The sequence below is a fragment of the Martelella endophytica genome (genome assembly GCF_000960975.1).
In the GTDB taxonomy this organism is placed as follows: domain Bacteria; phylum Pseudomonadota; class Alphaproteobacteria; order Rhizobiales; family Rhizobiaceae; genus Martelella; species Martelella endophytica.
Genome location: NZ_CP010803.1, coordinates 1,086,692 through 1,144,362 on the forward strand (window position 1 = coordinate 1,086,692; position 57,671 = coordinate 1,144,362).

Consider the following 57,671-nt stretch of genomic DNA (forward strand, 5'->3'; position numbering starts at 1 on the left):
CCGGTCAAACGCAAGCTCGCCAGCGGCCGCGTCGCGATCGATGCACGTATCGACCTGCACGGCCTGTTCCAGGACGAGGCGCATGCATTGCTGCTCGCCTTCGTTCGCCGCGCCCATGAGCGCGGACACCGGCATGTGCTTGTCATCACCGGCAAGGGCGCGTCCTTCGGCAGCGATGGCGTGCTGAAGCGGGCGGTGCCGATGTGGTTTTCGCTGCCGGATTTCAGGCCGCTGATCTCCTCTTACGAGACAGCGGCGCGGCATCATGGCGGCGACGGGGCGCTTTATGTGCGCCTCGCCCGCAGGAAGGGCGCATAGAAGGACGTGGACCATGACCCCTTTCGGAGAGGCTGTTCGGGAGCTGCGCGCTCAGCGCGGCATTTCGCAAAAGGAAATGGCGGCCGCCATCGGCGTCTCACCGGCCTATCTTTCGGCGCTTGAACACGGCCGGCGCGGCAAGCCGAGCTTCGATTTCCTGCAGCGCGTCGCCGGCTATTTCCACATCATCTGGGATGACGCAGAGGCGCTGTTTTCGATCGCCGACCAGTCCGATCCGCGGGTCGTGATCGATACCATCGGCATGTCCGCCGCCCATACGGCGCTTGCCAACCGCCTCGCGCGGGTCATCGGCCAGCTCGATGCGGCGGATGTCGAAGCCGTCGATGCCATCCTGAGACGTTACCAGAAGCGCTGAAGTCGAAAAAAGTGACAGGGCCTCTGACTTTTTGAGCAAGGTCAAAGCAGCTTTCCTTCGATGGGCCTAGCGTGAACCTGCATTCGGGATCTCGACAGGCGTTCTGGCCAAAGAGGTTCTCTGCATCCGGCCCTGCTAGCGTGAGAGGTCCCGAATGCGAAGCCGCCTCGGCAAAGGAGGCGCCTCCCGCATCGCAAGTCCCATGGAGACGGAAATGGCCCAGTTGGCCGCCCATTCCCACCGCAACAATCTCGCCGCCGAAATGCCTCCCGAAAACCAGATCGTGCGTGACAGCTATCTCTATCTGCACTGGAACGGCATTCTTACGAACAACAAGGCCGAAAGCGAAATGGCGACTTTTGCCGGTGCCGCTCTGATTGAGCCCGGCGAACGCTGGAAGCCTTCGAAGTTGGCCTGACAGGCCCCTGCCGACGCCCGCAAGGCCTGAAATTCCATTGTCCCGACACAGGGTTGGGGGACGGGGACCCGGTCGGCGCGCTGATGAAGCGCGTCGGCCGCTTGCGTTTTGTCTTTTAATGTAATAAACGAAGTTACATGAAAAGAGACAGCCGCCTTTCCTCCGTCCTGCACGCCCTGCTCCACATGGCCGAGCACCCCGACAAGCCGATGACCTCGGAAGAGCTCGCCACCTGCATGAACACCAATCCCGTGGTGGTGCGGCGAACCATGGGGCTTTTGCGCGAGCAGGGGCTCGTCACCTCCGCGCGCGGCCATGCCGGTGGCTGGCGCATTGCCGCCGATCTCGGCACTGTGACGCTGCGCCAGCTGCATGACGTGCTCGGCGAGCCTGCGGTCTTTGCCATCGGCAATCGCAGCGAAAACCCGTCCTGCCTTGTCGAGCAGGCGGTCAATGCCGCCCTCGACGATGCCTTCAGGGACGCTGAAGCGCTGTTGCTCGAACGTTTTTCCGAAGTTTCGCTGGCCGATCTTGCGGCTGATTTCAAGCGCCGCCACCAGGCCTGGCGCGACCGAAAGGGATGATGAAATGACCCATGACGTGATCGTGGTCGGTGGAGCCTTTGCGGGTATGTCCGCCGCCCTGCAGCTTCTACGCGCCCGGCGGACGGTGCTGGTGATCGATTCCGGGGAGCGGCGCAACCGTTTTGCAAGCCACGCTCACGGCTTTCTGGGTAACGACGGAACGCCGCCCGGCGAGATCGCGGCCGTCGCCCGGCGGCAGCTTGAAGCCTATCCGACGCTCGACTGGATCGATGCCCGGGTGACGGAGGTGGAAGGCAGCAAGGAGGCCTTTGCCGTCACGCTGGAAGACGGAAGCCGGCACAAGGGGCGGCGCTTGCTGCTTGCCACCGGTGTGAAGGATGACCTGCCGGAGATTGCGGGCCTTGCCGAACGCTGGGGCCGGCATGTCTTCCACTGCCCCTATTGCCATGGCTACGAGCTGAATCAGGGGCCGCTCGGAGTGATCGCGTCCGGGTCAATGTCGATCCACCAGGCCGAGTTGATCCCTGAATGGGGCCCGACGACCTTCTTCGTCAACGGCGCCCTGACGCTCGATGAGGCGCAGCGCGCGTCGCTGACGGCCCGGAATGTCGCCATCGAGGAGACGCCCGTCACCGGCATTGAAGGTGAGGCCGAGGTCCGGCTCGCCGATGGCCGCCTGATCGCGCTGGCGGGCCTCTTCGTTGCATCCCGCACAACGCCGGCGACACCGCTTGCCGAAAGGCTCGGCTGCCGGCTGGAAGAGACCATGCTCGGTCTGCAGATCGCAACCGACCCGATGAAGGAGACCAGTATCGCCGGTGCCTTCGCGGCCGGCGATGTCGCGCGGATGCCGCATTCGGTGGCACTGGCGGTCGCCGATGGCGCCTTCGCCGGCGCGGCGGTGCACCGTTCACTGGTGTTCTGAACAGCCAGGGCACTATCATTTTGAAATCACAAGAGGTTTCAAGCGAAAACCTGCTGCAGGCCGCCGCCTGGCCGCCCCACCCGCGGCGGCCTTGAGCGCAACCATTGAAACGGGCTAGGTTTATCCCCAATTTGACGCTAAAAGGGGTCCCGGCGATTTGAGTGAAAACGGCTTTTCACCTAAGCTCTGCGTTTGAAAAAGCAGTGATTCGGCGGCGTTTTGACCGCGCTAGCCGCGCCCCTGACAAATTCGGAAAGACCTGTTGATGAGCGATACTCCAGAAACTGCTGTCGGCCTTCCTGCCGAATACGGCGCCGATTCGATCAAGGTTCTGAAGGGCCTTGATGCCGTGCGCAAGCGGCCGGGCATGTATATCGGCGACACGGATGACGGTTCGGGCCTGCATCACATGGTCTACGAGGTGGTCGACAACGCGATCGACGAGGCGCTGGCCGGCCATGCCGACATCGTCACCGTCACGCTCAATCCGGATGGCTCCGTCACCGTGACCGACAACGGCCGCGGCATTCCGACGGATATCCACACCGGCGAAGGCGTTTCCGCTGCCGAAGTCATCATGACCCAGCTCCATGCGGGCGGCAAGTTCGACCAGAATTCCTACAAGGTCTCCGGCGGCCTGCACGGCGTCGGCGTCTCGGTGGTCAATGCGCTCTCGGTCTGGCTCAAGGTGCGCATCAAGCGCAATGGCAAGCTCCACGAGATCTCCTTCACCCACGGCGTTGCCGACAAGCCGCTTGAAGTGATCGGCGATGCGGAAGGCCGTTCCGGCACGGAAATCACCTTCCTGCCGAGTTCCGAAACCTTCACCATGGTCGATTTCGACTATGACACGCTGGAAAAGCGCCTGCACGAGCTTGCCTTCCTGAACTCGGGCGTGCGCATTCTGCTGACCGACAACCGCCATGCCGAGCCGGTGTCGAAGGAGATGCACTATGACGGTGGCCTCGCCGCCTTCGTCGCCTATCTCGACCGTTCGAAGAAGCCGCTGATTGCCGATCCGGTCTATATCTCGACCGAAAAGGACGGCATCACCGTTGAGGTGTCGATGTGGTGGAACGACAGCTACCACGAGAACGTGCTCTGCTTTACCAACAACATCCCGCAGCGCGACGGCGGCACCCATATGGCCGGTTTCCGCGGCGCGCTCACCCGGCAGATGATCAGCTATGCCGACACCTCCGGCATCCTGAAGCGCGAGAAGGTGACGCTTTCCGGCGAAGACTGCCGCGAGGGCCTGACCGCCGTGCTTTCGGTGAAGGTGCCGGATCCGAAGTTCTCCTCGCAGACCAAGGACAAGCTGGTGTCCTCGGAAGTCCGCCCCGTCGTCGAAAGCTGCGTCAACGATGCGCTCGGCCAGTGGCTGGAGGAACATCCGAACGAAGCCCGCGTGCTGGTCACCAAGATCGCCGAGGCGGCGTCGGCCCGCGAGGCCGCGCGCCGCGCCCGCGAACTTACGCGCCGCAAGGGCGCGCTTGATATCGCCTCGCTTCCCGGCAAGCTCGCCGACTGCTCCAACCGTGACCCCGCGAAATCCGAACTGATCCTGGTGGAGGGCGATTCCGCTGGCGGTTCGGCCAAGCAGGGCCGTTCGCGTGAGACCCAGGCGATCCTGCCGCTGCGCGGCAAGATCCTGAACGTCGAGCGTGCCCGCTTCGACAAGATGCTGTCGAGCCAGGAAATCGGCACGCTGATCACAGCACTTGGAACCGGCATCGGCAAGGACGAGTACAATCCGGACAAGCTGCGCTACCACAAGATCATCATCATGACCGATGCTGACGTCGACGGCGCCCACATCCGCACGCTGCTGCTCACCTTCTTCTTCCGGCAGATGCCGGAGCTGATCGAGCGCGGCCACCTCTATATCGCCCAGCCGCCGCTCTACAAGGTGACGCGCGGCAAGTCGGTGCAGTATCTGAAGCATGAGCAGGCGCTCGAGGATTACCTCGTCGAGCAGGGCCTGGAAGAAGCCGGCCTGCATCTGCACACCGGCGAGGTCCGCACCGGGCAGGATCTCCGCCAGGTGATCATCGATGCGATCCGCATGCGCAACCTCATGGAAGGCATCCATTCCCGCTATGACCGCCACGTGGTCGAACAGGCGGCGATTGCCGGCGCGCTCAATGCCGACAGGGTTTCCGATCAGGCCGAGGCCGAGCGCCTTGCCGCCGACATCGCGGCCCGCCTCGATATGATTGCGGAAGAGACCGAGCGCGGCTGGGAAGGCTTTGTCCGCGACGATGGCGGCCTGCGCTTCGAGCGCACGGTGCGCGGCGTCAAGGAAGTCGCCAATATCGACATGAGCCTGATCGGCTCGGCCGATGCACGCTACATCGACCAGATGCAGAAGCGCCTTCACGACGTTTACGAAAAGCCGCCGCTGCTGAAGCGCAAGAATGGCGACCTCACCATCTTCGGCCCCCGCGCCATGCTGGAAGCCGTGTTCGAGGCCGGCCGTCGCGGCCTGACCATGCAGCGCTACAAGGGCCTTGGCGAGATGAATGCCGAGCAGCTTTGGGAGACCACGATGGACCCGAATGTCCGCTCGCTGCTGCAGGTCAAGGTCGCCGATGCCACCAGCGCCGACGGGCTGTTCTCCCGCCTGATGGGCGACGAGGTGGAACCGCGCCGCGACTTCATCCAGGACAACGCGCTTTCGGTCGCAAACCTCGATATCTGACGGGCACCGCACCGATGAATATTCAGGAAGGCGGCATCTCGCGATGCCGCCTTTCTTGTTTCATTGCTGGCGGAACCGTCTCGGCAAAGCTTGGCGCCTTTACGCTGGAGGCCTATATCTGGCGGGTCACTTTCCTGCAGAATGGCGCCGCCCGGTGCGCCGGCCCTGTCTCGCTTTCATTGCGCAAAGGCATTTTTCATGACCGACTCCAACCACCGCCATTCCGAATATCCGATCGACCCGCTGTTTCTGAACCGCTGGGCGCCGCGCGCCTTTGATGGCCAGCCCATGCCGAAAGCGGACTTTCTCACCATCCTCGATGCCGCCCATTGGGCGCCCTCTTCGGGCAACGGCCAGCCATGGCGGTTCGTCTATGCGCTGCGCGGTACGGATGGCTTCGATGATGCCGTCGGGCTGCTGATGGATGGCAACCAGGTCTGGGCGGGAAATGCCTCGGCACTGGTCTTCGTCATTTCACACGCCAAGCGGAAAAGCCGGGACGGCACTCTTGTCGACAACGCAACGCATGCCTTCGACAGCGGTGCGGCCTGGATGGCGGCGGCCCTGCAGGCCAAGCTGATGGGTTACGAGACCCATGGCATGGCCGGCATCCACAAGGACAGGATCGCGGAGCATTACGGCATTCCCGCCGACTACGCGGTCAACATGGCCTTCGTCGTCGGCAAATATGGCCACAAGGAAACCCTGCCCAAACCGCTTCGCGAACGCGAGGTGCAGAGCACACGCAAGGCACTGGCCGAGGTCGCATTCGAGGGCAGTTTCACGGCGGATTGATCTCTCATTTGGCAAAACTGATCGCCATTTCCAAATTTCGCCTTGTTTGACATGAATCATCCAAGCACTTCCGATTTACACTTGAAGCCAAACCTTGGGATTTCCATATCGTGATCATCGGCGGTTTGTTTCGCCGAAGTAAAGCGAGGAAGAGACTGAGATGAACGAGACCGCATTGCTGCGTCCGGCGTGGACGCCACTTACGATCGCGCTGATGGTCGTCGGGTTTATCGTTTTCTGGCCGCTCGGGCTGGTCATGCTCGCCTACATCATCTGGGGCGATCGGCTGAACATGAACCGCAGCGAATGGAAGCGTTCCGCGGGCCGTGCGTTCGGCTCCTGCCGCCGCAGCATGAAGGATAGCATGCGACAGGCCGACGATCGTATGTCGTCGACCGGCAACGCCGCCTTCGATGAGTGGCGTCGCAGCGAGATGCAGCGCATCGACGAAGAGCGGCGCAAGCTCGACGAGATGCGTGCTGAATTCGACCGCTACACGGACGAGCTCAGGAAGGCGCGCGACCGTGAGGAATTCGACCGCTTCATGCGGGAGCGCAACAACACCGGCTTCGGCGGCACCCCTGCGCCGGAAGCATAAGAGTGAAGACACTTACGACGGTTTGACCTCCGTTAGGTTCCCGGCATTGCCTTTCCCCCAGGGCGGTGCCGGTTTTTTTGTGCGGTTTTGGCCCGGCAATGCTGGCGCAACGCCGCCAATGGCTGTACCGCTTCACTCATGAAATTCCTCAAACGACCCCGGACCGCGGAAGACAAGAGCGTGATCGAGCTTGGCGAGCGGCGCCTGCCGCTGACCGTGCGCACCAATGCGCGCGCCCGGCGGATGACGCTGAAGATCGAGCCCGGCGGACACGGCGTCAGCCTCACCGTGCCGCCGGGCCTCGCCCGCCACGAGGTCGACGGCTTCCTGCGCCGCCATCACGACTGGCTCATGGACCGCGTCGGCCGGCTAGCCGATCGCGGCATCACGGTCGAGGACGGCTGTAGCTTGCCGGTGCTTGGCGAGCCGCATGTCGTGCGCCACAGCGGCCGCCTCAGGGGCCTCACCGAAAGCCGTGTGGAGGATGGCGTGCGGGTCCTGCTTGTCAGCGGGCCGCCGGAGGCGACCGGCCGGCGTGTCGCAGAGCATCTGAAGAAAGAGGCAAAGCGCATCCTGACCGATCGCGCCGCCTTCCACGCCGCTGCCAGCGGCAAGGCCTTCAAGACGATCACCTTCAAGGATACCCGCAGCCGCTGGGGCTCGTGTTCTTCGGCCGGAAATCTCAATTTCTCGTGGCGCCTTGCCATGGCACCGCCCTATGTCATTGACTATCTTGCAGCTCATGAGGTCGCGCATCTGACGGAGATGAACCACGGGCCGCGCTTCTGGGCGCTTTGCCGCAAGCTTTGCCCGCGCACCGAGGAAGCGCGCGCCTGGCTGAAGGCCGAGGGTTCATTCCTGCATGCCGTCCGGTTCTGAGGGCCGGCAAAACGTGAAGATGAGGCGGTCGCGACTGACGCGACGATATGATAAGAAACGGACATGAAACGGCCAGACATCAAGATTTGCGGCATTTCGCGCACCGAGACCCTCGACCACGTCATCCGGCGCGGCGCGAGCCATGTGGGCTTCATCTTCTTCGAGAAGAGCCCGCGCCATGTCGAGCCTGATGTCGCCGCCGACCTGATCGCCCATGTCCGCGGCCGGGCAAAGACGGTGGCCGTCACCGTGAATGCCGATAACGACCTGCTTGAGGAAATCGTCTACGCGGCGCGCCCCGACATGCTGCAGCTCCATGGCCATGAAAGCGCCGAGCGGGTGGTGACGGTCAAGGCGCTGTTCGGCCTTCCGGTGATCAAGGCGCTTTCGGTGCGCAGCGAAGCCGACCTTGCCATGATCGAGGAATATCGCGGTGTCGCCGATCGAATGCTGCTCGATGCCAAGCCGCCGGCCGGTGCCGACCTTCCCGGCGGAAACGGCGTTACCTTTGATTGGCGCTTGCTTGAAGCCATGGACCCGACTATCCCTTATTTCCTGTCCGGCGGGCTGAATTCCGAAAATGTCGCCGAGGCGCTTGCCGTCACGGGTGCGCCAGGGCTCGACATGTCGTCTGGCGTCGAAAGCGCGCCCGGCATCAAGGACCCCGCCCGGATCGATGCCTTTTTTGATGCTGTCGAAGCGGCTCTGTCGCTGAAGACGGCCTGATGGAGAATGATCGTGAACGAGACGCCGAAACCGAATTCCTTCCGATCCGGACCTGACGACAGCGGCCTCTTCGGCATTTTCGGCGGCCGCTTCGTCGCCGAAACGCTGATGCCGCTCATCCTCGACCTTGAGGCCGAATGGGAAAAGGCGAAGAACGATCCGGCCTTCCAGGCGGAGCTCAAATCGCTCGGCAAGCACTATATCGGCCGGCCGAGCCCGATCTATTACGCCGAGCGGCTTTCCGAGCATCTCGGCGGCGCCAAGATCTATTTCAAGCGCGAGGAGCTGAACCACACCGGCTCGCACAAGATCAACAACTGCATCGGCCAGATCCTGCTCGCCAAGCGCATGGGCAAGACCCGGATCATTGCCGAGACCGGTGCCGGCCAGCACGGCGTGGCGTCTGCCACCGTCGCCGCCCGCTTCGGCCTGCCCTGCGTCGTCTACATGGGCGCCACCGATGTCGAGCGCCAGGCGCCGAACGTGTTCCGCATGAAGCTGCTTGGTGCAGAGGTGAAGCCTGTGACGGCCGGCCACGGCACGCTGAAGGACGCGATGAACGAGGCGTTGCGCGACTGGGTCACCAATGTCGAGGACACCTATTACCTGATCGGCACGGCCGCCGGCCCGCATCCCTATCCGGAAATGGTGCGCGACTTCCAGTCGGTGATCGGCACGGAAGCCCGCGAACAGATCCTCGAGGCCGAAGGCCGGCTGCCGGATCTCGTCATCGCTGCCGTGGGCGGCGGTTCGAACGCGATCGGCATCTTCCATCCCTTCCTCGATGACGCCGATGTCAAGATCGTCGGTGTCGAGGCCGGCGGGCGCGGGCTCAATGGCGAGGAACACTGCGCCTCGCTGACGGCCGGCTCGCCTGGCGTGCTGCATGGCAACCGCACCTATCTGCTGCAGAACGAGGACGGCCAGATCAAGGAAGGTCACTCGATTTCGGCCGGCCTCGACTATCCGGGCATCGGCCCGGAGCACTCCTGGCTCAACGATATCGGTCGCGTCGACTATGTGCCGATCCTCGACGACGAGGCGCTGGAGGCATTCCAGCTGATGACGAGGCTCGAAGGCATCATTCCGGCGCTTGAGGCAAGCCACGCGATCGCCGAAATCGTCAAGCGCGCGCCGCAGATGGGCAAGGACGAGATCATCCTCGCCAATCTTTCCGGCCGCGGCGACAAGGACGTGCATACCGTGGGCAAGCTTCTCGGCATGGAGATGTAAGCATGTCGCGGGAGGAAACCATCGAGGAGATGGCCGAACTCGCGGAAGCGCTGTTCGAAATCATCGAGGAAGAAGACGGCACCAAGGACGAGCTCAGGCGCGCCGTGATCGAGGGGCTGGCGCATCAGAACCTGTTCAATATCGAGCTTGTCGCCGCGCTGAACACGCTCGCATCCGGTGGCAACGCCACGGCCGAGATCGACAGCCTCGTCCTGAACATGAAGGCGGTGCACAAGTCGCTGGTCAAGGCGATCACGGCCTGGTCGGAAGCAGACGAGTAGACGGAATTCGCATCGAAGATGCCACGGAGTTGAGTATGACCGAACGTATGGAAAAACGCTTTGCCGCATTGAAGGCCGAGGGCCGGCCGGCGCTGATCACCTATTTCATGGGCGGCGATCCGGATTTCGACACCTCGCTTCAGATCATGAAGGCGCTGCCAAAGGCGGGCGCGGATGTGATCGAGCTTGGCATGCCATTTTCCGATCCGATGGCAGATGGCCCCGCGATCCAGATGGCCGGCCTGAGGGCACTGAAGGGTGGCCAGACGCTGGTGAAGACCCTCGACCTCGCCCGGCAATTCCGCAAGACCGACGCCGATACGCCGATCGTGATGATGGGCTATTACAATCCGATCTATATCCATGGCGTCGACGCCTTCATCGAAGATGCGCTCGATGCCGGCATTGACGGCCTGATCATCGTCGACCTGCCGCCGGAGATGGATGAGGAACTCTGCACCCCGGCGCTGGCCAAGGGCCTGAACTTCATTCGCCTGGCCACGCCGACGACGGATGAAAAGCGCCTGCCGACGGTGCTGAACAATACGTCGGGCTTCGTCTACTATGTCTCGATGAACGGCATCACCGGCTCGGCGCTGCCGGATACCTCGAAGATCGGCGCCGCTGTCGCCCGCATCAAGGCGCATACGGACCTGCCGGTCTGCGTCGGCTTTGGCGTCAAGACGGCGGAGCATGCGCGCATCATCGGCGCGGCGGCCGATGGCGTTGTTGTCGGTACCGCGGTGGTCAACCAGATTGCCGGCAGCCTCGATGCGAACGGCAAGGGCGGCAAGGACACGGTTGATGCGGTGGCCACTTTCGTGCGTGGGCTCTCGAGTGGCGTGCGTGACGCCCGGCTTGCGGCGGCGGAGTAAATCTGGCACACGGCAGGCCATTGATGCACGGCGGCGGGGATCCCGCTGTCGCGTGCGTAGATAAAAGAAGCATTTCCGTCGCGAGACGGCAAAGCAGGAGGTTCTTTTGGTGAACTGGATTACAAATTACGTTCGGCCGCGGATCAATTCCATGTTCGGCCGCCGTGAGGTTCCCGAGAATTTGTGGATCAAGTGCCCCGAGACAGGGGCCATGGTGTTTCACACGGACCTCGAGGAAAACAAGTGGGTCATCCCCTCCTCCGGCTTCCATATGAAGATGCCGGCGCGCGCGCGGCTTGCCGATCTCTTCGATGGCGGCGTCTACGAGGACCTGCCGCAGCCGAAGGTGGCGCAGGACCCGCTGAAGTTCCGCGATTCCAAGAAATATGCCGACCGTCTGAAGGAAAATCGGGCGAAGACCGACCAGGAAGACACGATCATCGCCGGCATCGGCGAATTGCAGGGTCTGAAACTCGTCGGCGTCGTCCATGAGTTCAAGTTTCTCGGTGGTTCGCTGGGCATGGCTGCCGGCGAGGCGATCATCCAGGCCTTCGACCGTGCGCTTGCCGAAAAATGCCCTCTGGTGATCTTCCCGGCATCGGGCGGCGCGCGCATGCAAGAAGGCATCCTGTCGCTGATGCAGATGCCGCGCGTGACCGTGATGGTGGAAATGATGCGCGAGGCGAGCCTGCCCTATATCGTCGTGCTCACCAATCCGACAACGGGCGGCGTTTCCGCTTCCTACGCGATGCTGGGTGATCTGCACATTGCCGAACCCGGCGCGGAGATCGGCTTTGCCGGCCGCCGTGTCATCGAGCAGACGATCCGCGAACAGCTTCCGGACGGCTTCCAGACGGCGGAATATCTCCTCGACCACGGCATGGTCGACATGGTGGTCAAGCGTCACGATATCCCCGCCACGCTGGCGCGGGTGCTGAAGATCATGACCGGCGTGCCCGGCACGGCCGCCAGCGCACTGCTTGAGCCGCCGCATCACCCGGTCCCGGCGGAAGCGGGCGCCGAAGTGCCCGCCGCCCCCTGAACCGGGCCGCCCTTCCCGGCTGCCGGCGGCGTTCCGGCAGCAAGAAACCACGCAACGCCGGATAGCCGGGCGCCGGCAGCCCGGGCCACACGGCCCGGCGAAAGTGCCGCAGCAGATCAGCGGCGCTGCCTCGCGCCCGGAAACTGGAAACACCATGCCTGACCAATCATTCGGCGCCGCCGAGCGGGTCATCGAACACCTGCTTCAGCTCCATCCCAAGGGCATCGACCTTTCGCTCGACAGGATCGCCGTGCTCCTTGCCAAGCTCGGCAATCCGCATCTGTCGCTGCCGCCCGTTATCCACATTGCGGGCACCAACGGCAAGGGCTCGGCAAGCGCCTTTTCGCGCGCGCTGCTGGAGGCGGCGGGGCTGTCCGTTCATGTCCATTCCTCCCCCCACCTCGTCCACTGGCACGAGCGCTTCCGCATCGGTGGGCCCGGCGGCGCCAGCGCTTTTGTCGATGATGCTCTCCTCGCCGAAACCCTGCGCCGTGTCGAAGCGGCGAATGCCGGTGTCAAGGCGACGGTGTTCGAGCTGCTGACGGCCGCGGCCTTCGTGCTGTTTGCCGATATTCCAGCCGACGCGGTCATTCTCGAAGTCGGCCTCGGTGGCCGTTTCGACGCGACCAACATCATCGAAAAGCCCGCGGTTTCGGTCGTCATGCCGATCTCGCTCGATCATCAGGCCTATCTCGGCGACAAGGTCGAGCTGATTGCCGCGGAAAAGGCGGGGATCATGAAACCTGGCGTGCCGGTGGTCATCGGCCAGCAGGATTTTGAGGCTGCCGAAGAGGTGCTGATTGCCACCGCCGACCGGCTCGGCTGTCCGCTGCATCTCTACGGGCAGGATTTTTCCGCGCATGAGGAGCATGGCCGGCTGGTCTATCAGGATGGCGATGGCCTGCTCGATCTGCCGCTGCCGGCCCTGCCCGGTCGCCACCAGTATGCCAATGCGGCGGCGGCGATCGCGGCGGTCAAGGCTGCCGGATTTTCGGTCGACGAGCATGCTGTCGAACAGGCGATGCTGAACGTGTTCTGGCCGGCGCGCCTGCAGCGTCTGACCAGCGGAGAACTGGTGCAGCTTGCGCCGATCGGCTCCGAGATGTGGGTCGACGGCGGGCACAATCCCGGTGCCGGCGAGGTCATCGCCGAGGCGCTGGCGGGGTTCGAAGAACGCGATCCGCGGCCGCTCTTCCTGATCATCGGCATGATCAACACCAAGGATCCGTTCGGCTTCTTCGAGCATTTCGCCGGTCTCGCCCACTATGTCTACTGCGCCCCGATCCGGGGAACGGAAGCCACCATCGACCCGGTGGCGCTTGCGTCCTCCGCGGCCGATGCAGGGCTTTCGGCCGAGCCTGTGTCTTCGATTTCGGAAGCGCTCGAAGCCATCGCCTTCCGGCTGAAACCCGATCAGCCGGCCCCGCGCATCCTGATCGGCGGCTCGCTCTATTTTGCGGGAAATGCGCTGGCGGAGAACGGCACACCGCCGCTTTGATAGGCAGGCGTTCGGCCTCATGTGATGTTTCTGCATGGCTGCGTTGTGGCAAACGGCATTTCTGAATAGAAAGCAGTCCCTTATATACGTCTTGCAACAGATGGTTACAGGAGCAAGACAATGGCTGCACATCGCAACGACCCGAACTTCGCCGGACAAACCCGTTCGCGCAACCCGATCGCCCGTTTCTCGCGTGGCGTTACCGATTTCTTCGATACCTACAACGAAGTCGTCGCAGAAGCCCGCAAGCGGTATCCCAACAGCTTCAAGTAAGTTTGCGGTAGCGGAAGAGGCCCAGGCCCCCGCGACCGACCCGATGTCCTTCCGTGCCCGGCCGCATGCGCGCCGGGCTTTGTGTTTTCTGAACGCTCTTCCACCCTGAAGACCGTGGTGTCGTGTAGGCGAATGCCGCCCTGACGCTCGGATCTGGCCATTGCCGATCGAAAAAGACCGGCTGGTGGGTGCCAGCCGGGTCTTCTGTTTTCGGATCGAAGGCCGCTTTGAAACCGCTTCGGACTCAGTTCGGCGGGTTTTCGAACTGCAGGCGGTGAAACTGGCCGAGCCAGGTTTCCGTCAGCGGCTTGCCGTCCTGATCGAGATAAGCGCGCACGTCGATCGTGTCGGCGGTATCGTCGAATTTCAGGTCGTAGGTCAGCCGCCAGTCGTCGGTGCCGACGATCGGCATGGCATAGGCGTTGATCAGCTCGGCGCCGGCGCCGACCGAGATGTTGGGCTTCACGTCATCATCTACCGTAAGGCCCTTGACCGCCCGGCCGGAGAAATCGACGACGACCTTGACCTGATCGCGCGGACGCGGCTGGCCCGGCACGCCGCCGCGGCCGACGCGGCTGGCGATGGTTTCGGCCAGTTCGGCGTTCGGCGGGGCGGTCTCGACCCAGTTCAGCGTGTAGGAGAAGTCGCGTTCGTCGCCGGCTTCGGGAAGATCCTCCGGCAGCCAATAGGCAACGATGTTGTCGTAGATCTCGTCGTCGGAGGGCAGCTCCACGAGCTGGACCATACCCTTGCCCCAGTCACCTTCCGGAACGACCCAGGCTGATGAGCGCTTGTTGTAGAACACGCCGTCATCCTGATAGTGGTCGAAATTGCGGTCGCGCTGGATCAGGCCGAAACCCTTCGGGTTTTCGTCGTAGAAGCTCGAGGTAACGACGCGGTCGGGATTGTTGAGCGGACGCCAGATCTGCTCGCCGGAACCGGTGACCACTTCGAGACCGTCGCTGTCATGCACCTCCGGGCGCCAGTCGAAGGCCATGTTGCGGTGGGTCTCGGAATACCAGTACATCGAGGTCAGCGGCGCGATACCGAGACGCTCGACGGCCTCGCGGAAGAACAGCTTGCTCTTGATATGCAGCACCTGGCCTTCGCCATCGGTGTTTTCGGCCTCGATCCGGTAGGCGCCGGCAACGCTCGGACTGTCGAGCAGCGCGTAGATGACGATGTTGTCGCCGGGCTTGTCGTCCTCTTCGAGATAAAAGGCGGTGAAGCGCGGGAATTCCTCGGGCGTCGAAAGTCCGGTATCGACGGCCAGCGCGCGGGCTGAGAGGCCATACTGCTTGTCCGGACCGTCGGTACGAAAGTAACTCGCGCCGAGGAAGGAGATCCAGTCGGTTTTCATGTCCGGCCGCATCACCCGGAAACCGGCCCAGCCGGCGAAATCCTCGACCGCCTTTGCGGGGCTGTCTTCCGGCATGGTGAAGTAATCGGCGTTATAGAGTACCTCGCGGGCTTCGCCGTCCTTCACGAGGTTGATGGTCACCGGCTCCTTGAAATAGCGGCCCTGGTGGAAGAATTGCACGGGCGCCCCGCCGACATCGACGGTGTGTTCCTTGCGGAACACGATCTTCCAGTGCGCGTCATAGTCGATCTTGTCGAACAGCTCCGGCGACTGCACGGGATAAGGCTCGAACGGTTCTTTCGACATCGCCTTGGCCTTGTCGGCGAGCGTGTCGAAGGAGAACGGCTCGGCCGGTCCGAGCGCGGGCTCGAAGTTCTGGGCTGCGGCGGGAGCCGCGATCAGTGTCGCGAGAAGAACGGGGGCGAGACGGCGGAGAAGGGCGGGCGAAACGGAACGAATCGTCATCGGGCGGGGAACTCCGGATTTGCCATGGTGAGTCTGAATGCTTCAACGCGGCAGAGGGTCCAAAGTTCCCCTCCTCTCCGCAAAATCGTTGAAGCCCGCGAAAACGCGGGCTTCGGTATGCGGAAGACGGGTCTGGCCTTAGCTGACGGCGCCGGAAATCCAGCTCGAAAGCGCGGTCTTGGGGGCGGCGCCGACCTTGACGTCGGCAAGCTCGCCACCCTTGAACATTGCGAGCATCGGGATGGAGCGGACGCCGTACTGGACCGCAAGATCCGGATTGTCATCGACATTGACCTTGGCGATCTTGACCTTGCCGCCCATTTCCTCGGCGATTTCTTCCAGGCTCGGACCGATCATCCGGCACGGGCCGCACCATTCGGCCCAGAAATCGACCACGACGGGTTCGGCGGATTCAAGCACTTCCTGCTTGAAGTTGGCGGTATTGACCTTGACTGTCGTCATGTTGCGCTCCTTGGCAAATGCGAGAGCATGACCGATGTGCGGAGATACTTTCGCAATATCGTAGATTTGGCATCCATGTGAGCATGGCTGGCGGAAAAATCAATGGCGATGGTTTCACTTTGTGGTCAGGCCCGCAAGGGCCTCGGCCAGTTCCGTCGTGTCAAGGCGTCTGACAGCCGCCGTTTCGGTATAGACCAGAACGCAGTCGATCGCCTTCTCCGGATAGAGCGGGTTCAGGATCTCGCGATAGACCGCCATCTGGGCGGCATGGCTGAAGGGCACCGGCGCGCCGTCTTCCGGCGGGTTGCGGTTGGTCTTGAAATCGACCAGCACCACGCGGTTGCCGTCCACCGCCAGACGGTCGAGACGGCCGGAAACCGTGTAGCTGCCACCCTCGAGGCGCACCGTGCCGGTGATCGAGACCTCGGCGCGGGCATTCGCTGCGAACACGGATGCAAGACGTGGGTCCGCCATCACCGTGAGCACGCTTGCCGCTATGCGAGCCGTCTCGTCTTCCGGCAGATGATGGCCGGCGCGCTCGAGATAGCGCCGGCAGGCGCCGTCGCGGTCTTCCGGTGCAAAGCCCGGCAGGAGCTGCAGCAGCCGGTGGACGAGACGGCCGCGCTCGAGTGCCAGATTGGTCCTGCGCTCGGCAAAGAGCGGCGAGGCGGTGAGCGGAGCGGGGTCTTCCACCTCGATGCCGGCCTTGGAGGGGCTGAGCGGCGGGGCGGGACGAGCGGCCTCGCGGTAGGCCTCCGTCAACGCCATCGGCAGCGGCGGGCGGGCCTTGCCGGATGAGGTGGCCTCGCTTGCAGGCTCGAACCGGCGCGGCGGGATCTTCTCCTGCCACAAGAGCCCCGCCCATTGTTCTTCGCCCGGTCCCATCACCTCGACTGTGTCGCAACGGCCTGTATCGTCGGCCGAAAGTGCACTCCAGACCAGCCTGTGCCAGCAATCCGGCACCTCGGTCTTGCCGCGATAGCCGGTGACGAACAGGCGATCGGCCGCGCGCGTCATCGCCACGTAGAGAAGCCGACGATATTCCTCCTTCGCCTCCTCCTCGCGCCGGGCGATATCGGCGGTCACGGCGCTGTCGCCGTCCTTCTTCGAGCCGTGCCAGACCGGCAGGCCCGCCTCCATCGTCCGGAAGCCGGAAAGATGGCTTGCGACAAACGGCCGGCCGCCGCTGTCGACCAGAAACACCACCGGCGCTTCCAGTCCCTTGGAGGCATGCACGGTCATGATCCTGACCTCGTTGCGGCCCTTGTCCTGCTCGCGCTTGACCTCCAGCCCGCCGGTTTCCAGCACGTCGAGGAAACTCTGGAGACCCGGCAGGCCGGTGTCCTCGTGGTCCTTGGCCGCGTTCAGGAACTCATCGAGAATGTCGCCGGCCTCGCTGCCGAGCCGGGCGAGAAAGGCCCGCCGGCCGCCCTCGCGCGCCAGAATGCCGGCATAGAAGTCGAACGCCGTGCGGCGGCGGGCGGCGGCGATGACGCGTTCGAGCTTTTCGACGGCATCGCGAAGTTTTTCGTCACCGGCAGAAGCAAGCCGACGGAGCGCCGACCAGACATGCTCGAATGGCTTGCGGTTTGCCGCAACGGCGAAGAGATCGTCCTCGGAAAGGTCGAGCAGCGGGCTCTTGAACACCGCCGCCAGCGACAGGTCGTCCTCCGGCAGCACGGCAAAGCGGCCAAGGGCCATCAGGTCCTTCACCGCGATATGGTCAGCCAGTTTCAGCCGGTCGGCGCCGGCGACGGGAATGTCGTAAGGTGATTTCAGCGCCCGCGTGAGAGCATTGACGAAGGCATCGCGCTTCCTGACCAGCACCAGAATGTCGCCGGCCTCCACCGGCCGTTCGCGGTCGCCCTCGACCAGCATGTCATTGCCGATCATCCGCGAAATGCGTTGCGCGATGCGCCGGGCAAGGATGGCGGCGGGCGCCTGTTCCGGCGTCGCGTCGAAAGGCGCGGTCCAGTCCTCCTCGTCGACGACCTCGGCCGGCGCGATCATCTCCCAGGCTTCCACCATGCCCGGATGGCCCGTGCGGTTGGAGATGTGCACCGTCGCTTCATCCGCCGCGGAAAGCCCCTTGCGGTTTTCCGGCAGGGAAAACACCTGATCAACGGCCGACAGCACCGAGGCCGTCGAGCGGAAGGAAAGCGGCAGGCTGATTGTCGAGAAACCGGCCTCGATGGAGGTAACACGCTGACGCGTCAGCCGGCCCTCCTCGGCGAAGCGTTCCGGCCGCGCGCCCTGGAAGGAATAGATCGACTGCTTTTCATCGCCGACGGCAAACATGGTGCGCTGGCCGGGCCTTGCGCCCGCACCACTGAAAAAGTCCTCGCTCAGCGCCCTGACCACGTCCCATTGCAGCGGCGCGGTGTCCTGCGCCTCGTCGACGAGAATGTGGTCGATGCCCTGATCGAGCTTGTAGTGGATCCACTGGCCGGAATCCGGCCGTGTCAGCAGCGTTGCGGTGCGGGCGATCAGATCCTCGAAATCGAGCTTGCCGCGCCGTTCCTTCAGCGCTTCGTAACGGGCATCGAGCCGGTCGGCGAGCGTCAGTGCGGCACGTGTCTTTTCGAAGATGCGGAAGCGGTTCAGCCGGTCGCGGATGTCGTAGATGCGGGCTGCGGCGGCCAGCACCGCCTCACCGATCTCGGGTGCCTTGATCCTCAACGACTTGAACACCAGCGTCGACTCCGCCTTGGGTGTTCCAGAAGCCGTCAGGAAGGCATTTTCCAGCAAGCCGAAGCGCGCGACAGCATCCGTTGCTTCGACGGCCTGCTGCAAAAGATCGGCAAAGCCGGCCGCGCGCGAACCGCCGTCGTCGCGGGCGATGGTGACGAGCGGACCGAGACTTTCAAGCCCCGGCAGCGGCCAGGCCTCCGCAGCGATGCTTGCTTCGTCGTCGCCTTCGCCGAAACCATAGGCGCTTCGCAAGGCCGTCTCGATCCCGCCCTTGCGCCGCGCCTCGGTCAGGAACGGGCGGATGGCGTGGCGGGCGGCGACGATTTCACCGAGAAGTTTTTCCAGACCCGTCTCGTCGGCGATATCCAGCACGGTCTGGAAGGCATCGGAAAGGGCGGGATCCTCGCGGCTTGCCGTCGCCGTCAGAAGCTGCCGGCGGGCATCGGCCAGAAGCGTGGCGGCGGCGGTGTCGTCGAGCACCGAGAAGTGCCCGGCGACATTGGCCTCCAGCGGAAACCGGTGCAGCAGGCTTTCGCAGAAGGCGTGAATGGTCTGGATCTTCAGCCCGCCGGGCGTTTCCAGTGCATGGGCGAACAGCCGCCGCGCCATGGCGATCTTCAGCGCATCCGGCCGCGCGCCCTCGATCTCCGCGATCTCGGCGGTGAGTTCGGCCTCGGGCAGCACAGCCCATTCGGCAAGCCGGCGGAAGACGCGGTTCGACATCTCCGATGCCGCCGCCTTGGTATAGGTGAGGCAGAGGATCGCCGAGGGCCGCGCGCCGGCAAGCAGCAGCCGCACCACGCGCTGGGTCAGCACATGGGTCTTGCCGGAGCCGGCATTGGCGGAAACCCAGACGGTGCGGGCGGGATCCGAGGCAAGTCGCTGGCGCCCGGTGGTCCAGGACAGCCAGCCCTCTGCCGGGGCGGAGAGCGTCGGTTCGTCAGTCATCGCCGCCCTCCCCGTTATCGTCCGCCGTCGACCATTCGGCGACGCGGGCAAGGTGGTCATATTCGCCGGAGAAATCGCGCGCGCTCGCCGGGATCAGCCGCGAGGCAAACGGCCGCTTGCCGGTCTTCAGCGCGGTAACGAAGCGGGTGAATTCCCGAAGCGCGTCGCTTGCCAGTTCTTCCGCCGTGATCGCCGCCTCCTTCTTGGTCTCAGCCTTTTCCAGCGCATCGACGCCAAAGCGGTGGCCGGGCCTCAGCCGCACATACTTGAGGCTTTTCGTTTCAAGCGCCGGGACGTCCTTGAAGGCGCCGGCGGCAAGCGCTGCCGCCTCCAGCGGCAATTGCGGCTCCAGCAGGGTGCGGGCCTGATTGAGCGAAGGCGAGAGACCGGTCTTGTAATCGATGATTTCGGCGGTGCCGTCTTCCAGAATATCGATCCGGTCGGCTATGCCGGTCAGCCGGATCTCGGCAAGCGGCATGTCGAAACCGCCGGCCTTTTCGGTCAGCACCGTTTCGATCGGCGTGGTCGCCCGCCGGTTCGCCTCGAAACGCAGGAATTCGGCGGCCACCGATCTCAGTCGCGGCACCCAGCTCAGCGCCAGATGCGGCGGCAGCTCGGCTTCGAGCAGCAGGCCGGCGAGGATCTCCTCCATCGCCTGCCGTCCCTCCTCCGTTGCCGCATCGGCGCCGGACTTCAGGAAACGCTCGGCCAGCGCGTGATAGAGAATGCCGCGCTCCTTGATCGCCGGATCGGTGTTGAAGGGGGAAAGCGGATCGAGCTTCAGCACCTTCTGGGCATAGAGCGCGTAAGGATCGCGCCTCAGCCGCCCGATCTCGGAGAAGGAATAGCGTTCCGGTTGGCTTTCGGCTGGCGGAAAGGGCTCCGGCCGGCCGGGAATGGCGGTGCGCGGCCCCTCGTCCAGCGCATCGGCCCAGCCGAGCATGATATCGCCGCGCGCCTTGAGGCCTTTTGCAAGCGCCGGGCCGCCGAAGGCCAGAAGCCGCTGCAGCCAGCGGCTGGCGACCGTTGGTGCCGATCCCTGTCTCAGCGCCCGCGACAGGATGAGGCGCGGGGCGCCTGCCGCCATGGTCAAGTCGTGGGCAAGCTGGCCGGTGCGTTTCTCCGGCGGCTCCAGCCCGATCTCCGCCTTCATGCCGCGCGACAGGAACGGATTGTTTTTCGGCTGCGTCGGCCACACACCCTCGTTCAGCCCGCCAATGACGATCGTGTCGGCATCCTGCAGCCGCGCTTCGACCGCGCCGAAGATGAAGACGCGCGGATTGCCCATCTGCCGGGGCTTGACCGCTTCCGAAGCCGTCAGCGCCGCAACGATGTCGATCCATTGCGGCCCGTCTGCCTCGATCGGCGTCTCGGAGGCCATGGTTTCGGAAAGCACCGTCGCCAGCCCTTCCCCCGCCTCGCCCGACCAGAGGGCGGAAAGGTCGCCGGCATCGTCGATGGCAACAGCCTCCAGCGCCCGGCCGGTGCGCTCGGCCCAGCCGGAAAGCGGATGGCTTTCGGTGAGCGGCGGCTGGTCCGGCCCGCGGGCGACATGGGTCTCGGTGAGGCTTGAAAGCGCGGCATCGATACGCGCGACAAGATCGCGGGCGGCTTCGGCGGCATCGCGTGGCAGGGCGTTTCGCCAGTGCGGCGGGTGGCGATCGTCCTTCTGGGCTTCCAGCGCGTTGTCGAGGAAAGTCGAAAGGTGGCCGTAATCGACAGGCCTAGTTCCGCCCCTCAGCGCAATCAGCTCGAAGGCGGCGCTTGCGGCGCGCATCTTGCGGGCGGAAAGGCCGAAACGGGCGAGCGGATGTTTCAGCAGTGCCGCCAGCACGGCCGGATCGCCGGGCTTCAGCGCTGCCTCCAGCATCAGCGTCGCCAGCGTCCCCTGCGGCGTCGCGCCAAGCGGCGTACCGGCGGAATCGTCGGCCTCGATCGAAAAACGGTGGAGTTCGGCGGCAACCCGGCGGGCAAGGTTGCGGTCGGGGGTGATGAGGGCGGCGCGCGACGGCCGGCCATCCTCCGCCGGCTCTTCGAGCGCCAGCCTGAGCGCTGCGGCGATTGCCACCGCCTCCTGCCGCTCATTGGCCGCCTCCATCAGCGAGACGTCAGCAAAACCGTCGGCAAAGTCGGCTTCGGCGATAGCCTCGCGCCAGCTTTCCCAGCGGTCGGTGGCATCCGCCGGGGCAAAGGCGGCGGCGAAGATTCTTGCGCGGGCCTCAAGCGCCGGTGCGGCGCTGGCAAGCGTCGCGAAATCCTCCCGCGTCAGCGCCATGCGCTGCAGCAGGCGGGCCATTTCATATTGCGGATGGCTGCGGATCGAGGGGTCGGGCATCGAGGGCACGGCATCGGCCAGCGTCAGTGCCTGCCAGTCTTCCTCCGGCATCGCGGCATCGAGGCCCGGCAGTACGATGACCCCTTGCGGCAAGCCGGCCACCGCCGCGATCAGTTCCGCCATCGCCGGAACCGAGCCGGTGGAACCGGCGATGATCACGGGGGCGGCGCCGGCATAGGCGGCGAGCTTTTCGGCCTCGTTGGAAAGCAGCGCATTGCGGTGGGCGATGGCGGATGAGCGGCCGATCTCGTCGAGCCGACCCGGCCAGTAGAAGGCCGCGATCTGGAGGAACTCGGCGGTGAGTTGCCACCATGCCGCATAATTCTCCTGTTCAAGGTTTGCGAGCTTGTCCCAGTCGACCCGCTCCGTCTCCATCGCGTCGATCAGCTCGGCAAGATCGCGGGCAAGCCACACGGCATCGGCCGGGCTTGCGGGCGCGACCAGAGGCGCGCCGTCGTGGAGAGCGGAAAGGGCATCGGAGAGCCGGTTGCGCCAGGGCAGGATCAGGCCGGCAAGCTCAAGAAGTCGCGGCACGGGCTCGATCGGCGGCAGGCCTTCCGCCGTTTCCGGCAGGAGATCCTCGAAAAAGCTCTCGTCCTCGTCGGTTTCGCCCAGCGCCCGGATTTCGGGCAGGATCGCCGCCTCACCGCCCAGAAGGGCTGCGAATTCGGCGCGCAGCACGCGCACCGCACGCCGCGTCGGCAGGAATATCGTCACATCGGCAAGCGAAAGCGGGCTCTTCGGATCGTGCCGGAAATGGCCGGTGAGCCGCCCGTCGATCAGCGCTGCGGCCAGCGTCTGCAGAAACGGCGCACCGGGCGGTATCGTCCACAATTCTGCAGCGGCCACGGCTCAGCTCCCTCGGATGATTCCCCTCAGGTTTTACGTGTCGAGGCAGGCCTTCGCAAGCGGTGCGCTTGATCTCGGATTAACCATGTTTTCACGTGAAACATTGCTTACGCAAGTGGCACCCACGGCGCCGGCATTTCGCTGGTCTTCTCGGCGGCCTTGCAGATATCGGCGATCACGCAGGCCGGGCAGTCGGGCTTGCGGGCCTTGCAGACATAGCGGCCGTGCAGGATCAGCCAGTGGTGGGCATGGAACAGATATTCCGGCGGGATGATCTTTTCGAGCTTCGCCTCCACCGCGTCCGGCGTCTTGCCGGGGGCGAGGCCCAGGCGGTTGGCGATGCGGAAGATGTGGGTATCGACCGCGATCGTCGCTTCGCCGAAGGCCATCGACATCACCACGTTTGCGGTCTTGCGGCCGACGCCCGGCAGGCTCACCAGCGCTTCGCGGGAGCGGGGTACCTCGCCACCGAATTCGGCGATCAGCTTCTGGCTGAGCGCGATGACGTTCTTGGCCTTGTTGCGGTAGAGCCCGATGGTCTTGATATAGGAGATCAGCCGCTCCTCGCCGAGATTCACCATCTTTCCCGGCGTATCGGCAACGGCGAACAGCGCCCGCGTCGCCTTGTTGACGCCGACATCGGTGGCCTGCGCCGAAAGCGCCACGGCGACCAGAAGCGTGAAGGGGTTGGTGTGCTCGAGCTCGCCCTTCGGCTCCGGACGCTGGATGGAGAAGCGCCGGAAGATCTCGCGGATCTCGTCTTCCGAATAGGCTGTAAGCCTTGCCGGGTTTGACTTTTTGCGTCTTTGGGTGCTCACTTGAGGCTTGGCTTTTGTCATTTTCATCTTAACCTGGCCCGCTCAGTCATGACCGATCTGAATGCGCTTGAAGACAAGCCGGTGTTTTCGGCTGAACTTTTCCCCCATCGTTCGCTGGGGCGCAAGGGTTTTCGCGTGTTTCTCACCCTCATTGCCCTCGGCTTTGCGCCGAACGCGCTCTGGTTTGCCGCCCATGGCGCCTGGCCGATCGCGCTTTATTGCGGGGCGACCTTTGCCGCGGTCTATGTCGCCTTCCGCGTTTCCTATCGCGCCGCACGGGCTCGCGAGCATGTCTCGGTCTCGCGGCTCAATGTCTCGGTCACCAAGGTCGCGCCGTCCGGCCGGCGGTCGGAAGCGCATTTCAATCCGTTCTGGGCGCGTTTTTCCGTCGATCGTCACGACGAATTCGGCATCACCCGGATGACGCTTGCCGGCGAAGGTCGGCGCACCGAAATGGGCGCCTTTCTGAACCCGGACGATCGCGAAAGCTTCGCAAGAGCCTTCCGGCAGGCACTGGCGACGGTGAAACAGCGCATCTGATCAGGAAACGGGTGGTTATCGCCGATAAAACGGTGCTTTCTTCGGCGATGAAGAAGGAGCGCGGAACCATGAAGCTCGACAGGATTGCCGCAGACGCAGTCGAAAACACGCCGACAGGCACGGACTACGAAACCATCAGCCGGGTGATCGCCCTCATCAGCGAGGACTATCGCGATCAGCCGGGGCTGGAGGCGATTGCGGCGCGGCTGAACATGTCACCGACGGTGCTGCAGAAGGTGTTCACCCGCTGGGCCGGGCTGTCGCCGAAGGCCTTCCTGCAGGCCGTTACCCTCGACCATGCCAAGCGGCTTCTGGGCGCGGAGCGGATGCCGTTGCTGGAAGCCTCCTATGAACTCGGCCTTTCCGGACCCGGCCGCCTGCATGATCTCTTCGTGACCCACGAGGCGATGTCGCCCGGCGAATGGAAGGCGCGCGGCGCCGGGCTCGTCATGCGCTACGGCTTTCACCCCTGCCCCTTCGGTGTCGCACTGGTCATGGTGACGGAGCGCGGTCTGGCGGGCCTCGCTTTTGCTGACACCGGCGAGGAGCAGACGGCCCTTGCCGACATGATGTCGCGCTGGCCGGAGGCGCGCTATGTCGAGGACAGCGCGATGACGGCGGGCTTTTCTCAGCGGATCTTCGATCCGGCGCGCTGGTGCGAGGACCAACCGCTGAAGGTCGTGCTGATCGGGACTGACTTTCAGGTACAGGTCTGGGAAAGCCTGCTGAAGATCCCGCTTGGGCGGGCGAAGACCTATTCCGACATCGCCGGCGAGATCGGCCGACCCTCCGCCTCGCGCGCCGTGGGTGCTGCGATCGGCCGCAATCCGATTTCCTTCGTCGTCCCGTGCCACCGTGCGCTCGGCAAGACCGGTGCGTTGACCGGTTATCACTGGGGCATCACCCGCAAGCGCGCCATGCTTGGCTGGGAAGCCGGGCAGGACTGAGGCCCGTTCAACTTTTTTGCTTCCCCCTTGAGCCGGGTCAAATGGCCTCCTAAATCGATTGATATGTTGCATTGCCGGCCGAAGCCGCACTTTGCCACTGCCGGCGACGGCGAAACGGCAAAGAGTGCGCTTGCGTCCGGCGTCGATGTTTGCAAACAGTCTCTTGGCGCCAAGCGCGCGGCTTCCTCGGCAAGGGCCGGACGCCCGCGGGAGAGGCAGAGCCGGTCGGCTGATGTCGACGGGAAAGGCGCTTGAAGGAATTCTGTTCAGGGCGGCCTGCAGGCGCTCAGCCGCGGGCCCGGAAAACGAAGGATGAGTATCATGGCATCGAAACTTGACCAATTGCGCGAAATGACGACGGTCGTCGCCGATACCGGCGACATCCGTGCTGTCGAAAAGCTGAAGCCCGTCGATTGCACCACCAATCCCAGCATCGTGCTGAAGGCGCTTTCGACCGACATGTTCGACGATGCCTTCGCCGACGCCATCAAATGGGGCAAGTCGCAGGGCGGCGCCAAGGACGGCGTTGTGGATGCTGTCGCAAGCCGTCTCGCCATCGATGTCGGCGAGGCTCTGGTGAAGCTCGTGCCCGGCCGCGTCTCGACCGAGGTCGATGCCGACCTCTCCTTCGACACCGAGGCTTCCATCGCCAAGGCGCATGAAATCATCAAGGCTTACGAGGATCGTGGCATCGGCCGCGAGCGGATCCTCATCAAGCTCGCCTCCACCTGGGAAGGCATTCGCGCCTGCGAAGTGCTGCAGAAGGAGGGCATCGACTGCAATCTGACGCTGCTCTTCTCCAAGGCTCAGGCGATTGCCTGCGCCGATGCCGGCGCCTTCCTGATTTCGCCCTTCGTCGGCCGCATCCTCGATTGGTACAAGAAGTCCACGGGCGAGAATTACACCACAGAAACCGATCCCGGCGTTCTGTCGGTCCGGGCGATCTACAACTATTACAAGGCGAACGGCATCTCCACCGTCGTCATGGGTGCCTCGTTCCGCAATATCGGCGAGATCGAAGGCCTTGCCGGTTGCGACCGCCTGACGATCGCGCCGAACCTTCTGGAAGAACTTGCCGCCGACCAGAGTGACCTGCCGCGCAAGCTTTCGCCGGAAACCTTCGAGGCCGAGCCCAAGGTCGAGATGGACGAAAAGACCTTCCGCTGGATGCTGAACGAAGACGCGATGGCGACGGAAAAGCTCGCCGAAGGCATCCGCAACTTCGCCGTCGACCTCGGCAAGCTGCGCAAGCGCGTCGCCGAAGCATTGGACGCCTGAGGCTTCCATCCGCAGATATAGAGAAGGCCGGCGCATTTCGCGCCGGCCTTTTTCATGCGGTGCAAAGTGCGAGGCGGCTCAGCCGCCGGCATCCACCTGGATGAATTCGACCTCGCGGTCGGGCCGCAGAATGGCGGCGGTGAGGCGGCCGGAGGCATAGGCGCCGGTGTCGAGCGAAATGATGCCGTTCGACATCGATGGCATCGGCACCACGGTGTGTCCGTGGACGATCCAGAGCCCGTCGCGGCGCGGTAGCGCGCCGAAGGCCCTGTGGCCCCATGTGAGGTTTTGCGGCGGCTGTTCGGCAATCGGCAGGCGCGGATCGGCGCCGGCATGGACAACGGCGAGGTTGCCGCTCTGCCATGACAGCGGCAGCGCCTTCAGCCAGGCGGTCATTTCCTCGCCGAGCGCTACCAGGACGGCATCGCGGATCTGGCTGTAGTCGCGGGTGCCGACGGCATCGCCGATGCCGCTGAGGCCGAAGCTCGCGAGCGTCTGCAGGCCGCCGAACTGCAGCCAGCGCTTGCCCTTTCCCGCCGGGTCTTCAAGGAAATCGAGAAACATCTGCTCGTGATTGCCCGTCAGGCAGACGATGTCGCCCTGCTCGCGTTCGCGCCGGAACAGCATGCGCAGCACATCGGCGGAATGCTCGCCACGGTCCACATAGTCGCCGACATGGACGATCCGCGCGCTCGGCGCCTCGCGGTCGAGGCGGGCCCAGAGCTTTTCGAGGTGGCCACGACAGCCGTGAATATCGCCGATCACGGCGAAGGGCTGGTCGGGCCGGGGAAGGTCGCCGCGAAAGGGTGGCGGCGGTGGCGGTGGAGGCGGCGCGGATTTGAACAGGCGTCGAAGGGCCTTCATCGCTATACTCTCATCGTCAGGCCGTCCGCGCCTTTGTGGCGCGGACGAAAGGGCTTGCCATTCTAGTTGAACAGCCTGTCCGTCGTCCCGACCACGGTGAACGAGGGCAGAAGCTGCGAGATCACGCGGTTCCAGTCGGAGATCGGATGGGTTGCGACGAAGACGATGTCGTCCGGGCGCATCTCGAACTGGGTGGCGAGGATCAGCTTCGGCGCATTCTGCGCGTTGAGGGCGTAGGCGGTGACGGTATCCGGCTTCGGTCCATAGGGCTCACGACGCAACACATAGATGCGGCGGACATCGCCGGTAATGCGGTCGATCCCGCCATCATCGAACAGCACGTCGGCAAGCGAGGCGGTGCGTTCGAAGGGCAGCGGGAAGCGGCCCTGCTTGGTGACTTCGCCGAAGCGGTAGACATAATCGCGGTCGACCGCATCGAGGTTCATCTTGGCCTCGAAATTGCTGCGCTCTTCCTCAAGCGAGGAGCGGTAGAAATCGGTCAGCTTGATCTGCTGGTCGAGATAGCCGCCGGCAAGTTCCAGCGGGTACTGATCGTCGACGTAAACGCGGTCGCCATCCTGCAGCAGCACCTTCGGACCGCCGCTCTTGCCGAACAGCGTGCTGGCCGGAATCTGGTAGGTCTCGCCACCACGGTAAAGCTTGATCGCGACGGTGCTGAGATCGATCGAGGCCGGACCGCTGTTCGCCGACGAGGCTATGCCGCCGGCGGCGGTGATAGCATCATCGAGATAGAGCGGCGTCAGCGTGATCGGCTCCAGCATCGGCTGGCGCACCGAGCCGTCGACAGAGATCTTCTGCGAGCGGAACTCGGATATCTCGAGGCTGAAGGACGGCTCGATCTGGCTTTCGACGAACTTGTTGAAGAGTTCGTTCTGTGCTTCCGCCAGTGTCATGCCGGAAATCACGACGCGGCCGACATTCGGAATGGCGACGGCGCCGTCGTCCTGCACGGTATAGCCCTGGCGGCTGCTCTGGGCCGCCAGAAGCCCGTTGATTTCGTAGACGACGTTCTGCGAATCCGGCGTCGCGAGCATGACGATGTCGCCAACCCCGATCCGATAGGGCGGCGGCGTCTTCGGCTCGGGCAGGCGGGTCGAGATCGACCGCGGGCGCTGCTGCTGCCGATAGGGCGCAACCGACTCCAGGCCGGGGCTGTTGGCGTTCGGAACATCCGCGACCTGGGAGAAGACCGCCGGCAGCTTGCGCGGCGTGTAGGGCGAGGCATTGGCGAGCGCCACGGCATCGGCGTTGAGCGGCACGACGTTGACCTCGGTGGTCTCCGTCACCTCCTGCTGCACGCCGGGGCTGTAATAGAGAAAACTGCAGCCGGTCAGGGCGACCGAAAGCATGAAAACCGCCAGGATACGCGACGGCGGGCCGAAACGGCCCGTTGGGAAAAGCAGTTCTGGTTGCTTCTTCAACTCAATAATCCAAATCTGTTGGCTGCCTGGTTAGATCCGGCCAAACACAATACAAAAACACAGAGTTACAAAAGACCGAGAACTGAGAACACATGGCCCGCTGAAATAAGGGCCTACGCAGAAACACGGCATGCGACCCTACCCGGTCGCAAATTGAGCACCCATTCTTTTTCTTTGTGGCAGCGGCAAATTGATACCAAACTGCCCATTGTCGATCAAGCTATACGACCGACTTTCTAAATTACCGTAAACTAAGGTACCGGGCGCTCATGGGGGTGACAACAGGCTGAGCGCGCCAAGCGGAGTCATTTCGACCAGGTGTCACCCGGAAGCGACAGTTTTACGGCACAAAAAAGGCCGGCAAATGCCGGCCTTTGCGGAGCGGAATGCGGTCACCTACTTGGTCTGGCCGTAATAGGCGTTGGCGCCGTGCTTGCGCAGGAAGTGCTTGTCGAGCAGCTCCTGCTCGATCGCCTGAAGGCCGGGATTGAGCTGCATCGACATCAACGCCATATCGGCGATGCATTCGACCGCCACGGCGACCTCGACGGCCTTGGCCACCGTCTTGCCCCAGGTGAAGGGCGCATGGCGGTTGACCAGCACGCCGGGGAAGTCCAGCGGGTTCAGGCCTTCAAAGCGCTCGACGATGACATTGCCGGTTTCCCATTCATAGGCCGAGGCGATCTCCTCGGGCGTCATCTTCCTGGTAACCGGAATTTCACCATAAAAGTAATCGGCATGGGTGGTGCCGAAATTGGGGATGGCGCGGCCGGCCTGGGCGAACGCCGTGGCATGGGTCGAATGGGTGTGCACCACGCCGCCGATCCCCTCGAAGGCGAGCAGCAGCTTGCGATGCGTCGGCGTGTCGGAGGAGGGCCTGAGATTGCCCTCCACGATCCGCCCTTCGAAATCGACGATGACCATGTTGTCCGGAGACAGTTCGTCATAGTCGACGCCGCTCGGCTTGATCGCGAACACGCCCTTGTCGCGATCGGCGGCACTGGCATTGCCGAAGGTGAGGTTGATCAGCCCGTGTTTCGGCAGCGCGAGGTTTGCTTCATAGGCCTCGCGCCGGATTTCCGTATACATCATGCTCTCCTTCAGGCCTTGATGCCGAGGCCGAGATGCCAGTAGATCTCGTTGTTCCTGAGATCCTGTTTGAACCGATCGAGCGTGGTGTCGTCGTTGATGACGGCGAGCTCGATGCCGGCCATGGTGGCGAAATCGTCCAGCATTTCGGTGGTCACGTCGTTCGAATAGGCGGTGTGATGGGCGCCGCCGGCGAGGATCCAGGCGGCAAGCGCCGTCTTGAAGTCAGGCTTGCATTCCCAGACCGCGCGGGCAACCGGCAGTTTCGGCAGATCCGGATGCTCGACCGAGGTCACCTCGTTGACCAGCAGGCGGAAGCGGTTGCCCATGTCCATCAGGCTGGCGTTCAGCGCCGGGCCGAGCTTGGCGTTGAAGACCATGCGCACCGGATCGGCCTTGCCGCCAATGCCGAGCGGGTGGATCTCGATGTTGGGCTTGCCATCGGCAATCGACGGGCAGATTTCCAGCATGTGGGAGCCGAGCACCTGCTCGTGGCCGGGCGCCATGTGGTAGGTATAGTCCTCCATGAAGGAGGTGGCGCCGCTCATGCCGTGGCCCATCACCTTCAGCGCGCGCACCAGCGCCACCGTCTTCCAGTCGCCCTCGCCGGCAAAGCCGTAACCGGCGCCCATCATCCGCTGGGTCGCCATGCCCGGCAGCGTTTCCATGCCGTGCAGGTCCTCGAAGGTATCGGTGAACCCCTTGAAGCCGCCGGCTTCCATGAAGGTCTTCAGGCCGAGTTCCTGGCGGGCCGCGTTCAGCAGGCTGTCATGGCGATCGCCGCCTCGTTTCAGCACGTCGACGACATTGTATTCGCGCTCGTAGCTCGCCGCGAGATCGGCGACGTCGCTGTCGGAAAGCGTCGCCATCACGTCGACAAGGTCCATGATGCCGTAACCGTTGACGGAGAAGCCGAGTTTCATCTCGGCGGCGACCTTGTCGCCCTCGGTGACGGCCACTTCGCGCATGTTGTCGCCGAAGCGGCAGAAGCGGGCGCCCTGCCAGTCGTCCCAGGCGCGGGCGGCGCGCATCCAGGCATCGATGCGGGCGTGAACCTCGCTATCCGTCCAGTGGCCAGCGACGACCTTGCGGCCGAGACGCATCCGGGTGTGGATGAAACCCGCCTCGCGGTCGCCATGGGCGGCCTGGTTCAGGTTCATGTAGTCCATGTCGATCGTGTCCCACGGCAGTTCGCGGGCAAACTGGGTGTGGAGATGCATGAACGGCTTGTTGAGGAGCGAGAGCGCCCGGATCCACATCTTCGATGGCGAGAAGGTGTGCATCCACAGGATCAGCCCGCCGCATTCGGGATCGGCGTTGGCGCGCACGGCAAGGTCGGTCGCCTCGGCCGGGCTCTTGATCACCGGCTGCGGCACGATTTCGAGCGGCAGGCCGCCTTCCTTGGAAAGCGTCGCGGCGATGGTGTTGAACTGCCGGTCGACCTCGGCCAGCGTTTCCGGGCCATAGAGATGCTGTGAGCCGCAGACGAACCAGATCTTGAGGGGTTTCAGGCCAATCATTGTCATTCCTCCACTGTGGCGCCTGGGGATGCGCCTTCTTTCATTTGAAGGCGTCGCGGGCGCGACGCCGAAAGGGTTCGGCGCGCTCAGGCGCGCGCCGCATCCCGGATGTCGATCAGGTCCTTCATGACCCGCGAAAGGTCGGAATCGCGGGTGATGCCGCCAAAGCCGTCATGAAGCGTGAGATAGAGGCCATAGAGCTGCTCATAGACCGCGACGTTTTCGGGAATGGGATCGTAACGGATATCCTTCAGCCCGGTCATCGCCTTGGTGGTCACTTCGATGCTCTCATGGGCACCGGCGACGGAGGCCGCGGCGATCGCGGCACCCAGCGCGCAGGTCTGGGCCGAACGGGTCACCAGCATGGTGCGGTTCATCACGTCGGCATAGACCTGCATCAGCATCGGGTTCTTTTCGGCGATGCCACCGGCGCAGACGACCTTGTCGATCGGCACACTGTAATCGGTCATCCGCTCGACGATGGCGCGCGCTCCGAAGGCGGTCGCCTCCACAAGCGCGCGGTAGATCTCGGCGCGGGTGGTATACAACGTCTGGCCGAGGATCAGGCCGGTGAGGCGCTGGTCGACGAGGATGGTGCGGTTGCCGTTGTTCCAGTCGAGCGCGATCAGGCCGCTCTGGCCGGGCTTCATCGTGCTCGCCTCGGCGGAAAGCTGGTCGTGCATGGCGGGGCCGCCGCCGCAGACGCGCTCAACCCACCACTTGAAGATGTCGCCGACCGCCGATTGTCCGGCCTCGATGCCGTAGAAGCCCGGCAGGATCGAGCCCTCGACGATGCCGCAGACACCGGGGATGGTGTCGGACTTCGAAAGATCGACGATGGCGCAGTCGCAGGTCGACGTTCCGATGACCTTGACCAGCATGCCCGCTTCGATGCCGCAGCCGATCGAACCCAGATGGTTGTCGAAGGCGCCGGTGGCGATCGCAATGCCTTCCGGCAGGCCGAGCTTCTCGGCCCATTCAGGCGAAAGCGTGCCGGCTGGAACCGAAATGTCCTGGGCGGTGTCATAGAGCCGGTCGCGAAGGTCAGCGATCGCGGGATCGAGCTGGCCCAAGAATTCCTTGTCCGGCAGTCCGCCCCATTTCGGATTGTAGAGGCCCTTGTGGCCGGCGGCGCAGACGCCGCGTTTGATCTCGGACGAGGCCTTGACGCCAGCGAGAACGGAAGGAATCCAGTCGGCGAGCTCGACCCAGGAATAGGCGGCGTCGAAGACGTCGCGGTCGACATTGAGGCAGTGCCAGATCTTCGACCACCACCATTCCGACGAATAGGTGTCGCCGACCATGGCGAGGTATTCGGGGCGTTCGGCCTTGCCGAGTGCCGTGATCTTCTGAGCCTCGCGCCAGCTGGTATGGTCCTTCCAGAGCCAGCAATAGGCGTTGAGGTTGTCGGTAAAGCGCGGATCCATGGCCAGCGCCCGGTTCTCGGCGTCGACGGGGAGTGGGCTCGAGCCGGTGGTATCGACGCCGATGCCGATCACCTTCGACGTATCGAATTTCTCGTGCTTGGCCGCTTCGGCAAGGGCGCCGCGAATGCTGGCTTCCAGGCCTTCCAGATAGTCGGCCGGGCTCTGCCGGGCGAGCAGCGGGTCGGCGGGATCGAGCAGCACGCCCTGGTCGCCGCTTGGATAGTTGTAGACATGGGTGCCGTATTCGAAACCGTCGTCCGTGCCCACCACGAGCGCGCGCACTGAATTGGTCCCGTAGTCAATGCCGATGGAGAACATGGAATTCCTCGTCCTGTCCAGTCTTCGTTTTCTTCGAGATCGCCGCCGGGCTGGATCGCGTCGGCGATGTTTTCCGTTTCAGCCTCAAGCCGCCTGTGTTCTGGCCACGGTGAGCCTGAGCAGGCCCTTCTGCAGCATGATGAACAGGAGCAGCAGGATACCGATCGCCATCTTCGTCCACCAGCTCGAAAGCGTGCCGTCGAAGACGATGTAGGTCTGTATCAGGCCCATGGTCAACACGCCGAACAGCGTGCCGAAGACATATCCGGCGCCGCCGGTGAGAAGCGTGCCGCCAATCACCACCGTCGCGATCGCGGTCAGCTCGGTGCCGACGGTCGCAAGCGGATAGCCTGAACCGGTGTAGATCGCGAAGACAATGCCGGAAAGCCCTGCCATCAGGCCGGAAAAGGCATAGATCATCACCGTCGTGCGGCCGATACGCGAGCCCATCAGCCGGGCCGTGTTCTCGCCGCCGCCAAGCGCGAAGACATTGGCGCCGAAACGGGTCTTGTGGGCGACGAAATGGCCGATGACGAAGGCGAGCAGCATAATGATGCCGATCAGCGTCAACCGACCCTTGCCGGGCAGGACCCAATAGGCCTTCTGCAGCATCTTGAAGAATTCATTGTCGATCGGCACGGAATCGATGGTCAGCATGTAGGCCACACCGCGCGCCAAAAACATGCCGGCGAGCGTGACGATAAAGGCCGGCATGCCCAAAGTGTGGATCAGCCAGCCCATCGCCGCGCCAAACAGTGTGGTGATCACCAGCAGCAGGGCGAAGACGATCAGCGGATGCAGTCCGGTATCGCGCAGCAGAACCGAAATGAACACGCCGGAGAACGCGATCACCGAACCGACGGAAAGGTCGATGCCGCCGGACAGGATCACCACCGTCATGCCGACCGCGACGATGCCGAGATAGGCGTTGTCGGTCAGAAGGTTCCCGGCCACGCGGGTCGACAGCATGAAGGGAAACTGGATGTAGCAGACCGCATAGGCGAGGATGAAGATCGCGATCGTCGCATAGAGCGGGTAAAGACGCGGGTTTCTCATTTGCCTGCCTCCCGGGCCGGTGCCGCCCGTTCTCCGCCGCGCCGGCGCAGCATCTGCTGGCGCAGGAATTTCAGGTCGCCGGTGATGTTGGGCGATTGCAGCACCAGGATGATGACCACCAGCACCGCCTTGATGACGAGATTGTATTCCGATGGAAAGCCCGCCAGCAGGATGCCGGTGTCGATGGTCTGGATGATCATCGCGCCGATCACCGATGCCGAGATCGAGAACCGTCCGCCAAGCAGCGAATTGCCGCCGATGACGGTGGCAAGCACCGCATCCAGCTCGAGCCAGAGCCCGGCATTGTTGGCATCGGCTCCGCGGATATCGGCGGTGACGATGATGCCGGCGAGGGCTGCGCAGAAGCCCGAGGCCATGTAGACGGCGAGCAGCAGCACGCGCGCATTGACGCCGGCAAGCGTGCTCGCCTTCATGTTGACGCCGATCGCCTCGATCAGCAGGCCGAGCGCGGTGCGCCGGACAAGCAGAATGACGAGCGCTGCGGCCAGCACCCAGATCCAGACCGGAACCGGTATGCCGAGAACGGCGCCGGAGCCCAGAAAGGCGAATTCCGGAAGATTGAAGGTGAGGATGCGCCCCTCGGTGATCAGCTGGGCGATGCCTCGTCCCGAGATCATCAGGATCAGCGTGGCGACGATCGGCTGGATGCCGATGAAGGAGACCAGGACGCCGTTGAAGAGACCTGCAATCAGCCCGGCAACGATTGCCGTGGCGATCGCCGCGAACACGCCGTAGCCGGCAACGATGCTGGAGGCGGCGACCGCCCCGGTGATCGCGATCACCGTGCCCACCGAAAGGTCGATGCCGCGGGTCGCCACCACCAGTGTCATGCCGATGGCGAGCAGCGCCACCGGTGCGCCGCGCTTCAGCACGTCGACCACCGGCCCGACGAAGCGTCCGGCGGAATAGTCGACCTGCAGGAAGGTCGGGAAGAACAGGCTGACCAGCGCCACCAGGAAGGCGAGCGTGATCAGCTGCGGTATAATGCGTTTCAATCCCGCAGGCATCAGACAGCCTCCCTTTCCTTCTCGCCAGACGAGGCAATCGCCTTGACGATGTTTTCAGAGGCGATCTCCGATCCCGTCAGCTCCGCGACATGGCGGCGATCGCGAACCACGATGACGCGGTCGGAAATCGAGATCAGTTCATCAAGCTCCGAGGAGATGATCAGGATCGCCATGCCCTCGGCGGTGATGTCGCGGATGAGATGCAGGATTTCGGCATGGGCACCGACATCGATGCCGCGCGTCGGTTCATCGAGGATGAGAAAACGCGGGTTCATCGCAAGCCAGCGGGCCAGCACCACCTTCTGCTGATTGCCACCGGAGAGTTCGCCGACCGGTTTTTCGGCACTCGAGGTGCGAATATCGAGCTTCTGGATGTATTCCGATGCGAGCCGGTCCTGCTCGGCACGGCTGATCGGCCGTGCCCAGCCGCGCCGGGCCTGAAGCGCCAGCGCGATATTCTCCCGGACCGAAAGGTCGGCGATAATGCCGTCGGTCTTGCGGTCCTCCGGCGCAAAGCCGAAGCCGGCGGCGATCGCATCGCGCGGACTGGCGATGCCGAGCTTGCCCTTGTCATCCGAAATCGTGCCGGTCTGGGTGGTCTTGACGCCGAAGACGAGCTGCGCGGTTTCGGTGCGACCGGAGCCGAGCAGGCCGGCAAGGCCGACGACCTCACCGCGATGGATGTCGAGATCGAAAGGTTCGACATAGTTGCGGCGGCTGAGATTGCGGAAGCTGAGCAGCGGCTCGCTGCCAACGCGGCCCGCCGTTGCGCGCCGGGCGGCATTTTCTTCCTCTTCGTCGAGTTCCCGACCGAGCATGTGGGCGATCAGGCGCACGCGGTCGAGTTCGGCGGTCTTCTCCGTCACGATCTTGCGGCCGTTGCGCAGCACGGTTACCCGGTCGGTCAACGCGAACACCTGATCGAGAAAGTGCGAGACGAAGATGATGCCGAGGCCCTGGTCGCGCAGCTTGCGCACGACATCGAACAGCATCTCCACCTCACGGGTGTCGAGGCTGGCGGTCGGTTCGTCGAGGATCAGCACCTTGCCGGAGAGCGCGACTGCACGCGCGATCGCGACAATCTGCTGCACGGCGACCGAATAGTTTCCAAGGTCGTGCGAGACATCGATATCGAGGCCGTAGCCCTCAAGCATCGCCTCCGCCTCGCGGCGCATGGCGCGGCCGTCGATGATGCCGAAGCGGCGCGGTTCGCGACCGAAGGTCAGGTTCTGGGCGACCGTCAGGTTCGGCAGGAGATTCACCTCCTGGTAGACCGTGCCGATGCCCAGTTCCTGGGCTTCCAGCGTCGAACGGGGGGAGATCGTGCGCCCCTCGAGCGTGATCGTGCCTTCGTCGCGGCTATAGGCGCCGGTGAGGCTTTTGATCAAGGTGGACTTGCCGGCACCGTTTTCGCCGAGAAGGGCGTGGACCTCGCCGGCCTCAAGCTCGAAACCGACATCGTCGAGCGCCTTCATGCCGACGAAGGTCTTGGTGAGATTTTGAATGGTCAGAAGCATTGCGGAGCACCATCGGTTGCGCGGTCGGAGGAAAGGCCTCGGCGCGCGGTCCGAGACGGCCGGAGGCGATCGTCGCCCCCGGCCGCATCCTGAGGCGGGACTTAGTAGCCGAGACCCTTGCGGCGCTCGTATTCACCCTTCGGATCGTCAGCCTGGGTATAGAGCTTCGATTCCGTCTGGATGAATTTCGGCGGCATGGTGCCGTCCTTCCAGTACGCGGCAAGCGCGTCGAAGGCGGGGCCGGCCATGTTCGGCGTCAGTTCCACCGTGGCGTTGGTCTCGCCGGCGGCCATCGCCTGGAAGAAGTCCGGCACGCCGTCGATCGCAACGACGAGAATGTCGGAACCGGGCTTGAGGCCGGCTTCCTTGATCGCCTGGATGGCGCCGACGGCCATGTCGTCATTATGCGCATAGAGCGCGCAGATGTCGGCGCCGCCGTTTTCGGCCTGCAGGAAGCTTTCCATGACTTCCTTGCCCTGCGAACGAGTGAAGTCGCCGGTCTGGCTGCGAACGATCTCGATGTTGGAATGACCATCGATGGCGTTGCGGAAGCCGGTTGCGCGGTCGATTGCCGGCGAGGAGCCGGTCGTGCCCTGCAGCTCGACGACGCGGCAATCCTTATCGCCGACGGTGTCGACCAGCCAGCCGCCGGCCACTTCGCCCTCATGCACGAGGTTGGAGCCGACCGCCGTCAGGTAGAGATCGTCGGAGCTGTCGACCTGGCGGTCGAGCAGGATGACCGGAATTTCGGCATCCTTGGCTTCTTCCAGCGCGCTGTCCCAGCCGGTGGCGACGACTGGGGCGAGCAGGATCGCGTCGACGCCCTGCGCGACAAAGGCGCGGATGGCGGCGATCTGGTTTTCCTGCTTCTGCTGGGCATCGGAGAATTTCAGGTCGATGCCGCGTTCTTCGGCCTGCTGTTTGGTGAGCGTCGTTTCCGCCGCGCGCCAGCCGGATTCCGAGCCGATCTGCGAAAACCCGACGGTCTGCGCGGACGCGGCGGCGGCCGAAAAGGCAAGCGCCGCAACGGTCGTCAAAAGTATCGATTTCATATCATGTCCTCCCATTGGAACAACGCGGCGAGCCGCAGGCACCGCCCCGTACGCAACCGTGGCTGCCGGAATGGCAAAGGTCACGGTTCACCCGTCACACCGCGCGGCAGATTGCCAGGGCGCGGCACCAGACGGGCGTTTCGACAAGCTGGATGATCCCGCATCCGCCGCAATTCAAGGCGCCGGACGGGAAACGAAACAGCGATATCGCATGGTCCCCGATCGGACCGGAACGCAGGCTTTTCCTCCCACCGCGTGCCGGCCGGTTGCCCCTGAAGTCGGAAGATGACATGAGATCATCTGTCCCGGAACGGGGCCTTGCGACGGCCGAATAGTTGCAATTCCGCCCCGTCTCGACAAATGATTTATCGTGTTTCAGATATAGCAGAATTGGTATGGATGATATGCGCGACGACGAACCCCTCAGAGGCCAGGACGAATTCATCCGCCGGGGCTTGCGCTTTTCGCAGATGCGCCTGATTGCACTTCTGGACCGCAAGGGCCAGATTTCATCAGCAGCCGCCCAGCTCGGCATGACCCAGTCCGCCGCCTCGCGACTGCTGTCGGAACTGGAATATACGGTCGGCGCCAAGCTCTATGAACGCCACGGCCGTGGCGTGGTGCTGAGCGAGGTCGGCCAGGCGATGGCGCGCCAGGCGATGATTATCCTCAACCAGCTCGACCACGCCCATCAGGAGATCGCCCAGATCATCGACGGCGCCCGCGGCCAGGTGCGCATCGGCGCCGTGACCGGGCCGGCGATCGAACTGGTGCTGCCGGTCGTCGAAACGCTCAGGCGCGATCATCCCGAAATCGAGCTCACCGTGCTGGTCGATACCAGCGACCGGCTTGCCGAGGGCCTGTTCTCGCACAATCTCGATTTCTACATCGGCCGGCTGCCGGAGGATATGGACGCCAAGTCCGTCACCATGCATCCGGTCGGGGTGGAGCCGATCACCATGATCGCCCGCCTCGGCCATCCGCTCGCCGACAGGGGCCCGATCTCGATCGGCGACTGCCTCGACTACGACTGGATCCTGCAGCCGGTCGGCTCGCCGATGCGACGCTCGATCGAGGCCTATCTCCTGTCGAACAGTTTTTCGCTGCCCGAGCATGTGTTCGTCACCACGTCGCCGCTTTTGTCCCTGGCGATCATCGCCGAAAGCGATGCCGTCTTTGCCGTCGCCCGCCCGGTCGCCGATTTCCTGCACCGCGAGGGCCGTCTCGGCGCGCGTCTCTGCCAGCTGCCGGTGCGGGAAAACATCGAGGTCTCGCGCTATTCGATCATCCAGCGCGTCTCCGCCGAGCAGCCGCCGCCGGTCAAGCGGGTGCTGTCGCTGATCGACCGGGAGATTGCCCGGCAGCCTGAGATCTTTCGCGAGGCGACGCTCGGCCGCTGGCCATGAGGCCGGCCATTGCCGCCGGCGGGAAATGGCGATAGAAGCCGAAAACACCGGATATTGGACCAGGAGGAAACCGCATGGCCGAACAGAAGGGATTGCCCCTGTTCTACAAGAAACCCGAGGTGCTGCGCTTCGAGACCCACAAGGATCTCGCAATCGTCGCCAAGGATGACTTTTCCTTTACCTCGGAAGCAACCGCGATCCCGCTTTCGGTCAGCGAATTCATGCCGGCGATGCGCCATTATCCGATCGTCTTCATCGAGGCCGAAGGGCCGACGCCGGTGGCGATCATCGGCATTCGCCAAGGCCAGAACCTGATGCTCGGAAAGGGCGGCAAGTGGGCCGCCGGCACCTATATCCCGGCCTATATCCGCCGCTACCCCTTCATTCTGGTACAGGCGCCAGACCAGGACACCCGCTACCTCGCCGTCGACCGCGAGAGCAAGCTCGTCAAGCCGATCGGGGCCGACACATCCGCCAAGCGGATCTTCAACGAGGACGGCACGCCGAGTGCGACCGTGCAGCCGATGCTGCAGCTTTGCGAGGCCTATCACCAGCATCGGGCCCAGGATGCCGCCTTCCTGAAGGCGATCAAGGATTCGGGGATTCTCGTCGCCCGCCACGCCGACATGGAATTCCCCGACAAGACGCGCTACCGCCTCGATGGCTTCGAGGTCGTGGACGTCGAGCGCTACCGGGCGCTGCCGGCCAAGACGCTGAAGGAATGGACCGAGAAGGGCTGGACCGACGCGATCGCGCTGCACCTCGCCTCCGCCCAGAACTGGAGCCTCCTGCTGGAGCGCAACCAGCTTCTGAGCAAGACCGCCTGAGCTATCGTGCGCGCTCCAGCAACCGTCGGGACGCCTGGCCGACCCGGTTGATCAGGGCGTTTCGATCCGGCGCTCGGCCACCGGCGAGCCGTCTGCGATCGTGTCGCTTGGGTGCAGGACGACACGATCACCCGCTGACAGTCCCTCCAAGACCTCGGCGTTCTCCTCATTCATCTGGCCGACGCCGATGGTTGTGAGCACGGCCTTGTCATCGACCACCCTGAACACCTGCCAGTCGTTACCGGAGCGGAAGAGCGCGGCAATCGGCACCTGGCGAACATCGTCGGATTGCCAGATCACCAGGCGGGCATAGATCCGGAAGGCATTGCCGAGACCTTCGGGAATGCTTTCGAAGTCGAGGATCGCGTCGACCCGCTGTTCCGAAATTCCGAGCGCCGACGTCTTCTCATAGGCAGCCGGATCGATGCGCCGGACGGAGGCCTTGATCGACGGGCCGCCCCAGTCGACGATATCGGCGGCAGTGCCGGGCCTGATCCTGACCGCATCGGTGGACAGCAGATCGACGACCGCTTCGAGATCGCGCGGGTCGCCGATATCGGCGATCTTGGCACCGATCGCAACCGGCTGCGCGCTGCGGGCATAGATCTCGAGGATGACGCCGTCAGCTGGTGATACAAGATCGAGGCAGCAATCGTCCTGTGGTGCGTAGGCATTGGCGCGGGGTTCGGAAAGCCGGGCCGTTGCCGCCTTCAGCTCGGCCTTGCGCAGTGAAACCGTTGCGCCGGCAGCGTCGAGCTGTGCCCTTGCGACATCGACTGCGGTGATGGCTTGCTGCAGTTCCATCTGCGAAATCGTGTCGCGCTGGCTGAGGTTGCGGTAGCGCCGCAACTGATCTTCGGCCTGTTCAAGACTGGCTGCTGCCTTCAGCCTGTCGGCTTCCGCGATCGCCACAGCCACTTCCGCGGCATCGCGCGTCGCCTGGAGTTCCTGGCGTGTCCGCGGGTCGAGGAGCGCCGATTCAGCCGGCAGGATACGGGCGACCACGCTCTTGCCGGCCTCGACTGCATCTCCCTCGTCAAAGGCCGTTCTCAGCATCTGGCCGGCCATTGGCGAATGAATGGTGTAGATATCCTTTACCCGGGTTTTGCCCTCCTGAAGAATGGTCACCGCCATCGGACCAGCCGCGACGGTCGCGACATCAACAGCGATCGGCTTTTCGCGCATCGCATAGACGAAGCCACCGATCACCACCAGAACAGCGAGGGCGAGCAGTCCTCTCTTGATCCATTTGCCCATGGGTCACTCCCTTGTTTTCAGGACTTCGACGAGATCGAACCGGTCGATCCGGCGGCGGACGATCAGCGCTGATACAAGCCCGGCGACAACGACCACGAGCGAGGCGCGGGCATAGCTGCTGGGATCGATTTCGAACGGGATGGTGAAAAGATCGCTGGAAAACCCATCCACGACGATGCGCGCAAGCCGGTTGCCGACGAACCAGCCGATCGGCTGGGACAGCACCAGCAGCACCGTGATTTCCAACAGCAGAACCCTGGATACCTCGGCGCGCGAGAAGCCAAGAACTCTGAGGCTTGCCAGCTCGCGGCCGCGCTCCGAGAGCAGAATGCGGGCGGTGTTGTAGACAATGCCGAAGGTGATGACGGCCGCCAGAGCGATGTAGACGGACGACATGATGTCGATGTTTTCCCGCATGCTCCGGCGGAAGTTTTCGAGCGAGAGGCGGTTGAGTGCGACACTGGCGATCGCCGGCGTCGCCTTCACCGCGGCATAAAACCCATCGAGGCGCGCTTCATCGACGGCGATGTTGACGCCGGAGATGCGCCGGCCGTCGCCGATCATCCGGTCCAGCGCTTCGCCATCCATGAACACGGCAAGGCCAAGCAGGCTCTGGACCACGGAAGTCACCGGCAATTCCACCAGCCGATGGTTGCGGCTGACAAGTTCGACCTCCGCAAGGTCGCCGACGGCGAGGCCGAGCGTATCGGCCACACGCTCAGAGATCATCAGGCCCGCCGGCGGGATCGAGAGCTGCACCGCATCGCGGTTGACGACGCGGGAAAGATCATTGCTGTCGGCAGCGGCATTGATCGCGAGATGTTTTTCCCGGTAGCCGTTACGCACGATAACGGGCACGGAGCGGGTGCTCTCCGCCCGCATCACGCCGGGCAATCGCATGACCGACAGCAGCGCTTCGGGCGCCTGGGGATCGGTGAAGTTCACCGTCGCATCCTGGCGCTCTGTGTCGAAGAAGATCGTCTTGATCATCGCATCCATCGAGTTACTCATCGAAAGCCCGACGGTCAGCAGTGCAACAGGCATAGCGATGCCGATCACCGTCATGCCGGCGCGGACGGGGAAACGGGTGAGATTGCGCAGTGCCATGATCGACAGCTGCGAGAGGAGCTGCGGCCAATGCCAGCGTCCCGCAAAGGCGAGCCGGTATCGCACCGGTTCGGGCGGGCGCATGGCAACAGCGGCCGGCAGGCTCGCCGCCTTGTAGATCACCCGGATCGCGCCCAGCAGCGCCGCACCCGTCGCCACCGCGGTTGCCAGGAGGTAGACATCCCGGCTCCAGTCGAAAACGAGGAAGGGGAAGGTGTAGAAGCGCACATAGATGCGCGTCATGCCGAGCCCCCACCAGCTTCCGAGCGTGCAGCCGATGATAATGCCGAAGACGGCGATGATGAGCACCAGCTTGACGTAGTGGATGGCGATCACCGCACTCGAGAAACCGAGCGCCTTCAACAGCCCGATCTGTTCGCGTTCCAGCGTCACCAGCCGCGACAGTACCATGTTGACGAGAAAGGCTGCGACCGCGAGGAAGATCGGCGGGATGATCGAGGCCATGGCCTCCAGGCCCTGTAATTCGCCGTCCAGGAAGGCGTTCGACATCTGACGGTCACGCCCATAGGCGCCGATACCGCCATAGGGTTTGAGCAGCGTGTCGAGCTTCTCGATCACCGCGTCCTCGCTGGCGCTACGGCTTAGCGCCAGCGATACTGCGTTGAAGGCGCCATCCATGTCGAAGATCCCGTCCAGCGCGGTTGCGGGCATGAACAGGATGCCGTAGCGCTTGCTATCGGGCACCATGTCGCCAGGGCCGATGGCATAGACATATTCCGGCGAGAGCACGATGGCGGTGATCGTGAGCATGCGCTTCTTGCCGTTCATCAGGGCTTCAAACCGATCTCCGGGCGAAAACCCGTGTGCCTTGGCAAAATTTTCCGACACCGCCACTTCGCCGATACGGTCGGGATCGGGCAGCCGGCCGACGCGGATATAGAGCCGGTTGAGCTCGGGCTCACCCGTGTCGGGTGTCGAGATCACGGTGCCGGCCGCGGGCATCGTCATGCCGGTGATATCGAGCACCACGGAACGCATGACGCGGAAATCCGCGCGCACCACCCCATCAATGGCCCGTATATCATCGGCAAGGTGGTCGGGCGCCCGGGTGACGGTGGCGAAGACATCTGCGAAGCGGTAGCGCTCGTAGAAAGTGTCGCGGGTTTCGATCAGCGAGCGGTATACGCCGACAGCCATGATCAGTGTTGCGACGCCGCAGGCGAGCACCAGCGCCACGGCCAGGAGCTGGGTCCAGAGCCTCAATACATCCCGGAAAAGCTTGCGGTCGAGGATTGCCATCGCGCTACCACTGGATGTCCGTCGGTTTCAGCCGGGTTTCATTGCGCTCAACGCCTTCGATCGTGCCATCGCGAAACGATATAACGCGGTGGGCGATTTTGCGGATATCGGCATTGTGGGTGATGATCGCGATTGTCGCGCCGAGCTCTGCATTGATGCGATAAAGCACGTCGAGCACCAGAATGCCGGTCTTGGAATCGAGCGCGCCGGTCGGTTCGTCGCAGAACAGCACATCCGGTCGTTTGGCAATGGCGCGGGCAATGGCGACACGCTGTTGCTCACCGCCGGACATCTGTGCCGGAAAATGATCGAGCCGGTGCTTGAGGCCGACCATCTCGAGCGCTTCTTCCGGCGGCATTGGGTTTTTGGAGATTTCCGCCACCAGGGCGACGTTCTCCCGCGCCGTCAGGCTCGGGATCAGATTGTAGAACTGGAAGACGAAGCCGACATGGGCGCGGCGATAGCGGGTGAGCTTCCATTCCGGGTAGTCGGAAATCTGTTCGTCGCGGAACCTGACGGTGCCGGTGCTGGCGCGGTCGAGGCCGCCGATGATATTGAGAAGCGTGGACTTGCCGCTGCCGGATGGGCCGAGCAGGACAACCATCTCGCCGGGATAGAGGTCGAGATCAATGCCCGCCAGCGCGACAACCTCCACCTCCCCACTGTGATAGACCTTGGAGACGTCGCGCGCGGTGAAGATCGGGGCACGCCCCTTGTCATCGGCTGCTTGCTGATCCTGCATCGCTTCTCCCGCAGCGGCAGCTGTCCTTCTGGCCCGCGGCGCCGAACGTTCTGGCCGACCGCCTATCCTATAATCTGCCGCAAGAAGCGCTTGCCACCTTGACGCGCATCAAGCCGGCAAGCGCGGCGGCCGAAAAAGGCACGATGGAAAACCATCGTGCCTATCTTTCGGTCAATCCTATCGCGTGAGCGCGGGTTGTGCCAGCGGGCGACAATGGGAAGTCGCCGCCGCATCGGTCGTTCATGCTTCCATGAGCCTCGTCAGGTGCTTTTCGATCTCTGACACCGGCTGATTGGTGAGTTCCTTCTGGATCTCCTCGCGCAGGGTTTCGGTTGCCTGGGCGTCGAGATGCTGGCGCAGCGCACCGATGGCTGATGGCGGCGCGATCAGCACGTAGTCCTCGATCGTTTTTGCATAAACGAGCGTGTTGATACGCTCGGCCGTCTGCTTCAGAAAATCCTGTTCGGCCTGCTCATGCCAGTCGGTCTCCTCCATGGCACTGCGGCCACTGCCGACGGACGAATGCGAGCGTCCGGGCCGGTCAGTACCAATCTCGCGCGACGGCTCGTCATCCTGGGCTGAGCGTTCTTCTACCCGAAGGTTCAGGCGTTCGGCGTCTCCGATATTTTCCAGGAACAGCGCCCGCGCTCCATCGCAGACGACAACCCAGGATTCATGAGGAATTTTGAACGGGCTCATGACGGACCTCCTCTTGGTGCCGGAAAACATTTTCTTGACAGACAACCGTTCGGGTCGGCGCGATGTTCCTGAGAAAAGCGGCAAAAAAACGCGCGACCGTTCAGCCACCCGTCGGCAGTAGTGCGAGGATGCGGGCGGCCTGCCTTGTTGCTGTGGTGGTTGGTGGCCAGACCAGGGACAAGGCGAGATCGTAGCGCGGATCGAGTGCGATGCTGCCGAGCGGCGCCGCCATCGTCAGGAACGAGGCTTCGGGCAGCACCGCGATGAAGCCGTGTTCGATGACGAGGCTGATGATGATCGGCAGCGAATCCACCTCGACAAGACGGATCGCGGCGCGTTCGGCATCGCTCAGCCGTTCGGCAAGAAGCGTCGCCGTCTTCTGGCGCAGGCCGCTTTTGAGGCTCGGCACGGCGATCGGCCGGGTCATCGCCAGGCGGGCGATATTCCCGCCGCTTGCCGCAATCAGCGCCTTGGGGCCGACCAGTGCCAGCCGCGAGCGCGAGATCACCCGGCGTTCGAAAGCCTCCGGAATGGCTTCGGTATCAAGCAGCGCCGCATCATAGGCGCCGCCCTGCAGCCCGCGCATCAGTTCGTCGGCGGTGGTGGCGGAAATGAACAGCGGCGTGTTCGGCCGCTCCTCCAGCCAGCGCGCAGAAAGCGTGGCCAGGCTCTTTGCCGTGTTGCTTTCATGGCCGAGCGGAATGACGGAGCCGAGATGGCAGGTGGCCAGCGTGCGGCGAAACTGTTCGGTGGCGCTCTTCGTCAGCCGCTTCCAGACCTCTTCCAGCGTTTCGGCGAGCGCAAGAACCTGCTGGCCCGCAGGTGTCAGGGAAATGCCATCGGGGCTTCTTTCAAGCAGCGGCCGGTTCATGCTCCGCTCCAGCCCGGAAATCTGCCGCGACAATTGCGGCTGGCCGATCTCCACCCCGCGCGCGGCGCGGCGGATGCTGCCGGAGCGGGCGACCTCGGCAAAACGGGAAAGCGTCAGGAGGCTCACCGAAAAACCGGCGGGACCTGGCCCTTCCACCGCGGCGAGTTCGGCAAGCGCCCGGCCGATGCCGGCGGCAAGCGCGATATCGGGCGCCAGCCGCCGCGCCTCCAGCGTCAGCGACAGGCGGGTGCCGGCCTTCTGCACCAGCGCCGTGGCAAGGGCCGCCTCCATGCGCGCAAGCGCTGCCGCCATGCTCGCCGCCGGCCGGCCGAGCGCGCGCCCGGCGGGGCGCAGCCCGCCATGGCGCAGCACCTCATGCACACTCATCAGCGTCAGCGTGTCCATGCCTCATCCTTGTGCAATGGCCGAAATGCATAATAAGCCGGCATCCCCCGTTCAACATATGGGATATCCCGGTCCTGATCTTTATCCAATAGGGTGAACCTATTCGGGACAGGAAAAGCTATGAACGCCCAGAATTCATCCATCATGTTTACCGGCAAGCCGCTGAGCTTCGACATCCTGTCGCGGGTTGGCAGCGGACGCGCACTGCCGGCCGTCACCCAGGCCGGCATCGAGCGCGTCGAGCGCGCCTATGGCGTGGTACAGGACCGGCTTGCCGAGGGCATGAGCATCTATGGCGCCAATACCGGCGTCGGGGCGATGAAGGATATCGAGTGGACGCCGGAGGCGCTGGAGGAGTTCAACCTCGGCCTCGTGCGCGCCCATCATTTCGGCACTGGCGACGCCTTCCCGGTCGAGATCGTCCGTAATGCCATCGCCATCCGCATCAACACCGCGCTTACCGGCCGTGTCGGCTGCTCGATGGCGCTGATCGAGGCGTTCATGGCGCTGCTCGCGCATGATGTCATCCCCATCGTGCGACGCACCGGCTCCATCGGCTGCGCCGATATCGGGCTGATGGGGCAGATATCGGCGGCGCTCACCGGCGTCGGCGATGCCATTTACCAGGGCCAGCGCATGCCGGTCACCGAGGCCTTCGAAAAGGCAGGGCTTTCGACGCTGAGGATGGAGCCACGCGATGCGCTGGCCTCGTTCTCGCTGAATGCGATAGGCTATGCCTCGGCAGCGGAATCGATCCGCAAGGCGGCACTCGCGGTCCGGGTGCTGCTTGCGACCGGGCTGGCCACAGCCGGTGCCATGGGCGCTGCCATCGCGCCGTGGCGTTCCGTGGTCGAGGTCGGCACGGAGGCGCATGCCGAGATCGGCTCGTGGCTCTGGCGCGCCTTCGACGACTGGCAGTGGTCGTCGACCACGCATGTGCAGGACCCGCTTTCCATCCGGATGATGCCGCAGGTCTTTGGCACCGCGATCGAAAGCCTGACGATCGCCGGCAATACCATCCTCGCCGCCACCGGCCGCACCGACGACAATCCGGTGGTCATCGGCAATGAGGTGCTGACCTCCGGCGGCTCGCTGCCGCTCGATGTCACGATCTACATGCAGGCGGCCCAGATCGCCATCGCCCATGTCGCCCGCAACATCTATAATCGCTGCGTGATCATGGCCAATGGCGGACGGCGCGGCCTGCCGGTTAATCTGGTGCCGCACGGCACGGTCGCGACCGGCTTCGGTCCGATCCTGAAGCTTGCCGGCGATCTCTTCGTGCGCACGCATTCGCTGTCATCGCCGATTTCGCCGCAGGCGCTGGTGGTGGCCGGCGGCATCGAGGACGAGGCCGCCTTCCTGCCGCTGGTGGTCGAGCGGTTCGAACGGCAGGTGCGGGCGATCCGGCGCATGGCCGGGCTCGAAGCCCTGCTTGCCGCCCAGGCGATGGATATTTCCGGCGATGCGCCACGTGGCGTTGCAAATCTCGTCTATGCTATCGTCAGATCGCATTCCGCGCTCTATCTAAAGGACAGGCCGCTGTCATCGGAGGTCGAGCAGATCGAGGAAGAGCTCGGTTCCGATGCCACGATGGCGGCCCTGATCGAGCTGGCACCACTCGGGCTGCTCGATGATTTCTTCGCACTCGCACCGCCCGACGCCCCTTGAGGCTTCACGGCGACCATGGGAAGGTCCCGACGGGACCATCAAGAGAGGGAACGAACATGAACCGCATTCTGAAATTCACCGGCGCGCTGGCCGTCGCCGCCTTCACCGCCGGCGCCGCCTTTGCCGCGCCCGTCGTTGTGTCTTCCAAGATCGATACCGAAGGCGGTGTTCTCGGCAACATCATCCTGCAGGCACTGCAGGCCAATGATATTCCGACCGAAAACAAGATCCAGCTCGGCGGCACGCCGATCGTCCGCCAGGCGATCACCGAGGGCCAGATCGACATCTATCCGGAGTATACCGGCAACGCCGCCTTCTTCTACAACAAGGCCGACCTTCCTGTCTGGAACAACGCAAAGGAAGGCTATGAAGAGGCGAAGAAGCTCGACTACGATGCCGAAAAGATCGTCTGGCTGACCCCGGCCGACGCCAACAACACCTGGGCGATCGCAATCCGCAAGGAAATCGCCGACGAGAACAATCTCGCCACGCTGACCGACTTCGGCAAGTACGTCGCCGATGGCGGTAACATCAAGCTCGCCGCCTCGTCCGAATTCGTCACCTCGCCGTCAGCCCTGCCGGCCTTCGAAAAGGCCTATGGCTTCGATCTCACCTCGGATCAGCTGATCACGCTGTCTGGTGGTGATACCGCGGCCACTATCGCCGCTGCCGCCAAGCAGACCTCCGGCGCCAATGCCGCCATGGTCTACGGCACCGATGGCGGCATCGCGCCGTCCGGTCTCAAGGTCATGGATGACGACAAGGGCGTGCAGCCGGTTTACCTGCCGACGCCGATCATCCGCGAGGTGACGCTCACCGAATATCCGCAGATCGCCGATATCCTGAAGCCGATCTTCGAAAGCCTCGACCTCGAAACCCTGCAGGACCTCAACGGCCGCGTTCAGGTCGCCGGCGAACCGGCCGATGCCGTGGCCAAGGACTTTCTGACGTCGAACGGGTTCGTGAAGTAAGCCGCAAAGCCCAAACGATCTCCCCCCTTGAGGGGGAGATGCCCCGACAGGGGCAGAGAGGGGTACAGCGCCAGCCAATGGGCTCTGAGTATCGGTGAGAGGGTTCACCCCTCTCTGTCGCTTTCGCGACATATCCCCCTCAAGGGGGGAGGTTGAATGGACTATTCACACCCGCGTTGACGGGACGAACCGATCGCCAACCAAAGGGCGCATCATGTCAGCCATCACCGAAAGCACGACAGGCACGGCCACGCGGCTCGACAAGCTCGGCGTCATCGTCGCGGCGATCGCGCTTGTCGGCCTCGCCCTGCAGCCCTTTGCGCTCTTCAGGGCAAACCGCATTGTTTCTGCCGACAGCGTCATGCTGTGGGCGGCAATGCCGCTGTGGCAGGCGATCGCGCTGATTGTCGTGATGGTCGCGGCCATTCTGATCATCCTGCTGAAGACGCCGGTGAACCTCAGGCTCGCCGTCAGCATCGCAGCCATCGCGATCCTCGCGGTGATGGTCGGCCGGTCGGGCTATTTCCTGACGCCGGAAGACAATGCCTATGCCCGGGTATCTCCCGGAGCCGGCTTCTGGCTGATGCTGTTCGCCTTCTCGATCGCCATGGCCGATGCCATCGTGCGCAAGGCGCTGTCGCCGGCGATGCGCGTCTTCTTTCTCATCGTGGCTGCGGTGGCCATCGGGGTTCTGCTCTGGTCGGGTGCGTGGAGCGATCTTTCGATCCTGAAGGAATATCATAACCGCGCCTCGGCCTTCTGGCGCGAGGGGCGCACCCATGTGGAGCTCGCCTTCGGATCGCTCGCGGCGGCATGTGTTGCGGGCATTCCCATCGGTATCCTCTGCTTCCGCGTCAAAAAGGTGCGTGCCACCATCCTGAACAGCCTCAACGTGCTGCAGACCATTCCGTCGATTGCCCTCTTCGGCCTGCTGATCGCGCCGCTCGCCTGGGTCGGGCGCAACGTGCCGGGGGCGGCCGCGCTCGGCATTTCCGGCATTGGCTTTGCGCCGGCAATCGTGGCGCTCTTTGCCTATTCGCTGCTGCCGGTGGTTTCCAACACCGTCGCCGGTCTCGATAGCGTTCCGCGCGATGCCCGCGAGGCCGCGCGCGGCATGGGGATGACCAGCCGGCAGCTGCTGTTCCAGGTCGAACTGCCGCTCGCCTTTCCGGTGATCCTCACCGGCATCCGCATCGTGCTGGTGCAGAATATCGGGCTTGCGGTGATTGCCGGCCTCATCGGTGGCGGCGGCTACGGCACTTTCGTGTTCCAGGGCATTGCCCAGACGGCGACCGACCTCGTGCTGCTCGGCGCGCTTCCCGTGGTCGGCATGGCCTTTGCCGCCGCCATCATTCTCGACGCGCTGGTGGAAATCAGCCAGACCAAAGGCAAGAAGGGGAAACGCGCATGATCGAGATCGAAGCCATCACCAAGGTCTTCGGCGATTACAGCGCCGTCGACAATGTCTCGCTCACCGTGGAGCGCGGCGAACTTGCCGCCATCGTCGGCACTTCCGGCTCCGGCAAGACGACGCTGATGCGGATGATCAACCGTCTCGTCGAGCCGAGCGCCGGCACGATCCGCATCGACGGGCGCGACAATCGCGAGCTGCCGGATTACGAGCTGCGCCGCGGCATTGGCTATGCCATTCAGGGGCACGGCCTGTTCCCGCACCGCTCGGTCGCCGAAAACATCGCCACCGTGCCGAAGCTGCTCGGCTGGGACAGGAAGCGCCGCGACGCGCGCGTCGATGAACTGCTCGACCTGTTTCATCTGGAACCGGAAGCCTTTCGTGACCGCATGCCGCACGAACTTTCCGGTGGTCAGCAGCAGCGCATCGGCGTCGCCCGGGCGCTCGCCGCAGAGCCTGCCGTGCTACTGATGGACGAACCCTTCGGCGCGCTCGACCCGATCATCCGCGCCAAGGCGCAGGAAGACCTGCTCGATATCCAGAAGCGCTTCTCCACCACCGTCGTGCTCGTCACCCACGACATGGACGAGGCCATCCTCCTCGGCCATCGGATTGCGGTGATGCATGAGGGTAAGCTGCTGCAATACGCCCCGCCTGCCGAGATCATCGCCAATCCGGCGACAGACTTCGTCAACGAGTTGCTGGGCACCGGCGACAAGGCTTTTCGCATGCTGTCGCTGGAGACCTGCGAACAGCTGATCGAGGAAGGGCCGGCCAATGGCGCGCCTGTCGCGGCCACGGCCAGCCTCAAGGATGCGTTGGCCGAGGCGCTCTGGTCCGGACGTGAGGCGCTGCCGGTCGAAAGGGACGGCGTGGTCATCGGCCGCGTGACCCGCGAGGACCTCGTGCGCCATGCCCGCGGCCCCCAGCCGGAAGGTTCGGCGGCATGAGGCCTGCGATGCTCATAAGGCTGGCGCTTCTTGCGCTGCTCGTGGCCTTCATCGTCACGCCCGAGACCTTTGCGCCGGTGTTCCAGCCGTTCACCAAGAATGGCGCGCCGGCGATCTATACCCAGACGAGCCTGTTGTCGCTGACGCTCAGTCACCTTGCCATCGTCGCGGTGGCAACGGTCGCGGCGACCCTCTTTTCCGTCGGCCTCGCCATTATCGTCACCCGACCCTTCGGCGTCGAGTTTCTGCCGCTGTCGCGCTCGATCGCCAATATCGGCCAGACCTTTCCGCCGGTCGCGGTGTTGGCGCTCGCCGTGCCGATGTTCGGTTTCGGCCCGATCCCGACGCTGATCGCGCTGTTTCTCTATGGCCTGTTGCCGATCTTCGAGAATGCGCTGACGGGACTTACCAATCTGCCGGGCAATGTCTCGGAGGCGGCGCGCGGCGTCGGCATGACCGGGCGGCAGCGGCTGACCCAGGTGGAGTTTCCGCTGGCGCTGCCGGTCATTCTCGCCGGTGTGCGGCTTTCGGTGGTGATTTCGCTGGCGACAGCGACGATCGGCTCGACGGTCGCGGCGAAGACGCTCGGCGAGGTGATCATCGCCGGGCTTCTGTCAAACAATACAGCTTTCGTTCTGCAGGGCGGCCTCGTGGTCGGCGTGCTGGCGCTCCTCATCCACGATGCTTTCGTGATGTTCGAACGCTCGATCGCCCGGCGCACCGGCCGGCTTTATTAGGAGTTTCTTGAAATGTCGGATTTTGACCTTGTCCTGAAAGGCACGCTGGTGCTTTCCGATCGGGTGGTCAGGGGCGGCTATGTCGCCGTACGTGACGGGCTGATTGCCGCCGTCGGCCAGGGAGAGGCCCCCGCCGCGCGCGAGCGTCATGATCTGGGCGATGCCCTGATCCTGCCCGGCGCCATCGATGCGCAGGTACATTCGCTGAGCCAGAAGGACCAAGAGGATTTCATCTGGTCGACGCGCTCCGCTGCTGCCGGCGGCGTCACCACCATTGTCGACATGCCCTATGACGAAGGCAATGTGGTCAATTCGGCCGAAGCGGTGAAGAAGAAGATCGCCCATGCCGGCCCGCAGGCCCGCGTCGATTTCGCCCTTTATGGCACGGTCGACCCGACGGAGGGCGCCTCGCGCATCGCCGAGCAGGTGGAGGCGGGCGTCGCGGCCTTCAAGTTTTCCACGTTTGGCACCCATCCGACCCGTTTCCCCCGCATTCCCGCCGCCCTTCTCGAAGAGTGCTTTGCCGCAATCGCCCCGACCGGCCTTGCCGCCGGCGTTCACAATGAGGACGACGAGTTCGTCAATGCCGCGATCGCGAAGGTGAAGGCCTCTGGCATCACCGACTACCGCGCCCACAATCTCTCCCGCCCGCCGCTGACCGAGCTTCTGGCCATGCACCAGATCTACGAGACGGGTGCTGCCACCGGCTGCCCGGCGCATGTGGTGCACTGCTCGCTCGGCCGCGGCTACGAGATCGCCGCCGGCTATCGGGCTCAGGGTTTCAACGCCACGGTCGAATGCTGCATCCACTATCTGATCCTCGACGAGGAAAACGATGTGAGGCGCCTCGTTGGCAAGGCCAAGATCAATCCGCCGGTACGTCCGGGCGCCGAGGTTGAAAAGCTCTGGCGCCATGTGGCTGCCGGCAATGTCACGCTGGTCTCGACCGATCACGTGAGCTGGTCGGAAGACCGCAAGACCAATCCGGACATGCTGGCGAATGCCTCCGGCGTGCCGGGGCTGGAAGCGATGATGGCGCTGTTCGTCAAGGGCGCCGTCGAACGCGGCGTGCCGCTCTTCTGGGCCGCGCGGCTGATGGCCGCCAACCCGGCGAGGCATTTCCGCATCGATCATGTGAAGGGCGCGCTCGAAATCGGCAAGCATGCCGACATCGCGGTGATGGAGCCCGGCGATTTCATCTATGAGGCCGCGGCGAGCGGCCATAACGTCGTCGGCTGGTCGCCCTATGACGGCATTCGCCTGCCCTACAAGGTGACAGCGACATGGCTGCGCGGCGAACAGGTGTTTGACGGCAAATCCGTCGCCGGACCGGGCACCGGACAGTTCGTCCGACCCGAGGCGAGCCTGCCGCTTCGGGACATGATCCGATGAGCCGCAACCTCGCCGTCAGCGCGGAGCGGATCGCCGCCGATATCGATGCGCTTGCAGCGATCACCGATCCGGACCGGCCATGGACGCGGAGGGCCTTCTCCGATCTGTTCCTTGAGGGCCGCGCCTATCTGGAAAGAGAATTCCGGGCAGCCGGCCTCGAAACCCGCATCGACACGGCCGGCAATCTCATCGGCCGCCGTATCGGCAAGAACAGAAGCGCCGGCACCATCATGCTGGGCTCCCATTCCGATACTGTGCCGGATGGCGGTCGTTTCGATGGTATTGCCGGCGTGGTCGTGGCGCTGGAAGTCGCCCGCGCGCTCGCCGAAGCGGGGATCGAGCTGGAGCACGACCTTGAGGTGACGGATTTCCTCGCCGAGGAAGTCTCGATCTTCGGCGTTTCCTGCATCGGCTCGCGCGGCATGGCCGGCATTCGCCCCGACGAGTGGCTTGGTCGCACCGCCGAAGGCATGACGCTGGCTGAGGGTATCGAGAAGGTCGGCGGCACACCGGCGCTGCAGATCGCCCGTGATGATATCCGCGCCTTCCTCGAACTCCACATCGAACAGGGGCCTGTGCTGGAGGGCGAGAAGCTCGATATCGGCGTCGTCACGGCGATCGCCGGCATCACCCGCGTCGAGATCATCGTCGAGGGCCGGGCCGATCACGCCGGCACCACGCCGATGGGCCGCCGCGCCGATGCGCTGGGTGCGGCCGCGCATGTGGTTCTGGCGGTGGAGACCCTGGCCGGCGAGCTTGCCGCGACCCCCGGCCATTTTGCCGCGACCACCGGCGAATTCGAGATGTGGCCGAACGCCGCCAATGTCGTGCCCTCCAAGGTGCGCATGCTGCTCGATATCCGCTCGGAGCATCGCGACGACCTCGGCGAATTCCTGAGCGCGCTCAGTTCCTGTCTCGAAGGCATCGCGCTGGACCATGGCGTCGCCATCGCGCCGCCGCGCCTCGTCTCCGACAATCCGGCCATGCCGATGGACACGCTGGTGATGGCGACGCTCGATGCCGCCTGCGAGACGACCGGCGCCGGGCACCGCCGCATGGCCTCGGGTGCCGGCCACGACGCCGCCTTCATGGCGCGCATCGCCAAGGCCGGCATGGTGTTCATCTCCTGCCGCGAGGGGCGCTCCCACGCGCCGGAGGAATTTGCGGAGAATGCCGATATCGCGCTCGGAGCCGAGGTGCTGCTCGAAGCGGTCAAACGGCTCGATATGGAACTCTAGGGATATCAAGGAGCAGAAAGATGGGCCGTATCCTGACTGAAAAGGACGTTGAACCCGCCGTCAAAGGCGGCTCGGTCTATGCCGCGGGTGGTGGCGGCTGGGCTGACCACGGCCGCATGCTGGGCTATGCCGCCGTCAATGTCGGCAAGCCGGAGCTGGTTTCGGTGGAAGAGCTTTCCGACGAGGCGTGGATCGCGACGGCTGCCGCCATCGGCGCGCCGGCCTCGACCACGCCGTGGGAGATGCAGGGTATCGACTATATCAAGGCGGCGCAGCTGCTGCAGGACGCGCTCGGCGAGAGACTCGCCGGCCTGATCGTTGGCCAGAACGGAAAATCCTCGACGCTGAACGGCTGGCTGCCGTCCGCGGTGCTCGGCACCAAGGTGGTCGATGCCGTCGGCGATATCCGCGCCCATCCGACCGGCGACATGGGTGCGATCGGCATGGCGAGTTCGCCCGAACAGATGATCCAGACGGCCGTTGGCGGCAACCGCGCCGAAAACCGCTATATCGAACTGGTGGTGAAGGGCGCGACGGCGAAGATTTCGCCGGTTCTCAGAACCGCCGCCGACCAGTCCGGTGGCTTCATCGCCTCCTGCCGCAATCCGCTCAGGGCGTCCTATGTGAAGACCCATGCAGCACTTGGCGGCATCTCGATGGCGCTGACGCTCGGCGAAGCGATCATTGCGGCGGAAGGCAAGGGCGGTTCCGCCATCATCGACGCCATCGTGAAGACAACCAACGGTGCGATCCTGACCGAGGGCAAGGTGACGAAGAAGGCGGTGGTCTACACCAGCGAGGCTTTCGATGTCGGCACAGTCACGGTCGGCTCGGGCGATAGCGCCACGGTTCTGCATGTGATGAACGAATATATGGCGGTCGAGGATGCCGGCGGCAACCGGATCGCGACCTTCCCCGATGTCATCACCACGCTGTCGCCCGAGGGCGAACCCTTGAGCGTCGGCCAGTTGCAGGAGGGCATGACGATTTTCGTGCTGCACGTGCCGAAGACGGTCATTCCGCTGTCTTCCAGCGTCAAGGATCCGGCCGTCTATCCGCCGGTCGAAAAGGCGCTCGGCATCTCGATCGCCGATTACGCGCTCGCCTGAGGGAGGACGACATGCCGAAAGACAATCCGCGTCATCCGAATTTCCCGATCCCCGGCGGACCCGAAGTCCGTGCAAAGGGCTGGCGGCAGGAAGCGCTGCTGAGGCTGATGGAAAACGTGCTTTCCGTCGGCGAGGACCCGGACAATCTCGTGGTCTATGCCGCGCTCGGCAAGGCCGCCCGCAACTGGCCGTCGCACGCCATGATCGTCAAGACGCTTCTCGAAATGGACGAGAACCAGACGCTGGTGATCCAGTCCGGCAAGCCCGTCGGCCTCTTGAAGACCCATGCGAAGGCGCCGCTCGTCATCATGGCGAACTGCAATATCGTCGGCCAGTGGGCGAAGGCGGAAGTTTTCTACGAGCTGGAGCGCAAGGGGCTGATCTGCTGGGGCGGGCTTACCGCCGGCGCCTGGCAGTATATCGGCTCGCAGGGCGTCATTCAGGGGACCTACGAAATCTTCATGCGGATCGCCGAAAAGCGGTTCGCCGGTTCGCTGGCCGGCCGCTTCATCCTGACGGCAGGCCTCGGCGGCATGGGCGGCGCCCAGCCGCTTGCCGGCCGCATGGCGGGTGCCGCCATTCTGGTGGTCGATATCGATGCCGAACGGGCGCGAAAGCGTCACGAAATCGGATTCCTCGACGAGATCGCGCCGGATCTTGATGCCGCGCTGGCGATGATCGACGAGGCGGTGGCGGTGAAGAAGGCGATTTCCATCGGCCTCGTCGGCAATGCCGCCGATATCTATCCCGAGATCGCGCGACGTGGCATCACCCCCGACATCGTCACCGACCAGACTTCGGCCCATGATCTCGTCTATGGCTATGTGCCGAAGGGCATGAGCCTGGCCGAGGTGAAGCGCCTGCGCGAGGAAGGCCCGGCGCAGTTGATGGCCGCTAGCCGCGCCTCGATCGCAGATCATGTCCGCGCCATGCTGACATTCCAGGGCGATGGGGCGGAGGTGTTCGACAACGGCAACCTGATCCGCACCCAGGCCCGTGAGGGCGGCGTCGCCAACGCCTTCGATATCCCGATCTTCACCGAGGCCTATCTCAGGCCGCTGTTTTCCGAAGCCATCGGCCCGTTCCGCTGGATGGCGCTTTCGGGGGAGGCGAGCGATATCGCCCGCATCGATGATCTTGTGCTCGAAATGTTTCCCGACAATTTCATCGTCACCAACTGGATCCGGCTTGCACGCGAGAACGTGCCCTTCGAAGGCCTTCCCGCCCGCATCGCCTGGCTCGGCCATGGCGAGCGCACGCGGCTTGCCGTCGCGGTCAACGATCTGGTGGCGAAGGGTGAGCTGAAGGGACCGGTCACGTTCTCGCGCGATCATCTCGATGCCGGTGCCATGGCGCATCCGAATATCATGACGGAAAACATGAAGGACGGGTCCGACGCGATTGCCGACTGGCCGCTGATCAATGCGATGACCATGTGCGCCTCGATGGCGGACCTCGTCGTCATCCACTCCGGCGGTGGCGGCTATGCCGGCTACATGACCAGCGCCGGCGTCACCATCATCGCCGATGGCACCCCGGAAGGGGCCGAGCGTCTGGAGCATGCGCTGACCAACGATACCTCGCTCGGCATCATCCGCTATGCGGATGCGGGCTACGAGATTGCCGAAGAAGCAGCCCAGCGCGGGAATGTCGGCTATCTGCCGCTCGGCTGATGCGAAGCCCGGTTCAGCCGCGCTGTTGCCTTAGCGCGGCGGCCAGTCTCTGCCGGTCGACGCCGGCCTCGCGAAAGGTCTGGATCTTGTGGGCCGCGATGCCCGAGGCAGCCAGTTCCTGTCGCAGCGCCGCGAGCTCTGGTTCACGCATGAGTCCATCGTGAACAGTGGTGCGGACCTCGTATGCGATGCCGCTTGCCAGAACATGGCGGAGGCTTTCGAAGGCGCGGGTGGCACTTTTCGGCGTGCCGGTCATACGGTCATAGCAGGCTTCCGGGGCCTTGATGTCGAGGCCGATCCAGTCGGCGTGGGGCAGGGCGGCCTTTAGCCGCTCGGGATAGGGACCTGCCGAATGCAGCCCGACGGCAAAGCCCATGGCGCGGACGGCCTCCATCGTCGGCACCAGCGCCCTCTGCAGCGTCGGTTCGCCCCCGGAAAAGACCACGCCGTCGAGCA

At 64.0% G+C, this 57,671-nt stretch carries 50 protein-coding genes (2 of these 50 running past the window's edge); 30 read left to right on the plus strand and 20 right to left on the minus strand.

Going from position 1 to position 57,671, the window contains the following annotated elements:
* From TM49_RS04975 to TM49_RS23595, 16 genes are all read left to right on the plus strand, one after another.
* Positions 1-318, plus strand: the 3' portion of a protein-coding gene (locus tag TM49_RS04975; protein WP_045679792.1) for a Smr/MutS family protein. 243 nt of this gene lie to the left of the window's left edge; the window shows 318 of its 561 coding nt (coding positions 244-561); the start codon falls outside the window, past its left edge; it ends in the stop codon at positions 316-318.
* A gap of 13 nt (positions 319-331) precedes the next feature.
* Entirely contained in the window at positions 332-694 is a 363-nt protein-coding gene (locus TM49_RS04980) for a helix-turn-helix domain-containing protein (RefSeq protein ID WP_045679793.1), read from the plus strand.
* 214 nt (positions 695-908) lie between these two features.
* A complete protein-coding gene (locus TM49_RS04985; protein WP_144409481.1) occupies positions 909-1,112 on the plus strand; it encodes a hypothetical protein in 204 nt (67 codons plus the stop codon).
* Positions 1,113-1,249: 137 nt separating this feature from the next.
* Entirely contained in the window at positions 1,250-1,696 is a 447-nt protein-coding gene (locus TM49_RS04990; protein ID WP_045679795.1) for an RrF2 family transcriptional regulator, read from the plus strand.
* A gap of 4 nt (positions 1,697-1,700) precedes the next feature.
* Positions 1,701-2,582 carry an NAD(P)/FAD-dependent oxidoreductase gene (locus tag TM49_RS04995; RefSeq protein WP_045684788.1) on the plus strand — a complete coding sequence of 294 codons (882 nt, stop codon included), beginning with the start codon at positions 1,701-1,703 and terminating at the stop codon, positions 2,580-2,582.
* Between the two features lie 265 nt (positions 2,583-2,847).
* Positions 2,848-5,283, plus strand: coding sequence for a DNA topoisomerase (ATP-hydrolyzing) subunit B (gene gyrB, locus TM49_RS05000; RefSeq protein ID WP_045679796.1), 2,436 nt, complete (start codon positions 2,848-2,850; stop codon positions 5,281-5,283).
* A gap of 198 nt (positions 5,284-5,481) precedes the next feature.
* Complete coding sequence (locus TM49_RS05005; RefSeq protein ID WP_045684790.1) at positions 5,482-6,078, plus strand: nitroreductase family protein; 597 nt, start codon at positions 5,482-5,484, stop codon at positions 6,076-6,078.
* 160 nt (positions 6,079-6,238) lie between these two features.
* Complete coding sequence (locus TM49_RS05010) at positions 6,239-6,676, plus strand: DUF2852 domain-containing protein (protein ID WP_045679797.1); 438 nt, start codon at positions 6,239-6,241, stop codon at positions 6,674-6,676.
* 138 nt (positions 6,677-6,814) lie between these two features.
* A complete protein-coding gene (locus TM49_RS05015; RefSeq protein WP_045679798.1) occupies positions 6,815-7,555 on the plus strand; it encodes a M48 family metallopeptidase in 741 nt (246 codons plus the stop codon).
* Between the two features lie 63 nt (positions 7,556-7,618).
* On the plus strand, positions 7,619-8,281 hold the full coding sequence (locus tag TM49_RS05020) for a phosphoribosylanthranilate isomerase (RefSeq protein WP_045679799.1): 663 nt from the start codon (positions 7,619-7,621) through the stop codon (positions 8,279-8,281).
* A gap of 12 nt (positions 8,282-8,293) precedes the next feature.
* The gene (gene trpB / locus TM49_RS05025; protein ID WP_045684791.1) at positions 8,294-9,514 is read left to right on the plus strand and encodes a tryptophan synthase subunit beta; all 1,221 of its coding nucleotides are present in this window, start codon (positions 8,294-8,296) and stop codon (positions 9,512-9,514) included.
* A gap of 2 nt (positions 9,515-9,516) precedes the next feature.
* Positions 9,517-9,795 (plus strand): hypothetical protein, encoded by a 279-nt coding sequence (locus TM49_RS05030; protein WP_045679800.1) that lies wholly within the window; start codon positions 9,517-9,519, stop codon positions 9,793-9,795.
* Between the two features lie 35 nt (positions 9,796-9,830).
* A complete protein-coding gene (gene trpA, locus TM49_RS05035) occupies positions 9,831-10,670 on the plus strand; it encodes a tryptophan synthase subunit alpha (RefSeq protein ID WP_045679801.1) in 840 nt (279 codons plus the stop codon).
* Positions 10,671-10,779: 109 nt separating this feature from the next.
* Positions 10,780-11,712 carry an acetyl-CoA carboxylase, carboxyltransferase subunit beta gene (accD, locus tag TM49_RS05040; protein WP_045684793.1) on the plus strand — a complete coding sequence of 311 codons (933 nt, stop codon included), beginning with the start codon at positions 10,780-10,782 and terminating at the stop codon, positions 11,710-11,712.
* Positions 11,713-11,866: 154 nt separating this feature from the next.
* Positions 11,867-13,210, plus strand: coding sequence for a bifunctional folylpolyglutamate synthase/dihydrofolate synthase (locus tag TM49_RS05045; RefSeq protein ID WP_045684794.1), 1,344 nt, complete (start codon positions 11,867-11,869; stop codon positions 13,208-13,210).
* A 120-nt stretch (positions 13,211-13,330) separates the two neighbouring features.
* Positions 13,331-13,483, plus strand: coding sequence for a hypothetical protein (locus tag TM49_RS23595; RefSeq protein ID WP_158498602.1), 153 nt, complete (start codon positions 13,331-13,333; stop codon positions 13,481-13,483).
* A 244-nt stretch (positions 13,484-13,727) separates the two neighbouring features.
* Here the strand turns inward: TM49_RS23595 and TM49_RS05050 are convergent, their stop codons facing one another.
* The 5 genes from TM49_RS05050 to nth all read right to left on the minus strand — a co-directional run bounded on the left by TM49_RS05050 (position 13,728) and on the right by nth (position 23,432).
* On the minus strand, positions 13,728-15,308 hold the full coding sequence (locus TM49_RS05050; protein ID WP_045679802.1) for an OpgD/OpgG family glucan biosynthesis protein: 1,581 nt from the start codon (positions 15,306-15,308) through the stop codon (positions 13,728-13,730).
* Between the two features lie 138 nt (positions 15,309-15,446).
* The gene (trxA, locus tag TM49_RS05055; RefSeq protein ID WP_045679803.1) at positions 15,447-15,770 is read right to left on the minus strand and encodes a thioredoxin; all 324 of its coding nucleotides are present in this window, start codon (positions 15,768-15,770) and stop codon (positions 15,447-15,449) included.
* Between the two features lie 114 nt (positions 15,771-15,884).
* The gene (gene addA, locus TM49_RS05060) at positions 15,885-19,409 is read right to left on the minus strand and encodes a double-strand break repair helicase AddA (protein ID WP_045679804.1); all 3,525 of its coding nucleotides are present in this window, start codon (positions 19,407-19,409) and stop codon (positions 15,885-15,887) included.
* Complete coding sequence (addB, locus tag TM49_RS05065) at positions 19,402-22,593, minus strand: double-strand break repair protein AddB (protein ID WP_045679805.1); 3,192 nt, start codon at positions 22,591-22,593, stop codon at positions 19,402-19,404. The genes addA and addB overlap by 8 nt, the downstream gene beginning before the upstream one ends.
* A gap of 107 nt (positions 22,594-22,700) precedes the next feature.
* Positions 22,701-23,432: an endonuclease III gene (gene nth, locus TM49_RS05070; RefSeq protein WP_045684796.1), complete on the minus strand. Its 732-nt coding sequence runs from the start codon at positions 23,430-23,432 to the stop codon at positions 22,701-22,703.
* A 27-nt stretch (positions 23,433-23,459) separates the two neighbouring features.
* Here nth and TM49_RS05075 point away from each other — a divergent pair, with 27 nt between their 5' ends.
* The 3 genes from TM49_RS05075 to tal all read left to right on the plus strand — a co-directional run bounded on the left by TM49_RS05075 (position 23,460) and on the right by tal (position 26,176).
* Entirely contained in the window at positions 23,460-23,951 is a 492-nt protein-coding gene (locus TM49_RS05075) for a DUF2244 domain-containing protein (RefSeq protein WP_045679806.1), read from the plus strand.
* 47 nt (positions 23,952-23,998) lie between these two features.
* Complete coding sequence (locus tag TM49_RS05080) at positions 23,999-24,898, plus strand: methylated-DNA--[protein]-cysteine S-methyltransferase (RefSeq protein WP_045679807.1); 900 nt, start codon at positions 23,999-24,001, stop codon at positions 24,896-24,898.
* A 321-nt stretch (positions 24,899-25,219) separates the two neighbouring features.
* Entirely contained in the window at positions 25,220-26,176 is a 957-nt protein-coding gene (gene tal / locus TM49_RS05085; protein WP_045679808.1) for a transaldolase, read from the plus strand.
* Between the two features lie 78 nt (positions 26,177-26,254).
* Here tal and TM49_RS05090 read toward each other — a convergent pair whose 3' ends face one another.
* From TM49_RS05090 to ytfQ, 9 genes are all read right to left on the minus strand, one after another.
* Complete coding sequence (locus TM49_RS05090; RefSeq protein ID WP_045679809.1) at positions 26,255-27,040, minus strand: metallophosphoesterase; 786 nt, start codon at positions 27,038-27,040, stop codon at positions 26,255-26,257.
* Between the two features lie 62 nt (positions 27,041-27,102).
* Complete coding sequence (locus TM49_RS05095) at positions 27,103-28,410, minus strand: polysaccharide biosynthesis/export family protein (RefSeq protein WP_244464800.1); 1,308 nt, start codon at positions 28,408-28,410, stop codon at positions 27,103-27,105.
* A gap of 468 nt (positions 28,411-28,878) precedes the next feature.
* Positions 28,879-29,571: an L-ribulose-5-phosphate 4-epimerase gene (locus TM49_RS05100; protein ID WP_045679810.1), complete on the minus strand. Its 693-nt coding sequence runs from the start codon at positions 29,569-29,571 to the stop codon at positions 28,879-28,881.
* A gap of 11 nt (positions 29,572-29,582) precedes the next feature.
* Positions 29,583-31,091, minus strand: a complete 1,509-nt coding sequence (gene araA / locus TM49_RS05105) for an L-arabinose isomerase (RefSeq protein WP_045679811.1) — start codon at positions 31,089-31,091, stop codon at positions 29,583-29,585.
* Positions 31,092-31,177: 86 nt separating this feature from the next.
* The gene (locus tag TM49_RS05110) at positions 31,178-32,836 is read right to left on the minus strand and encodes a ribulokinase (protein WP_045679812.1); all 1,659 of its coding nucleotides are present in this window, start codon (positions 32,834-32,836) and stop codon (positions 31,178-31,180) included.
* A gap of 84 nt (positions 32,837-32,920) precedes the next feature.
* Complete coding sequence (gene yjfF, locus TM49_RS05115) at positions 32,921-33,892, minus strand: galactofuranose ABC transporter, permease protein YjfF (RefSeq protein ID WP_045679813.1); 972 nt, start codon at positions 33,890-33,892, stop codon at positions 32,921-32,923.
* On the minus strand, positions 33,889-34,920 hold the full coding sequence (locus TM49_RS05120) for an ABC transporter permease (RefSeq protein WP_045679814.1): 1,032 nt from the start codon (positions 34,918-34,920) through the stop codon (positions 33,889-33,891). Before TM49_RS05120 ends, yjfF begins: the two co-directional genes overlap by 4 nt.
* Positions 34,920-36,437, minus strand: a complete 1,518-nt coding sequence (locus TM49_RS05125) for a sugar ABC transporter ATP-binding protein (RefSeq protein ID WP_045679815.1) — start codon at positions 36,435-36,437, stop codon at positions 34,920-34,922. The genes TM49_RS05120 and TM49_RS05125 overlap by 1 nt, the downstream gene beginning before the upstream one ends.
* A 101-nt stretch (positions 36,438-36,538) precedes the next feature.
* Complete coding sequence (ytfQ, locus tag TM49_RS05130) at positions 36,539-37,489, minus strand: galactofuranose ABC transporter, galactofuranose-binding protein YtfQ (protein WP_045679816.1); 951 nt, start codon at positions 37,487-37,489, stop codon at positions 36,539-36,541.
* A gap of 395 nt (positions 37,490-37,884) precedes the next feature.
* Here ytfQ and TM49_RS05135 point away from each other — a divergent pair, with 395 nt between their 5' ends.
* Together TM49_RS05135 and TM49_RS05140 are read left to right on the plus strand one after the other, a co-directional pair.
* Positions 37,885-38,895 carry a LysR family transcriptional regulator gene (locus TM49_RS05135; RefSeq protein ID WP_052699719.1) on the plus strand — a complete coding sequence of 337 codons (1,011 nt, stop codon included), beginning with the start codon at positions 37,885-37,887 and terminating at the stop codon, positions 38,893-38,895.
* 74 nt (positions 38,896-38,969) lie between these two features.
* A complete protein-coding gene (locus TM49_RS05140) occupies positions 38,970-39,722 on the plus strand; it encodes a SapC family protein (protein WP_045679817.1) in 753 nt (250 codons plus the stop codon).
* Positions 39,723-39,773: 51 nt separating this feature from the next.
* On the opposite strand, the gene TM49_RS05145 is transcribed toward TM49_RS05140, so the two are convergent.
* The 5 genes from TM49_RS05145 to TM49_RS05165 all read right to left on the minus strand — a co-directional run bounded on the left by TM49_RS05145 (position 39,774) and on the right by TM49_RS05165 (position 46,063).
* Positions 39,774-40,979, minus strand: a complete 1,206-nt coding sequence (locus TM49_RS05145) for an efflux RND transporter periplasmic adaptor subunit (protein ID WP_045679818.1) — start codon at positions 40,977-40,979, stop codon at positions 39,774-39,776.
* A 3-nt stretch (positions 40,980-40,982) separates the two neighbouring features.
* Positions 40,983-43,346, minus strand: a complete 2,364-nt coding sequence (locus TM49_RS05150; protein WP_045679819.1) for an ABC transporter permease — start codon at positions 43,344-43,346, stop codon at positions 40,983-40,985.
* Between the two features lie 4 nt (positions 43,347-43,350).
* Positions 43,351-44,088: an ABC transporter ATP-binding protein gene (locus tag TM49_RS05155; RefSeq protein WP_045679820.1), complete on the minus strand. Its 738-nt coding sequence runs from the start codon at positions 44,086-44,088 to the stop codon at positions 43,351-43,353.
* Between the two features lie 240 nt (positions 44,089-44,328).
* The gene (locus TM49_RS05160) at positions 44,329-44,787 is read right to left on the minus strand and encodes a host attachment family protein (protein ID WP_045684800.1); all 459 of its coding nucleotides are present in this window, start codon (positions 44,785-44,787) and stop codon (positions 44,329-44,331) included.
* Positions 44,788-44,887: 100 nt separating this feature from the next.
* Positions 44,888-46,063, minus strand: a complete 1,176-nt coding sequence (locus TM49_RS05165; protein WP_045679821.1) for a LysR family transcriptional regulator — start codon at positions 46,061-46,063, stop codon at positions 44,888-44,890.
* Positions 46,064-46,183: 120 nt separating this feature from the next.
* Here TM49_RS05165 and TM49_RS05170 point away from each other — a divergent pair, with 120 nt between their 5' ends.
* The 9 genes from TM49_RS05170 (at position 46,184) to TM49_RS05210 (ending at position 57,215) form a co-directional block, all read left to right on the plus strand.
* Positions 46,184-47,734, plus strand: a complete 1,551-nt coding sequence (locus TM49_RS05170) for an aromatic amino acid lyase (protein WP_045679822.1) — start codon at positions 46,184-46,186, stop codon at positions 47,732-47,734.
* A 56-nt stretch (positions 47,735-47,790) separates the two neighbouring features.
* Complete coding sequence (gene osmF, locus TM49_RS05175) at positions 47,791-48,705, plus strand: glycine betaine ABC transporter substrate-binding protein OsmF (protein WP_045679823.1); 915 nt, start codon at positions 47,791-47,793, stop codon at positions 48,703-48,705.
* A 214-nt stretch (positions 48,706-48,919) separates the two neighbouring features.
* Positions 48,920-50,116 carry an ABC transporter permease gene (locus TM49_RS05180; RefSeq protein ID WP_045679824.1) on the plus strand — a complete coding sequence of 399 codons (1,197 nt, stop codon included), beginning with the start codon at positions 48,920-48,922 and terminating at the stop codon, positions 50,114-50,116.
* Positions 50,113-51,066 carry an ABC transporter ATP-binding protein gene (locus TM49_RS05185; RefSeq protein WP_045679825.1) on the plus strand — a complete coding sequence of 318 codons (954 nt, stop codon included), beginning with the start codon at positions 50,113-50,115 and terminating at the stop codon, positions 51,064-51,066. The genes TM49_RS05180 and TM49_RS05185 overlap by 4 nt, the downstream gene beginning before the upstream one ends.
* An 8-nt stretch (positions 51,067-51,074) precedes the next feature.
* Positions 51,075-51,803 carry an ABC transporter permease gene (locus TM49_RS05190; protein WP_425283271.1) on the plus strand — a complete coding sequence of 243 codons (729 nt, stop codon included), beginning with the start codon at positions 51,075-51,077 and terminating at the stop codon, positions 51,801-51,803.
* A 12-nt stretch (positions 51,804-51,815) separates the two neighbouring features.
* Positions 51,816-53,195, plus strand: coding sequence for a dihydroorotase (locus TM49_RS05195; RefSeq protein WP_045679827.1), 1,380 nt, complete (start codon positions 51,816-51,818; stop codon positions 53,193-53,195).
* Entirely contained in the window at positions 53,192-54,433 is a 1,242-nt protein-coding gene (locus TM49_RS05200; protein WP_045679828.1) for a Zn-dependent hydrolase, read from the plus strand. The genes TM49_RS05195 and TM49_RS05200 overlap by 4 nt, the downstream gene beginning before the upstream one ends.
* Positions 54,434-54,453: 20 nt before the next feature.
* Positions 54,454-55,542, plus strand: coding sequence for a DUF917 domain-containing protein (locus tag TM49_RS05205; protein ID WP_045679829.1), 1,089 nt, complete (start codon positions 54,454-54,456; stop codon positions 55,540-55,542).
* A gap of 11 nt (positions 55,543-55,553) precedes the next feature.
* A complete protein-coding gene (locus TM49_RS05210; protein WP_045679830.1) occupies positions 55,554-57,215 on the plus strand; it encodes a urocanate hydratase in 1,662 nt (553 codons plus the stop codon).
* Between the two features lie 13 nt (positions 57,216-57,228).
* Here TM49_RS05210 and TM49_RS05215 read toward each other — a convergent pair whose 3' ends face one another.
* Positions 57,229-57,671: the 3' portion of an anaerobic ribonucleoside-triphosphate reductase activating protein gene (locus TM49_RS05215; RefSeq protein WP_244464801.1), read on the minus strand. The gene runs 277 nt beyond the window's last position; only the last 443 of its 720 coding nucleotides appear in the window; the start codon falls outside the window, past its right edge; the stop codon is at positions 57,229-57,231.

Excerpts from the sequence above, each read along its gene's own strand:
- nth (WP_045684796.1), bottom strand. The coding sequence starts at position 23,432 with ATGACAAAAGCCAAGCCTCAAGTGAGCACCCAAAGACGCAAAAAGTCA.
- yjfF (WP_045679813.1), bottom strand. The coding sequence starts at position 33,892 with ATGAGAAACCCGCGTCTTTACCCGCTCTATGCGACGATCGCGATCTTC.
- TM49_RS04990 (WP_045679795.1), top strand. The coding sequence starts at position 1,250 with ATGAAAAGAGACAGCCGCCTTTCCTCCGTCCTGCACGCCCTGCTCCAC.
- TM49_RS05095 (WP_244464800.1), bottom strand. The coding sequence starts at position 28,410 with ATGCTTTCGGTCGCCCTGACCGGCTGCAGTTTTCTCTATTACAGCCCC.
- osmF (WP_045679823.1), top strand. The coding sequence starts at position 47,791 with ATGAACCGCATTCTGAAATTCACCGGCGCGCTGGCCGTCGCCGCCTTC.
- ytfQ (WP_045679816.1), bottom strand. The coding sequence starts at position 37,489 with ATGAAATCGATACTTTTGACGACCGTTGCGGCGCTTGCCTTTTCGGCC.
- TM49_RS05030 (WP_045679800.1), top strand. The coding sequence starts at position 9,517 with ATGTCGCGGGAGGAAACCATCGAGGAGATGGCCGAACTCGCGGAAGCG.
- TM49_RS05165 (WP_045679821.1), bottom strand. The coding sequence starts at position 46,063 with ATGGACACGCTGACGCTGATGAGTGTGCATGAGGTGCTGCGCCATGGC.
- TM49_RS05075 (WP_045679806.1), top strand. The coding sequence starts at position 23,460 with ATGACCGATCTGAATGCGCTTGAAGACAAGCCGGTGTTTTCGGCTGAA.
- TM49_RS05210 (WP_045679830.1), top strand. The coding sequence starts at position 55,554 with ATGCCGAAAGACAATCCGCGTCATCCGAATTTCCCGATCCCCGGCGGA.
- trpA (WP_045679801.1), top strand. The coding sequence starts at position 9,831 with ATGACCGAACGTATGGAAAAACGCTTTGCCGCATTGAAGGCCGAGGGC.
- TM49_RS05205 (WP_045679829.1), top strand. The coding sequence starts at position 54,454 with ATGGGCCGTATCCTGACTGAAAAGGACGTTGAACCCGCCGTCAAAGGC.
- TM49_RS05145 (WP_045679818.1), bottom strand. The coding sequence starts at position 40,979 with ATGGGCAAATGGATCAAGAGAGGACTGCTCGCCCTCGCTGTTCTGGTG.
- TM49_RS04995 (WP_045684788.1), top strand. The coding sequence starts at position 1,701 with ATGACCCATGACGTGATCGTGGTCGGTGGAGCCTTTGCGGGTATGTCC.
- trxA (WP_045679803.1), bottom strand. The coding sequence starts at position 15,770 with ATGACGACAGTCAAGGTCAATACCGCCAACTTCAAGCAGGAAGTGCTT.
- TM49_RS05080 (WP_045679807.1), top strand. The coding sequence starts at position 23,999 with ATGAAGAAGGAGCGCGGAACCATGAAGCTCGACAGGATTGCCGCAGAC.
- TM49_RS05015 (WP_045679798.1), top strand. The coding sequence starts at position 6,815 with ATGAAATTCCTCAAACGACCCCGGACCGCGGAAGACAAGAGCGTGATC.
- TM49_RS05185 (WP_045679825.1), top strand. The coding sequence starts at position 50,113 with ATGATCGAGATCGAAGCCATCACCAAGGTCTTCGGCGATTACAGCGCC.
- TM49_RS05180 (WP_045679824.1), top strand. The coding sequence starts at position 48,920 with ATGTCAGCCATCACCGAAAGCACGACAGGCACGGCCACGCGGCTCGAC.
- addA (WP_045679804.1), bottom strand. The coding sequence starts at position 19,409 with ATGACTGACGAACCGACGCTCTCCGCCCCGGCAGAGGGCTGGCTGTCC.
- TM49_RS05195 (WP_045679827.1), top strand. The coding sequence starts at position 51,816 with ATGTCGGATTTTGACCTTGTCCTGAAAGGCACGCTGGTGCTTTCCGAT.
- TM49_RS05150 (WP_045679819.1), bottom strand. The coding sequence starts at position 43,346 with ATGGCAATCCTCGACCGCAAGCTTTTCCGGGATGTATTGAGGCTCTGG.
- TM49_RS05170 (WP_045679822.1), top strand. The coding sequence starts at position 46,184 with ATGAACGCCCAGAATTCATCCATCATGTTTACCGGCAAGCCGCTGAGC.
- TM49_RS05110 (WP_045679812.1), bottom strand. The coding sequence starts at position 32,836 with ATGTTCTCCATCGGCATTGACTACGGGACCAATTCAGTGCGCGCGCTC.
- TM49_RS05090 (WP_045679809.1), bottom strand. The coding sequence starts at position 27,040 with ATGAAGGCCCTTCGACGCCTGTTCAAATCCGCGCCGCCTCCACCGCCA.
- TM49_RS04985 (WP_144409481.1), top strand. The coding sequence starts at position 909 with ATGGCCCAGTTGGCCGCCCATTCCCACCGCAACAATCTCGCCGCCGAA.
- TM49_RS05140 (WP_045679817.1), top strand. The coding sequence starts at position 38,970 with ATGGCCGAACAGAAGGGATTGCCCCTGTTCTACAAGAAACCCGAGGTG.
- TM49_RS04980 (WP_045679793.1), top strand. The coding sequence starts at position 332 with ATGACCCCTTTCGGAGAGGCTGTTCGGGAGCTGCGCGCTCAGCGCGGC.
- gyrB (WP_045679796.1), top strand. The coding sequence starts at position 2,848 with ATGAGCGATACTCCAGAAACTGCTGTCGGCCTTCCTGCCGAATACGGC.
- TM49_RS05020 (WP_045679799.1), top strand. The coding sequence starts at position 7,619 with ATGAAACGGCCAGACATCAAGATTTGCGGCATTTCGCGCACCGAGACC.
- TM49_RS05190 (WP_425283271.1), top strand. The coding sequence starts at position 51,075 with ATGCTCATAAGGCTGGCGCTTCTTGCGCTGCTCGTGGCCTTCATCGTC.
- TM49_RS05200 (WP_045679828.1), top strand. The coding sequence starts at position 53,192 with ATGAGCCGCAACCTCGCCGTCAGCGCGGAGCGGATCGCCGCCGATATC.
- TM49_RS05120 (WP_045679814.1), bottom strand. The coding sequence starts at position 34,920 with ATGCCTGCGGGATTGAAACGCATTATACCGCAGCTGATCACGCTCGCC.
- TM49_RS05050 (WP_045679802.1), bottom strand. The coding sequence starts at position 15,308 with ATGACGATTCGTTCCGTTTCGCCCGCCCTTCTCCGCCGTCTCGCCCCC.
- TM49_RS05100 (WP_045679810.1), bottom strand. The coding sequence starts at position 29,571 with ATGTATACGGAAATCCGGCGCGAGGCCTATGAAGCAAACCTCGCGCTG.
- TM49_RS05135 (WP_052699719.1), top strand. The coding sequence starts at position 37,885 with ATGGATGATATGCGCGACGACGAACCCCTCAGAGGCCAGGACGAATTC.
- TM49_RS05045 (WP_045684794.1), top strand. The coding sequence starts at position 11,867 with ATGCCTGACCAATCATTCGGCGCCGCCGAGCGGGTCATCGAACACCTG.
- TM49_RS05160 (WP_045684800.1), bottom strand. The coding sequence starts at position 44,787 with ATGAGCCCGTTCAAAATTCCTCATGAATCCTGGGTTGTCGTCTGCGAT.
- TM49_RS05010 (WP_045679797.1), top strand. The coding sequence starts at position 6,239 with ATGAACGAGACCGCATTGCTGCGTCCGGCGTGGACGCCACTTACGATC.
- tal (WP_045679808.1), top strand. The coding sequence starts at position 25,220 with ATGGCATCGAAACTTGACCAATTGCGCGAAATGACGACGGTCGTCGCC.
- TM49_RS05125 (WP_045679815.1), bottom strand. The coding sequence starts at position 36,437 with ATGCTTCTGACCATTCAAAATCTCACCAAGACCTTCGTCGGCATGAAG.
- araA (WP_045679811.1), bottom strand. The coding sequence starts at position 31,091 with ATGATTGGCCTGAAACCCCTCAAGATCTGGTTCGTCTGCGGCTCACAG.
- TM49_RS05005 (WP_045684790.1), top strand. The coding sequence starts at position 5,482 with ATGACCGACTCCAACCACCGCCATTCCGAATATCCGATCGACCCGCTG.
- TM49_RS23595 (WP_158498602.1), top strand. The coding sequence starts at position 13,331 with ATGGCTGCACATCGCAACGACCCGAACTTCGCCGGACAAACCCGTTCG.
- TM49_RS05155 (WP_045679820.1), bottom strand. The coding sequence starts at position 44,088 with ATGCAGGATCAGCAAGCAGCCGATGACAAGGGGCGTGCCCCGATCTTC.